53 protein-coding genes (1 of these 53 running past the window's edge) are annotated in these 56,533 nt (G+C 70.7%); 36 read left to right on the forward strand and 17 right to left on the reverse strand.

The window, feature by feature from the left end:
* From IF11_RS0108345 to IF11_RS0108390, 10 genes are all read left to right on the forward strand, one after another.
* Nucleotides 1–233: the 3' end of a serine hydrolase gene (locus IF11_RS0108345; RefSeq protein WP_051745699.1), read on the forward strand. Its footprint begins 766 nt before the window's first position; the window shows 233 of its 999 coding nt (coding positions 767–999); its start codon lies off the left edge, out of view; its stop codon occupies nt 231–233.
* 184 nt (nt 234–417) lie between these two features.
* Nucleotides 418–627, forward strand: a complete 210-nt coding sequence (locus IF11_RS40780) for a hypothetical protein (RefSeq protein ID WP_133243263.1) — start codon at nt 418–420, stop codon at nt 625–627.
* A gap of 113 nt (nt 628–740) precedes the next feature.
* Nucleotides 741–2,027 (forward strand): alanine racemase, encoded by a 1,287-nt coding sequence (locus IF11_RS0108355; RefSeq protein WP_030350826.1) that lies wholly within the window; start codon nt 741–743, stop codon nt 2,025–2,027.
* 46 nt (nt 2,028–2,073) lie between these two features.
* Complete coding sequence (locus IF11_RS0108360) at nt 2,074–3,489, forward strand: diaminobutyrate--2-oxoglutarate transaminase (protein WP_078490556.1); 1,416 nt, start codon at nt 2,074–2,076, stop codon at nt 3,487–3,489.
* Nucleotides 3,486–5,291: a pyridoxal phosphate-dependent decarboxylase family protein gene (locus IF11_RS0108365; protein ID WP_240627756.1), complete on the forward strand. Its 1,806-nt coding sequence runs from the start codon at nt 3,486–3,488 to the stop codon at nt 5,289–5,291. Before IF11_RS0108360 ends, IF11_RS0108365 begins: the two co-directional genes overlap by 4 nt.
* Nucleotides 5,288–7,192, forward strand: a complete 1,905-nt coding sequence (locus IF11_RS0108370) for an IucA/IucC family protein (RefSeq protein ID WP_051745701.1) — start codon at nt 5,288–5,290, stop codon at nt 7,190–7,192. The genes IF11_RS0108365 and IF11_RS0108370 overlap by 4 nt, the downstream gene beginning before the upstream one ends.
* Nucleotides 7,189–8,628 (forward strand): lysine N(6)-hydroxylase/L-ornithine N(5)-oxygenase family protein, encoded by a 1,440-nt coding sequence (locus IF11_RS0108375; RefSeq protein WP_078490557.1) that lies wholly within the window; start codon nt 7,189–7,191, stop codon nt 8,626–8,628. The genes IF11_RS0108370 and IF11_RS0108375 overlap by 4 nt, the downstream gene beginning before the upstream one ends.
* Nucleotides 8,625–9,977, forward strand: coding sequence for an MFS transporter (locus tag IF11_RS36485; protein WP_037727335.1), 1,353 nt, complete (start codon nt 8,625–8,627; stop codon nt 9,975–9,977). The genes IF11_RS0108375 and IF11_RS36485 overlap by 4 nt, the downstream gene beginning before the upstream one ends.
* Nucleotides 9,974–11,857, forward strand: a complete 1,884-nt coding sequence (locus IF11_RS0108385) for an IucA/IucC family protein (RefSeq protein ID WP_037727337.1) — start codon at nt 9,974–9,976, stop codon at nt 11,855–11,857. The genes IF11_RS36485 and IF11_RS0108385 overlap by 4 nt, the downstream gene beginning before the upstream one ends.
* Nucleotides 11,854–13,215: a glutamine synthetase family protein gene (locus tag IF11_RS0108390; protein ID WP_030350833.1), complete on the forward strand. Its 1,362-nt coding sequence runs from the start codon at nt 11,854–11,856 to the stop codon at nt 13,213–13,215. Before IF11_RS0108385 ends, IF11_RS0108390 begins: the two co-directional genes overlap by 4 nt.
* Before the next feature lie 85 nt (nt 13,216–13,300).
* Here IF11_RS0108390 and IF11_RS0108395 read toward each other — a convergent pair whose 3' ends face one another.
* Nucleotides 13,301–14,284, reverse strand: coding sequence for an ABC transporter substrate-binding protein (locus tag IF11_RS0108395; protein WP_030350834.1), 984 nt, complete (start codon nt 14,282–14,284; stop codon nt 13,301–13,303).
* A 185-nt stretch (nt 14,285–14,469) separates the two neighbouring features.
* Between IF11_RS0108395 and IF11_RS0108400 the strand changes: the two genes are divergently transcribed.
* The 6 genes from IF11_RS0108400 to IF11_RS0108425 all read left to right on the forward strand — a co-directional run bounded on the left by IF11_RS0108400 (nt 14,470) and on the right by IF11_RS0108425 (nt 20,350).
* On the forward strand, nt 14,470–15,849 hold the full coding sequence (locus IF11_RS0108400; RefSeq protein WP_030350835.1) for a dihydrolipoyl dehydrogenase family protein: 1,380 nt from the start codon (nt 14,470–14,472) through the stop codon (nt 15,847–15,849).
* Nucleotides 15,846–16,670 carry an SDR family oxidoreductase gene (locus IF11_RS0108405; RefSeq protein WP_338119938.1) on the forward strand — a complete coding sequence of 275 codons (825 nt, stop codon included), beginning with the start codon at nt 15,846–15,848 and terminating at the stop codon, nt 16,668–16,670. Before IF11_RS0108400 ends, IF11_RS0108405 begins: the two co-directional genes overlap by 4 nt.
* Nucleotides 16,671–16,721: 51 nt before the next feature.
* Entirely contained in the window at nt 16,722–17,339 is a 618-nt protein-coding gene (locus IF11_RS0108410) for a GOLPH3/VPS74 family protein (protein WP_030350837.1), read from the forward strand.
* Between the two features lie 54 nt (nt 17,340–17,393).
* A complete protein-coding gene (locus tag IF11_RS0108415; protein ID WP_240627757.1) occupies nt 17,394–18,203 on the forward strand; it encodes a hypothetical protein in 810 nt (269 codons plus the stop codon).
* 996 nt (nt 18,204–19,199) lie between these two features.
* Nucleotides 19,200–19,787 (forward strand): hypothetical protein, encoded by a 588-nt coding sequence (locus IF11_RS0108420; RefSeq protein WP_030350839.1) that lies wholly within the window; start codon nt 19,200–19,202, stop codon nt 19,785–19,787.
* Nucleotides 19,784–20,350, forward strand: a complete 567-nt coding sequence (locus IF11_RS0108425) for a signal peptidase I (protein ID WP_030350840.1) — start codon at nt 19,784–19,786, stop codon at nt 20,348–20,350. Before IF11_RS0108420 ends, IF11_RS0108425 begins: the two co-directional genes overlap by 4 nt.
* Before the next feature lie 585 nt (nt 20,351–20,935).
* Here IF11_RS0108425 and IF11_RS0108430 read toward each other — a convergent pair.
* Both IF11_RS0108430 and IF11_RS0108435 read right to left on the reverse strand, forming a co-directional pair.
* Nucleotides 20,936–21,196, reverse strand: a complete 261-nt coding sequence (locus IF11_RS0108430) for a hypothetical protein (RefSeq protein WP_133243281.1) — start codon at nt 21,194–21,196, stop codon at nt 20,936–20,938.
* Nucleotides 21,184–21,687: an ATP-binding protein gene (locus IF11_RS0108435; protein ID WP_030350842.1), complete on the reverse strand. Its 504-nt coding sequence runs from the start codon at nt 21,685–21,687 to the stop codon at nt 21,184–21,186. The genes IF11_RS0108430 and IF11_RS0108435 overlap by 13 nt, the downstream gene beginning before the upstream one ends.
* A gap of 247 nt (nt 21,688–21,934) precedes the next feature.
* On the opposite strand from IF11_RS0108435, the gene IF11_RS0108440 reads away from it, so the two are divergent.
* The 4 genes from IF11_RS0108440 (at nt 21,935) to IF11_RS0108455 (ending at nt 24,773) form a co-directional block, all read left to right on the forward strand.
* Nucleotides 21,935–22,783 carry a helix-turn-helix domain-containing protein gene (locus IF11_RS0108440; protein ID WP_030350843.1) on the forward strand — a complete coding sequence of 283 codons (849 nt, stop codon included), beginning with the start codon at nt 21,935–21,937 and terminating at the stop codon, nt 22,781–22,783.
* Nucleotides 22,784–22,792: 9 nt separating this feature from the next.
* Entirely contained in the window at nt 22,793–22,993 is a 201-nt protein-coding gene (locus tag IF11_RS0108445) for a DUF397 domain-containing protein (RefSeq protein WP_030350844.1), read from the forward strand.
* 379 nt (nt 22,994–23,372) lie between these two features.
* Nucleotides 23,373–23,507, forward strand: coding sequence for a hypothetical protein (locus IF11_RS42690; RefSeq protein WP_276311310.1), 135 nt, complete (start codon nt 23,373–23,375; stop codon nt 23,505–23,507).
* Nucleotides 23,508–23,546: 39 nt separating this feature from the next.
* Nucleotides 23,547–24,773 (forward strand): protein-L-isoaspartate O-methyltransferase family protein, encoded by a 1,227-nt coding sequence (locus IF11_RS0108455; RefSeq protein WP_051745703.1) that lies wholly within the window; start codon nt 23,547–23,549, stop codon nt 24,771–24,773.
* 104 nt (nt 24,774–24,877) lie between these two features.
* Here IF11_RS0108455 and IF11_RS0108460 read toward each other — a convergent pair whose 3' ends face one another.
* Nucleotides 24,878–26,077, reverse strand: coding sequence for an ROK family transcriptional regulator (locus IF11_RS0108460; RefSeq protein WP_030350846.1), 1,200 nt, complete (start codon nt 26,075–26,077; stop codon nt 24,878–24,880).
* Between the two features lie 278 nt (nt 26,078–26,355).
* Here IF11_RS0108460 and IF11_RS0108465 point away from each other — a divergent pair, with 278 nt between their 5' ends.
* From IF11_RS0108465 to IF11_RS0108500, 8 genes are all read left to right on the forward strand, one after another.
* Entirely contained in the window at nt 26,356–27,264 is a 909-nt protein-coding gene (locus IF11_RS0108465; RefSeq protein ID WP_030350847.1) for a carbohydrate ABC transporter permease, read from the forward strand.
* Nucleotides 27,265–27,376: 112 nt separating this feature from the next.
* Nucleotides 27,377–28,324 (forward strand): carbohydrate ABC transporter permease, encoded by a 948-nt coding sequence (locus tag IF11_RS0108470; RefSeq protein ID WP_030350848.1) that lies wholly within the window; start codon nt 27,377–27,379, stop codon nt 28,322–28,324.
* A gap of 17 nt (nt 28,325–28,341) precedes the next feature.
* Entirely contained in the window at nt 28,342–29,805 is a 1,464-nt protein-coding gene (locus tag IF11_RS0108475; protein ID WP_078490558.1) for an ABC transporter substrate-binding protein, read from the forward strand.
* A 17-nt stretch (nt 29,806–29,822) separates the two neighbouring features.
* Entirely contained in the window at nt 29,823–31,019 is a 1,197-nt protein-coding gene (locus tag IF11_RS0108480; protein WP_030350850.1) for a Gfo/Idh/MocA family protein, read from the forward strand.
* A gap of 100 nt (nt 31,020–31,119) precedes the next feature.
* The gene (locus tag IF11_RS0108485; RefSeq protein ID WP_030350851.1) at nt 31,120–32,235 is read left to right on the forward strand and encodes a PucR family transcriptional regulator; all 1,116 of its coding nucleotides are present in this window, start codon (nt 31,120–31,122) and stop codon (nt 32,233–32,235) included.
* A gap of 224 nt (nt 32,236–32,459) precedes the next feature.
* Nucleotides 32,460–32,975, forward strand: coding sequence for a hypothetical protein (locus IF11_RS0108490; protein ID WP_030350852.1), 516 nt, complete (start codon nt 32,460–32,462; stop codon nt 32,973–32,975).
* Nucleotides 32,976–33,116: 141 nt separating this feature from the next.
* On the forward strand, nt 33,117–34,571 hold the full coding sequence (locus IF11_RS0108495) for a flotillin family protein (protein WP_030350853.1): 1,455 nt from the start codon (nt 33,117–33,119) through the stop codon (nt 34,569–34,571).
* A gap of 274 nt (nt 34,572–34,845) precedes the next feature.
* Entirely contained in the window at nt 34,846–35,337 is a 492-nt protein-coding gene (locus tag IF11_RS0108500) for a molybdopterin-dependent oxidoreductase (RefSeq protein WP_030350854.1), read from the forward strand.
* Between the two features lie 196 nt (nt 35,338–35,533).
* On the opposite strand, the gene IF11_RS0108505 is transcribed toward IF11_RS0108500, so the two are convergent.
* Both IF11_RS0108505 and IF11_RS0108510 read right to left on the reverse strand, forming a co-directional pair.
* A complete protein-coding gene (locus IF11_RS0108505; protein ID WP_030350855.1) occupies nt 35,534–36,322 on the reverse strand; it encodes an SAM-dependent methyltransferase in 789 nt (262 codons plus the stop codon).
* Nucleotides 36,323–36,328: 6 nt separating this feature from the next.
* On the reverse strand, nt 36,329–37,189 hold the full coding sequence (locus tag IF11_RS0108510; protein WP_030350856.1) for a helix-turn-helix domain-containing protein: 861 nt from the start codon (nt 37,187–37,189) through the stop codon (nt 36,329–36,331).
* A gap of 269 nt (nt 37,190–37,458) precedes the next feature.
* On the opposite strand from IF11_RS0108510, the gene IF11_RS0108515 reads away from it, so the two are divergent.
* Entirely contained in the window at nt 37,459–38,334 is an 876-nt protein-coding gene (locus IF11_RS0108515) for a glycosyltransferase family 2 protein (protein ID WP_030350857.1), read from the forward strand.
* Nucleotides 38,335–38,467: 133 nt separating this feature from the next.
* Here the strand turns inward: IF11_RS0108515 and IF11_RS0108520 are convergent, their stop codons facing one another.
* The 4 genes from IF11_RS0108520 to IF11_RS41945 form a co-directional block, all read right to left on the reverse strand.
* Complete coding sequence (locus IF11_RS0108520; protein ID WP_030350858.1) at nt 38,468–39,682, reverse strand: cytochrome P450; 1,215 nt, start codon at nt 39,680–39,682, stop codon at nt 38,468–38,470.
* Between the two features lie 12 nt (nt 39,683–39,694).
* Nucleotides 39,695–41,086 carry an NAD(P)/FAD-dependent oxidoreductase gene (locus tag IF11_RS0108525; protein ID WP_030350859.1) on the reverse strand — a complete coding sequence of 464 codons (1,392 nt, stop codon included), beginning with the start codon at nt 41,084–41,086 and terminating at the stop codon, nt 39,695–39,697.
* Nucleotides 41,083–41,283 carry a ferredoxin gene (locus tag IF11_RS0108530; protein ID WP_030350860.1) on the reverse strand — a complete coding sequence of 67 codons (201 nt, stop codon included), beginning with the start codon at nt 41,281–41,283 and terminating at the stop codon, nt 41,083–41,085. Before IF11_RS0108530 ends, IF11_RS0108525 begins: the two co-directional genes overlap by 4 nt.
* Nucleotides 41,284–41,395: 112 nt before the next feature.
* On the reverse strand, nt 41,396–41,899 hold the full coding sequence (locus IF11_RS41945; protein WP_240627505.1) for a hypothetical protein: 504 nt from the start codon (nt 41,897–41,899) through the stop codon (nt 41,396–41,398).
* A gap of 182 nt (nt 41,900–42,081) precedes the next feature.
* On the opposite strand from IF11_RS41945, the gene IF11_RS0108540 reads away from it, so the two are divergent.
* The 3 genes from IF11_RS0108540 (at nt 42,082) to IF11_RS0108550 (ending at nt 44,028) form a co-directional block, all read left to right on the forward strand.
* Nucleotides 42,082–42,960, forward strand: a complete 879-nt coding sequence (locus tag IF11_RS0108540; RefSeq protein ID WP_030350862.1) for a hypothetical protein — start codon at nt 42,082–42,084, stop codon at nt 42,958–42,960.
* A gap of 231 nt (nt 42,961–43,191) precedes the next feature.
* Nucleotides 43,192–43,539, forward strand: coding sequence for a DUF7144 family membrane protein (locus IF11_RS0108545; protein WP_240627504.1), 348 nt, complete (start codon nt 43,192–43,194; stop codon nt 43,537–43,539).
* Between the two features lie 219 nt (nt 43,540–43,758).
* Nucleotides 43,759–44,028, forward strand: coding sequence for a DUF2630 family protein (locus tag IF11_RS0108550; protein WP_030350864.1), 270 nt, complete (start codon nt 43,759–43,761; stop codon nt 44,026–44,028).
* Between the two features lie 252 nt (nt 44,029–44,280).
* Here IF11_RS0108550 and IF11_RS0108555 read toward each other — a convergent pair whose 3' ends face one another.
* Nucleotides 44,281–45,186, reverse strand: a complete 906-nt coding sequence (locus tag IF11_RS0108555; RefSeq protein ID WP_030350865.1) for a LysR family transcriptional regulator — start codon at nt 45,184–45,186, stop codon at nt 44,281–44,283.
* A gap of 147 nt (nt 45,187–45,333) precedes the next feature.
* On the opposite strand from IF11_RS0108555, the gene IF11_RS0108560 reads away from it, so the two are divergent.
* On the forward strand, nt 45,334–46,038 hold the full coding sequence (locus IF11_RS0108560) for a type 1 glutamine amidotransferase domain-containing protein (RefSeq protein ID WP_030350866.1): 705 nt from the start codon (nt 45,334–45,336) through the stop codon (nt 46,036–46,038).
* 7 nt (nt 46,039–46,045) lie between these two features.
* Nucleotides 46,046–46,303: a hypothetical protein gene (locus IF11_RS0108565; protein WP_165840607.1), complete on the forward strand. Its 258-nt coding sequence runs from the start codon at nt 46,046–46,048 to the stop codon at nt 46,301–46,303.
* Here the strand turns inward: IF11_RS0108565 and IF11_RS36490 are convergent.
* The 3 genes from IF11_RS36490 to IF11_RS0108580 all read right to left on the reverse strand — a co-directional run bounded on the left by IF11_RS36490 (nt 46,284) and on the right by IF11_RS0108580 (nt 49,454).
* Nucleotides 46,284–46,730 (reverse strand): ATP-binding protein, encoded by a 447-nt coding sequence (locus IF11_RS36490; RefSeq protein WP_051745706.1) that lies wholly within the window; start codon nt 46,728–46,730, stop codon nt 46,284–46,286. The genes IF11_RS0108565 and IF11_RS36490 overlap by 20 nt on opposite strands.
* 102 nt (nt 46,731–46,832) lie before the next feature.
* The gene (locus IF11_RS0108575) at nt 46,833–47,252 is read right to left on the reverse strand and encodes an RNA-binding S4 domain-containing protein (protein WP_030350869.1); all 420 of its coding nucleotides are present in this window, start codon (nt 47,250–47,252) and stop codon (nt 46,833–46,835) included.
* A gap of 126 nt (nt 47,253–47,378) precedes the next feature.
* Entirely contained in the window at nt 47,379–49,454 is a 2,076-nt protein-coding gene (locus IF11_RS0108580) for a PhoX family protein (protein WP_030350870.1), read from the reverse strand.
* A gap of 329 nt (nt 49,455–49,783) precedes the next feature.
* Here IF11_RS0108580 and IF11_RS0108585 point away from each other — a divergent pair, with 329 nt between their 5' ends.
* Nucleotides 49,784–51,220: a VWA domain-containing protein gene (locus IF11_RS0108585; protein WP_030350871.1), complete on the forward strand. Its 1,437-nt coding sequence runs from the start codon at nt 49,784–49,786 to the stop codon at nt 51,218–51,220.
* Between the two features lie 87 nt (nt 51,221–51,307).
* On the opposite strand, the gene IF11_RS0108590 is transcribed toward IF11_RS0108585, so the two are convergent.
* Both IF11_RS0108590 and IF11_RS0108595 read right to left on the reverse strand, forming a co-directional pair.
* Nucleotides 51,308–52,522, reverse strand: coding sequence for a sensor histidine kinase (locus IF11_RS0108590; RefSeq protein ID WP_078490567.1), 1,215 nt, complete (start codon nt 52,520–52,522; stop codon nt 51,308–51,310).
* Nucleotides 52,522–53,175, reverse strand: a complete 654-nt coding sequence (locus IF11_RS0108595) for a response regulator transcription factor (RefSeq protein WP_037727339.1) — start codon at nt 53,173–53,175, stop codon at nt 52,522–52,524. The genes IF11_RS0108590 and IF11_RS0108595 overlap by 1 nt, the downstream gene beginning before the upstream one ends.
* A gap of 250 nt (nt 53,176–53,425) precedes the next feature.
* On the opposite strand from IF11_RS0108595, the gene metG reads away from it, so the two are divergent.
* The gene (gene metG / locus IF11_RS0108600) at nt 53,426–55,150 is read left to right on the forward strand and encodes a methionine--tRNA ligase (RefSeq protein ID WP_030350874.1); all 1,725 of its coding nucleotides are present in this window, start codon (nt 53,426–53,428) and stop codon (nt 55,148–55,150) included.
* Nucleotides 55,151–55,241: 91 nt separating this feature from the next.
* On the opposite strand, the gene IF11_RS0108605 is transcribed toward metG, so the two are convergent.
* On the reverse strand, nt 55,242–56,054 hold the full coding sequence (locus tag IF11_RS0108605) for a L,D-transpeptidase family protein (protein ID WP_030350875.1): 813 nt from the start codon (nt 56,052–56,054) through the stop codon (nt 55,242–55,244).
* Nucleotides 56,055–56,533 lie beyond the last annotated feature (479 nt).

The raw sequence follows: 56,533 nt of genomic DNA on the forward strand, positions 1-56,533 counted from the left end.
ACTGGGGCGTGTCGGCCGCCGGGGCGGTGACGGGGCTGAAGAACGGGTGGCTGGCGCGGAGCGCGACGGGGCTGTGGGACATCAACAGCATCGGCCGGATCGTGGCGGACGGGCACGGCTATCTGGTGGCCGTGCTGTCGAGCGGCAGCGTCAGCAAGGAGGCCGGGATCTCGCTGGTGGAGAAGGCGGCGAAGACGGCGGTGGCGGTATCCGCCTCCGGCGACTCGGCGTAGGGCGGCAGGGCGGCAGGGCGGTAGGGCGGTAGGGCGGTACGGCTCCGGGAAGGGGGGGGTTCGCGGCTCGCCCGGGTGTCAAGGCCCCCTTGCATACGCACAGGAAACCGTTAGGTTAGGCTCACCTAAGTCTTTGGCCGGATCTGTCGTAGTGCTCGACAGTTCAGCCCGATCTGGGGGGACCATGCCGTCAACGAACGCCGTCACGCCGACATCCGGTGTGGCGGCCGGGACCATGCTCGCCATCTACGCCACGTACGGGTTCGAACCCGTCGGGCGGATGGAGCCGTACCCCGGCCGGCGCCCGCACGTGATGATCGTGCGCCCGCTCGGCGCCGCCGGCCGTCGCGCCGCCGGACGCGAGAGGTGTCCGGCCCCGCAGCGGGCCGCCTGACGGCGTATCCGGCATTCCGTAGCCGCCGCGATCCCGTGCACCGCAAGCTCATTGGCATGCGTCCCGACCGTTCCGTCCCCGTCCCTCACCCCCACCCCGAGGTAGAGCCAGCCGTGTCCGTCCAGTTCCCGCCCTCCGCCGCGCCGCGATCCGCCTACCCTGTCGACGTACTCCCCGCCATGGTCCGGCGTCGGCTGCTGGAGCTGGCCGACGCCGGCCGGCCGCTGTCGGCGTACGTGTACGACGGCGATGTCGCCGCCGGACGGGCCCGCGAGCTGCGCGCGGCCCTGCCGGAGTGGGCGGCGGTGTACTACGCGGTCAAGGCGAACTCGTTCCCCGGTGTCGTCGAGGCGCTCGCCCCGTACGTCGACGGCTTCGAGGTCGCGTCCGTCGCGGAGCTCGAACTCGCCCTCCGCGCAGGCCGACTCGCGGGCCGGCACGCGGACCAACCCCCAGGCCAGGACGGAGAAAACCCCGCACCCGCCGTCCCGGTCGTCGCCGCCGGGCCCGCCAAGTCCGTCCCCGTCCTCACCGCGCTGGTGCGCGCGGGCGTCGAGGCGATCAACGCCGAGAGCCTGCTCGAACTCCACCGCATCAGCCGGATAGCCGTCGCCGAGGGCGTCACCGCCCGGGTCGCGCTGCGTGTGAACCCGGCCGAGATCCCGATCACCGGCGCGCTGCTCATGGGCGGCGCCGCCTCCCAGTTCGGGGTCGCCGAGCCCGACGTGCCCGAAGTGCTGCGCGAGGCGCGGAAGCTGCCGGGGCTCGATCTCGTCGGCTTCCATATCCACGCCGCCTCCGGCAACCTCGACGCCGCCACCCATGCCGCGTATCTGCGCTGGTGCGTGGAGTGGAGCGTACGGACAGCGCGCGAGACCGGGATCGAGCTGCGCCATGTGGACATCGGCGGCGGCATCGGGGTGGCCTTCGAGGGCGAAGAGCCCTTCGACGTGGGCCGGTTCGGTGAACTGGCCGCCGGGATCGAGCCGCCCGCCGGGGTGAAGGTCATTCTCGAACCCGGCCGGTTCGTGGTCGCCGACTGCGGCTGGTACGCCGCCGAGGTGACCGACGTGAAGACGTCGTACGGCGAGTCGTTCGCCGTCCTGCGCGGTGGCATCAACCACTTCCAGCTGCCCACCTCCTGGGACATCGTCCACAACGTGGCCGTGCTGCCCGTCGAGAAGTGGGCCGAGGAGTGTCCGCGCCCCACGGCCGAGAACACCCGTGTCACCGTCGTCGGTGAACTGTGCACCCCTGAGGACACACTTCTGCGCGATGTCCTGATCGACCGGGTACGCGCGGGCGACTTGATCGTTTTCCCTTACGCGGGCTCCTACGGATGGGAGTTCGCCATGCACTCCTTCCTCGGCCACCCCGTCGCCGAGCGCCATCTGCTCTGAGCCCTCCGCCTCTCCGTCTTTCTTTCTCATACTCCGGAGCCGTGTCATGACCGTGCCCCCCATCACCCTGCCCGCGAGCGGGCGGCCCGACCCCGCCGCCGCCCCCACCCCGGGCGCCACCGCCGACGGCATCCTGCGGCGTCAGCGCGCCAGGGAGTCCTCGGCACGCACGTACGCCCGTTCGTTCCCGATCGTCCCGGCCCGCGCCAAGGGCATGACGATCGAGGGGACGGACGGCCGCCGCTATCTCGACTGCCTCTCCGGCGCCGGGACCCTCGCGCTCGGCCACAACCACCCTGTCGTGCTGGAGGCCATCCAGCGCACGGTGGAGAGCGGGGCGCCCCTGCACGTCCTCGATCTGGCGACCCCGGAGAAGGACGACTTCACCGACGCGCTCTTCGCCACCCTGCCGAAAGCCTTCGCGGACCGCGCCAGGATCCACTTCTGCGGACCGGCCGGTACGGACGCCGTCGAGGCGGCGCTGAAGCTGATGCAGACCGCGACCGGCCGACGCGGGGTGCTCGCGTTCACCGGCGCGTACCACGGCATGACGGCGGGCGCGCTGTCGGCGACCGGCAGCGTCGCGATCAGGGAGCGGGTCGCGGGCGGCGCGGCCGAGGTGACCCGGCTGCCGTATCCGTACCCGTACCGCTGCCCGTTCGGGGTCGGCGGCGAGCGCGGCGCCGAACTTGCCGCCACGTATACGGAACGGCTGCTGGACGATCCGTCGGGCGGTGTCGTACCGCCCGCCGCGATGATCCTCGAAGCGGTGCAGGGCGAGGGCGGCGCGGTGCCGGCGCCGGACGGCTGGCTGCGGGAGATGCGGCGGATCACCGGCGAGCGGCGGATCCCGCTGATCGTGGACGAGGTACAGACGGGCGTCGGGCGTACGGGCGCGTTCTGGGCGGTCGAGCACAGCGGGATCGTCCCGGACGCGATGGTCATGTCGAAGGCGATCGGCGGGAGTCTGCCGCTGGCCGTGATCGTGTACGACCAGGACTACGACGGCTGGCTGCCCGGCGCGCACACCGGCACGTTCCGGGGCAACACCCTGGCGATGGCCACGGGCGCGGCGACACTGCGGTACGTGGCCGCCGAGGGGCTGGCCGAGCGCGCGGCGGTCGTCGGCGCCCGGATGAGCGCGCGGCTGGAGGGGCTGCGCTCCGAACTGCCGGTGATCGGTGACGTCCGGGGCCGCGGCCTGATGATCGGGGTCGAGATCGTGGACCCCGAGGGGGAGTTGGACTCGTGCGGCGCCCATCCGGTCGCCCCGGAGGCGGCGGAGCGGGTGCGGTCGGCCTGCCTGGAGCGCGGGCTGATCGTGGAACTGGGCGGGCGCTTCGGCTCGACCGTCCGGCTTCTCCCGCCGCTCGTCATCACGGACGAGCAGGCGGAAGCGGTCCTGGAGCGGCTGGCGGACGCGATCGCCGAGGTGTCGGGGCAGCGGGGACGGCGCTCATGAGGACCGGAACCGGGACGGAAACCGGGACGGAGACGGGGACGATGGGCGCGGCGGCGGGTGTTGCGGTGGACGCGGACGTCGCGGGTGTCGCGCCGGAGACCGGGGTGGACGCGGGCCTCGCGAGTGCCGCGCCGGAGGCCGGGCCGGGCACGGACATCGCAAGTGCCGCGCCGGAGGCGCCGGTGGACGCGGACATCGCGAATGCCACGCCGGGCGCAGACGCGCGCCTCGGGGCTCAGGCGGCGCCGGAGCCGGCTTCCGTGACGGAGACGGACAGCGAACGTGTCACCGCGCTGTCCGGCGGGACCCGCGGCTCCGGCGCGCTGGCGCCGCTCGTGGACACGGTGATGGACGCCCTCGCCCGGGGCGCCCGGCGGCGCGGCGGGCCTATCGCGCCCGGTCGGCCCGGGGACGTCGCGGCCACCGTCGGCGAGGTGTTCGGCGGTCCGGGCGCCGTCACCGGCGCCGAGGCGCTCGACCGGCTCACCGAACTCCTCGCGCACGGCAGCGCCGACCCGGCGGACGCCTCCTGCGCCGCCCATCTGCACTGCCCGCCCCTCGCCATCGCCGTCGCCGCCGACCTGGCGGTCTCGGCCCTCAACCCGTCCCAGGACTCCTGGGACCAGGCGCCCGCCGCCACCGCTCTGGAAACCCTGCTGCTCCAGGAACTGGCAGCCCTGGTCGGGTACGAGCCCGAGCAGGCCGCCGGGGTGCTCACCTCCGGCGGTACGGAGTCCAACCTCATGGGCCTGATGCTGGCCAGGGACCGGGTCCTCGGCGCGGCGTCCGGCCGGCAGATCGAGCTGACGGGGGTGCCCGGCGCCGGAACGGAGGGCGCGCCCCGTCCCCGTATCCTCGCCTCCGCCGCCGCGCACTTCTCCGTACAGCGCGCCGCCGCCCTGCTCGGGCTCGGTGAGGACGCGGTGCTGCCCGTCCCGGTCGACCGTCAACTCCGCATGGATCCAGAGGCGTTGGCGGCCGTACTGGACGGCTGCGCCGAGCGCGGGGAGCTGCCGGTCGCGGTCGTCGCCACCGCCGGTACCACCGACACCGGCGCCATCGACCCGCTGCGCGCCTGCGCGGCGCTCGCCGCCGAGCACGGTGCCTGGCTGCATGTGGACGCCGCGTACGGGGGCGGCGCCCTGCTCTCCGACCGGCTCGCGCCGCTCCTGGACGGTCTCGGTCTCGCCGACTCCGTCTCGCTCGACTGGCACAAGCTGGGCTGGCAGCCTGCCGCGGCGGGTGTCTTCCTGGTGCGGCGGTCGGAGACGTACGCCTCGCTCGCGCGCCGGGCCGTCTATCTCAACCCGGCCGACGACGAGGAAGCCGGTTACCCGAGCCTGCTCGGGCTCTCGCTGCGTACGACACGCCGCGCCGACGCCTTCAAGATCGCGGTCACCCTGCGGACGCTGGGCCGGGAGGGGCTGGGGCGGCTCGTGGACGCCTGCCGCGATCTGGCCGTTTCGGGAGCGCGGGCGGTCGCGGAGCATCCACGGCTGGAGCTGCACTCCGAACCGGTGCTGACGGCCTTCCTGTTCCGCTATCTGCCGGAGCGTCCGGCGGATACGGCAGCCGGTCCGGCCGAATACGGGGCCCGCTGCGACGCGGTCAACGCCGCCCTGCGGCGCCGGCTTCTGCGCGAGGGCAGCGCCGTCGTCGGCCGCACCGAACTCCCCGGCGAGGGGCCGGGGCGCGTACGGCTCAAGCTCACGCTGCTGAACCCGCACACCACCGCCGCCGAGGTGGAGCGGCTGCTGCACGCCGTCGTGGCGGCGGGGCGCGCGGAGGAGGAGGCGCGGTGACCGTACGGACAGCGGCCGGATCCCACACCCCCGACGACCCACGCGCCCCTCATATCCCGTACGACCCGCTGGACCACCCCGACCCGCTCCGGGCCGGGGACTCGGCCGCCACCGAGACGCTCCTGCGCGCGTACGTACGGGAGACCGGCACCGACGTGCCCGCCACCGGGCAGGTGCTCCAGCTGCCCCTCCCCGCCAGTCGGCTGACCCTGCGCGTCCCGGTGCTGTACCGGTCGGCCACCGGCTGGCACCGCTTCGGCGAGGCCCGCGTCGTCACCGCCGCCCCTGTCGCCCCCTCCGAAGCGAGCGCCCCGTCCCGAGAAGGCGTCCCGTCCCGAGAAGGCATCCCGTCCGAAGAGGGCGGCACGCTTCCGGCCGACACCGCGCTCGTGGCCGCCGCGCTGATCCGCGAGTCCACTCTCGGCCGTGCCGCACCGCCCCATCTCGGCGGGGACGCCGTGGGCCGCGTCCTCAACTCCGCCGCCCGTACCGCCGTGCATATCGCGCGGCGGCGCGCGGAGGGGAACCCGGCGGGCGAGCAGGACCACGGTCTGACGCCCTTCCTCGGCGCCGAGCAGGCGCTGCTCCTCGGCCATCCCTTCCATCCGGCGCCCAAGAGCCGCGAGGAGGCGTCCGATCGCGAACTGGACGCCTACTCGCCCGAGTTGCGCGGGTATTTCCCGCTGCACTGGTTCGCCGCGCACCCGGAGATCGTCGTCGGGGAGAGCGCCGACGGCCGCTCCCCCGCCGAGCTGCTGCGGCCGCTCGCCTCGGGCGCCGGGCTCGAACTGCCGCCCGGGATGGTCCCCGTACCCGCGCACCCCTGGCAGGCGCGCGAGGTGCTCGGCCGCCCCGAGGTGGCGGCGCTGCTGGACGCGGGGCTGCTGCGGCCTCTCGGGCCCGGCGGGCCCGCCTGGTACCCGACGTCCTCCGTACGGACCGTGCACCGGCCGGGCGCCGACGTCATGCTGAAACTGTCCCTCGGTATGCGGATCACCAACTCCCGCCGCAACAACCTCCGTTCGGAGATGCGTCTCGGCGTACGCGCCGCCCGGCTGCTGGCGGCCGGACCGGCGCGGCGGCTGCGCGCCGAGCATCCCGGGTTCGGCATCCTGCGGGACTTCGCGTGGGTGTCGGCCGGTACGGGGGAGACGGAGACCGGTCTGGAGACGGCCGTCCGCGACAACCCGTTCAACGGCAAGGGGCCCGGCGGGCTGTGTGTGGCCGGTCTGGTCGCCGAGCGGACCGGCCCCGGCGACGGCTCCCCGCCCCGCCATCGCGCGCTGCTCTGCGAGGCCGTCGCCCGCGCCGCCCGCGCGCAGGGTGTCTCCACGGCCGAGGCGTCCGCGCGCTGGTTCGCCGCGTATCTCGACGTGCTCGCCGTACCGCTGATCCGGCTCCAGGCGTGGTACGGCATCGCGCTGGAGCCGCACCACCAGAACACCCTGGTCGCGCTGGACGCGCACGGGATGCCCCGGGCCGGCTGGTACCGCGACAGCCAGGGCTACTACGTCGCCGCCTCCCGCGCCGCGGAGGTGGAGCGGCTGCTGCCCGGAGCGGCCGACGGGCTGGATCTGGTCTTCGACGACGCGTTCGTGGACGAGCGGGTCGCGTACTACCTGGGGATCAACAACCTGCTCGGTCTGGTGGGCGCGTTCGGCGCGCTCGGCCTGGCCGGCGAAGAAGAGCTGCTGCGCGTCCTGCGCGCCCGGCTGGAGCTGCTGCGTACCACCGAGCCCGGTGCGAAGGGGCTGCTCGACCTGCTGCTCGACGCGCCCGTGCTGCGCTGCAAGGGCAACTATCTGACCTGCGTGGACGGGCTCGACGAACTCGTCGGCGACGTCCACACCCAGTCCGTCTACATCGACCTTCCCAATCCCCTCGCGGAGGCCCAGCGGTGACGACCGAACACACGCACACGCATGCGCGTGAGCACGAGCACGAGTACGGCTCCGGGCACGAGACCTACGATCTGGTCGGCGTCGGCATCGGGCCGTTCAATCTCTCGCTGGCCGCTCTCTCCGACGGCGCTCCGGGGCTCCGTACGCTCTTCCTCGACGCCAAGCCCGCCTTCTCCTGGCACCCGGGGCTGCTGATGGAAGGAACGGTTCTCCAGGTACCGTTCCTCGCCGACCTGGTGACCATGGCGGATCCGACCAGCCCCTGGTCGTACCTCAACTATCTGCGGGAACACGACCGGATGTTCCCGTTCTTCTTCTCCGAGCGCTTCCACATACCCCGCCGCGAATACGACCACTACTGCCGCTGGGTCGCCGAACACCTGCCGTCCTGCCGCTTCGACGCGCGCGTCACGGAGGTGGAGTGGGACGAACGCGACGAGGTGTTCGCCGTCACCCACCGCTCGGCCGGCGGCACGGTCTCGCACGTACGGACCCGGCAGCTCGTGCTGGGCGTCGGTACGGACCCGGTCGTCCCCGAGCCACTGCGCCCGCTGCTCACCCCCGCGCACGCGGGGCGCGTACTGCACAGCGCCGACTACCGCACCCACCGGGCACGGCTGGCCGGCCTCGACGATGTCACGGTCCTCGGAGCGGGCCAGTCCGGCGCCGAGGTCGCCCTCGATCTCCTGCGCCACCAGGACGGTTCCGGCGCGGGCGGCCCGTACGTCCGCTGGCTCGCCCGTACCCCCGCCTTCGCGCCGATGGAGTACTCCAAGATCGGTCTTGAGCACTTCACGCCCGACTACATCCGGTACTTCCGCGCCCTGCCCGAGGAGCGGCGCGAGCGGCTCGTGCGCGAGCAGTGGCAGCTGTACAAGGGCGTCAGCGAGGAGACGCTCGGCGAGATCCACGACGAGCTGTACGAGCGGACCATCGGCGGTACGGAGCCGCGCGCGGCTCTCCACCCGGGCGTGGCGCTCGTCGCGGCGGAGCCCGAGCGCGACGGTGACGGCTATCTGCTGACCTGCCGGCATACGCAGCAGGACGCGCTGTTCGAGGTGCGTACGTCGGCGATCGTGGCGGCCACCGGATACGCGGCGGCGCGTCCGGCCTTCCTGGACACCATGGCGAAGCTGGTGGACTGGGACGAGCAGGGCCGCTACCGGATCGACGGGGACTACCGGGTCGCGCTGGACGCGAGCGTGTCCGGCGCGCTGTACGTGCAGAACGCGGAACTGCACACGCATGGCGTGGGGGCTCCTGATCTCACGCTCGGCGCGTGGCGGGCGGCGACGATCCTCAACGCGGTGGCGGGGAGGAGGGTGCTGCGGGTACCGGAGCGCGCTGCCTGGACGACGTTCGGGGCGCCCGGGGCCGCTGGGGTGCCCGGGGCTGCTGAGGTGCCGGAGGCTGGGGCGGCGGTCGTGCGGCCGTGACGGTGGTGACGTCCGCGAAGTCTCCGGCGCGCGGCCGGCCGCCGCGGGCCAAGGCGGTACTGATCGCCGTGGTCGGACTGCATCTGGTGGCCGAGACGGCGCTGACGCCGTTCCTGCCCCAGCTGTTCGACCGGCTGTACGGCATCGACGACCCCGGCGCGACGGGCCTCTACCTCTGGGTCTGCCGCATCGTCGGCCTCGCCGCCCTCCCGCTGTGGGGCCTGGCCGCGCGCCGCTGGCCGCTGCACCGGCTGGTGCTGGCGGGGCTCTGCGGTTCGGCGGTGCTCGACCTGCTGCTCGGCATGGCGCCGAGCTACACCGCGTACACCGTCATCTCCACCGCCGTCGTGGCCACCAACAGCGCGCTCCTGCTGGCCTATCCGGCCTTCATCGCCGAGCACCGCGACGAACCGGGCGAGGGCGAACGGGCCCGGCTCGCCGGGGTCGTGTCGATCGTGGTCGTCTTCCATCTCTCGGTGGTGGTCTCGACGCTGGTGGGCACGGGCGTGCTGGCGCTGCCGCAGCCGCGGATCGGTATCTCGGCGTTCGCGGTGCTGGATGTGGCGCTGGCGGTGCTCGCGTACCGCGTGCTGGGGCGGCGGGAGTCACCGGATACGGACCTGGATCCCGCCGCTTCGGCCCAGAAGCAGGGAGGCACGGGTCCCACGGCCACCCGTCGTCCCCGGTTCCTGAGCCCTCGGTTCCTGAGCCCTCGGTTCCTGCTGCTCGCCCAAGTCGCCCTGATCGGGCTCGCCTTCGACTTCGCGGTGAATGTGGCGCGGCCCTTCTTCACCGAGTTCGCCGGGACGTTCGGCAGCGGCTCGGTGGGCGCGGCGGCGCTGTTCTTCCTGCCGAGCGTCGCCGCGCTGGCCGTGCTCCCGGCGGTCCGGCGCTGCCATGACGTCCTCGGTGACCGGCTGCTTCCGCTGGCCCTGCTGGCGGGCGCGGCGGGCTACGCGTGGCAGGCGTACGCCACCGGGCTGCCGGGCCTGGTCGGCGGTCGCGTCCTGTTCGGCGTGGGCCTGGGCCTCGGCCACGTCGCGGTAGAGCTAAGGGCGTTCCGCGCCACCGGCACCTCGGGCCCGGCCTTCACCGGGGTGGAGACGGCCCGTTCGGCGGGCCTGCTGGCCGCGCCGCTGGTGGCCACGGCGGCGGTCTCGCACGATCTGGCGCTCCCGCTGCTGATCGCGGCGGCGGTGCAGGTGGCGGGGACGGTGCTGGCGCTACGGGGCATGCGCGGCGCGCCCCTCACACGCCCTGCCCAGCCCCCCGGCCCCGCAGCCCCACGTACGCCCGCCGCCCCGGACCACCTACCCACCCGCACGTACTCCGAGGAGATTCCCCGATGAACCACCCCACCCGCGACGCCTGGACGCAGGCGGGCCGGCGTCTGCTGGTCAAGGCCGTCGAGGAGTTCGCGTACGAGGAACTGCTCGTCCCCGTACGCGACGACTCCACCAACGACACCACCGACGCCACGGACCCCGCCGACTCCGCCGACTCCACCGACTCCACCGACGGTTCCGCCGGCGCCTCGTCCCCGTCGGGCTCGTACCGTCTCGACTTCGGCGACGGCGTGCGCTGGACCTTCCGCGCCGCCCGTGGCACGTTCGCCACCTGGCGCGTCGAGCCCGGCAGCCTCCGCCGTCACCCCGACACCCCGGCGGGCGAAGAGGCCGGCCCCGAGCGGCTGTTGCTGGACGCCCGTACCACCCTCGGCTGGGACGGTGCCACCACCGCCGAGGTGCTGCGTGAGCTGACCGCCACCCGTCGCGCCGACGCGGAGGCGATCGGCCGCGCCCTCCCCGCCGCCGACCTCGCCGACCTCGGGCATCTCGATCTGGAGGCGTACCAGGACGGCCATCCCTGCATGCTCCTCAACAAGGGCCGGCTCGGGTTCTCCGCGTCGGACGCCGCCGCGTACGCGCCCGAGGCGGCCCGTGCCGTCCGGCTGAACTGGATCGCCGTGCACAGCGATCTCGCCACGTACGCGGGCGTGCCCGGACTCGGCGCCGACCAACTGCTCGCGGAGGAGCTGGACGGACCTACGCGGGAACGTTTCGCCACGAGCCTGTCCGAGGCATGCGCCACAAGCGGGCTCGCCGCCGGCGCGTTCGTCTGGCTGCCCGTCCACCCCTTCCACTGGGACGAGGCCGTCGCCACCCTCTTCGCGCCGTATCTCGCCGACGGACGGATCGTGCCGCTCGGCCAGAGCGCCGACCGCTACCGCCCGCTCCAGTCGATCCGTACCCTCGCCAATCTCGACCACCCGGAACGGCGCAATGTGAAGGTGCCGCTCCTGATCCGCAACACCCTGGTGTGGCGCGGGCTCTCCACCGAGCCGACCGAGGCCGCTCCGGATGTGAGCGCGTGGCTGAAGGCGGTGCGCGAGGGCGATCCGTATCTCCGGGACGAGCTGCGCTTCCACCCGCTGGGCGAGGTCGCGGCCGTGGCGGTCGGGCATCCGCTGTACGAGTCGGTGCAGGACGCCCCGTACCGCTATCACGAGCTGCTCGGGGCGGTCTGGCGCGAGCCCGTCGCCGCGCTGCTCCGGGAGGGCGAGCGCGCCCGCACGATGGCGTCCTTGCTCAAGACCGGCTCCGACGGGCGCTCGCTCACCGCCGAACTGGTGGCGCGCTCCGGGTTGTCGGGCGTCCGCTGGCTGGAACGGTTCTTCGCCGCCCTGCTGCCGGGGCTGCTGCACTACCTCTACCGGTACGGGGTCGCCTTCTGCCCGCACGGTGAGAACACCGTCGTCCTCTTCGACGGCGACGACATCCCGGCCGGCATCGCCGTCAAGGACTTCGCGGAGGACGTGAATCTCCTCCCGGGCGCCCACCCCGAGTACAAGGGGCTGACGGAGCGCGCGGACCGCGTGCTGCTGCGCTGGCCGGCCCATGAGCTGGCGCACTCGCTCCTCAGCGCGGTCTTCGCCGGGCACTTCCGGTTCTTCGCACCGCTGGCCGCCGAGCACCTGGGCGTGCCGGAGGAGGAGTTCTGGGCGCTGGTACGGGCGGAGATCGAGCGCTACCACGCGCGCTTCCCCGAACTGGCCGACCGGTTCGAGTCGTTCGGGCTCTTCGCCCCGTCCTTCGACCGGGTCGCCCTCAACCGGGAGCAGCTGCTCGGCGGCGGCTTCCATGACCGGGCAGAGCGCGACGAGGGCTTCGACGTCGTGCACGGGACGGTAACCAACCCCCTCTTCATCGGTGCGGAGGAGAAGGAATGACGGCGTACGAGCGGCTACGGGCCGATGTGGCCGCGGGCACGGTCGAGGAGGTGATCGTCGCCGTACCCGACCTTCAGGGCCGGCTCCAGGGCAGCCGCCTCTCGGCGCCGTACTTCCTCGAAGAGGCCGCCCGCCACGGCTTCGGCGCGTGCGTCTATCTGCTCGCGTCCGACGTGGAGATGGGCACCGGCCCCGGCTACGCGATCGACGCCTGGCAGAGCGGCTTCGGTGACTTCGTGCTGCGCCCCGACCCGGCCACGCTGCGTACCCGGCTCCCGTGGGACGACGGTACGGCCCTGATCCTCGCCGACGCCGTCTGGCCGGGCCCCGGCGGAGCCCCGGTCGAGGTCGCGCCCCGCCAGGTGCTGCGCGCGCAGCTGGACCGGCTGGCCGAGCGCGGGCTCACCGCGTTCGCCGGTACGGAGCTGGAGTTCCTGCTCTTCCTCGGCTCGTACCGCACCGCCTGGGAGTCCCGCTACACGGGCCTGGCCGCCGGCACCTCGTACAACGTCGACTACTCCCTCCAGGGCCTGTCCGAGATCGAGCCGGTGGTGCGCCGGATCAGACGCGAGATGGGACGGGCCGGGCTGGCGATGGAGACGGCGCGTGGGGAGTGCCACGCGGGTCAGTACGAGATCGTCTTCCGGTACGCCGAGGCGATGACGACCTGCGACAACCACGTCTTCTTCAAGAACGGCGCCAAGCAGATCGCGGCCCAGGAGGGCGTGGCGCTGACGTTCATGCCGAAGTTCGACGAGGGCGAGGGCAACTCCTGCCACATCCATCTCTCGCTGCGGGCCACGGACGGTACGCCGGTCCTGGCGGACGCGGGCGCCGATGACGGGATGTCGGAGCTGATGCGGCACTTCGTGGCGGGCCAGCTCGCCTGTCTGCCGGACTTCGCGCTGCTGATGGCGCCGAACATCAACTCGTACAAGCGCCTCCAGCCGGGCGCCTTCGCCCCGACGGGCATCACTTGGGGCCGCGACAACCGCACCTGTCCGGTACGGGTGGTGGGGGCCGGCTCCTCGCTGCGGATCGAGCACCGCGTCCCGGGCGGCGACGCGAACCCGTATCTGGCGGTGGCGGCGGCGGTCGCGGCCGGCCTGTACGGCATCGAGAACCGACTCCCCCTCCCGCCCCCGCACACGGCCAACGCCCTGGCCGACGCCTCCGTACCGCGCCTCCCGGCGACGCTGACCGAGGCGCTGCACCGCTGGGAGCGCAGCGAGATCGCGGCGAAGGTGTTCGGCGAGCGGGTCGTGACGCATTACGCGCAGGCGGCGCGGACGGAACTGGGAGCGTTCGAGACGACGGTGACGGACTGGGAGCGGATGAGGGGATTCGAGCGGCTCTGACCGGTGCGATCGGTGCGCCCGCACAGAGAGGCCCCGCACGCGACCTCGGACGAGTCGCTGTGCGGGGCCTTCCGCGTGTCAGGGCTCAGCGCGCGGCGGCGTAGCTCTTTTCCATCGCGTCCAGTACCTGGCCCGCGCCGGTGTAGCCGATGCCGAGCATCCACAGGTTGTCGTCGACCTTGAAGGCCATGCCCTTCTTCACCGCGTCCAGGTTCTTCCACAGCGGGCCGCCGACGGTGTCGGTCTCCTTGGCCTTCTTCGCGTCGCCGTAGGTGGAGTAGAAGATGACGTCGGCGTTGGCCTTGTCGATCTGCTCGGGGCTGACGTCGACCGAGAAGCCGGTGGTGTCCTGGTTGGCGGGGCGGCCGACCTGGAGGTCCTTGAAGAGGGAACCGACGAAGGTGTCGTTCAGGTAGAGCCGGGTGTCCGCGCCCTCCACGAAGCGTACGAAGCCGACCTTGGTCTGCTTCGCCTTCGCGGCCCCGCCCAGCGCGTCGGTCAGCCGCTTGACGTGCGCGTCGAAGTCGGAGACGACCTTCTTCGCCTCGTTCTTCCTGCCGAGGGCGTCCGCGTGCAGGTCGAAGTTCTTGCGCCAGGTCGGCCCGGTGGTGTCGGAGAAGACGGTCGGGGCGATCGCCGAGAGGGACTTGTAGTTCTTCTCGTCGCGGACCTTGCTGCTCAGGATCAGGTCCGGCTTGAGCGCGGCGATGGCTTCGAGGTTCGGCTCGGCGATCAGGCCGACGGGCTGGATGGCCTTGAGCTTGTCCTCGGGGAGGTACGTGGAGAAGGGCGCCTTGTCGACGACGGTGGTGGCGCCGACCGGTGTGACGCCGAGGGTGACGGCCGAGTCGAGCGCGTCCGTGTCCAGCACGACGACCCGCTTCGGCGCGTCGCCGACCTTCACCTCGCCCATGACCGTCTTGACGGTGTGCGTACCGGCACCGCCGTCGGCGGCCTTGCCGCCCTTGTCCGCGGCCTTGTCGTCGCTGCCGCACCCGGCGAGCGTGACGGCGAGCGCGGTGGCGGCGGCGGCCACGGTGATATGGCGGCGGGTGAAGGTTCTGGACACGGTGGGAAGGCCTCCCTGACGACAGGCCGGACTCTTCCGGACCTAAGTAAGGCAAACCTAACCTTTGCTCCGTCCCGGCAACAAGTCACGGTCGGATCAAGGTGCGACGTGTCACGAAAAGAGCGACGGTTGGAAGGGGTGAAAGCGACCGTTGGAGCGGCACGCGAGTTCGAACGGAGGACGCGATGAGCGGCAGCGGCACGGGCACTGGCTCGACCCATGACTACGACGTGATCGTCCTCGGCGGCGGAGCCCCGGGCGAGCACGCCGCCGGTGCGCTCGCCGAGGGGGGCCTGCGCGTCGCTGTCGTGGAGCGCGACCTGGCCGGCGGGGAGTGCACGTACTGGGCGTGCATTCCGTCGAAATCGCTGCTGCGCCCCGGCGAGGCGGTGCAGGGCGCGCGTGACGCGGCGGGGACCGCCGAGGTGGACGTCAAGGCGGCTCTGGCCTGGCGTGACTACATGGTCTCCGACTACTCCGACGCCGGAGCCGCGCGATGGCTGGCGGACAACGGCATCGATCTGATCCGCGGCCGCGGCCGACTGGCGGGCACCGGGGTGGTGGAGGTCGACGGGGTGCGGTTCACCGCCGAGCATGTCGTACTGGCGAATGGCGCCGATCCCGTCGTACCGCCGCTTCCCGGCCTGCGGGAACTCGACGGCGTCTGGGGCACGCGCGAGGCGACCGGTATGAAGGCGGTGCCCGCGCGGCTGATCGTGCTCGGCGGCGGGCCGGCCGGGGTCGAGCTGGCGCAGGTCGTACATCGCTTCGGCGGCGAGGTCGTCCTCGTCGAAGCCGCCGAGCACCTGCTCGCACGCGAACCCGCGCCGCTGGGCGAGGCGCTCGGCAAGGCCCTGCGCCGCGAGGGAATCGAGCTCGTCCTCGGCATGCACGCGACCGAGGCGCGCCGTGACGGCGAGGACTACGTCCTGGGGCTGGAGGACGGACGCGAGCTGCGTGGCGACCGTCTGCTCGTCGCGACCGGCCGCCGCCCGCGCGTCGAGGGGATCGGGCTGGAGACCGTCGGCGTCACGGCGGACGGCCGGGGAATCCCGGTCGACGCGCGTCTGCGGGCGGGCGAGCGGTTGTGGGCACTCGGCGATGTCACGGGTATCTGGCCACTGACTCACGTCGGCGAGTACCAGGGCGAGATCGTCGCCGCGAACATCCTCGGCGAGCCCCGCGAGGCCCATTACGAGGCGGTCCCGCGCGTCACGTACACCGATCCGCAGGCGGCGTCGGTGGGCGAGGCCGAGGCCCGGTTCAGCGCCACCGCACCGCTGCCGGAGGTCGCGAAGACGGCTACGTACACGCACGCCTACGCCGAGTCGAACGGCTTTCTGACGCTTCTGAGCGACGGTGACGTGCTGACCGGCGCCTACGCGCTCGGTCCCGAGGCCGGCGAGTGGATGCAGCAGGCCACCCTGGCGATCCGGGCCCGCGTCCCGCTCGGTGTGCTGCGCGACACGATCCAGCCGTTCCCCAGCTTCTCGGAGATACACGCCGCCGCGCTGAAGGCGCTCAGCCGCGAGATCAAGGGGGCGAGGGAGCCGGCCGAGACGTGATCGCGGCGAACACGCCGGATGAGCAATTCGAAGGAAAGGTTCGGGAGTTCGGAGGAAGAATCATGAGCACCGCGGCATCTGTCTCGCTCAGCCACCGCGACCCGACCCTGCTCGGGCAGACCGTCGTCGTCATCGGCGGGAGCGCCGGCATCGGGCTCGCGACAGCCAGACACGCACGCGCCGAGGGTGCCGACGTGATTCTGACCGGCCGGGACCCCGACCGGCTACGGAGCGCGGCGACGGATGTCGGCGCACTCAGCACCGCCGCCTTCGACGCGAACGACCCGGCGCAGCTTAAGCGGTTCTTCCAGGAGCTCCCGGAACAGATCGACCACGTCATGATCACGGCCGGACACCCGTCCTACGGGCGGCTCCTCGACATGGACGCGGATGAGGCACGCCGGGCGATGAGCGAGCACATGCTGCTGCCGCTCGAAGTCGCGCGCCACGCCGTCGGCAGGGTGCGACCCGGTGGCACGCTGCTGCACATGGGCGGCACCGGCGGCCGGCGGATCAGCCCCGGCTACGGGATCGCGTCGGCGGTGACCGCCGCGTTGCCCGTGCTCACGGCCGGCCTCGCGCTGGAGCTCGCGCCCATCCGCGTCAACCTCATCGCGGCCGGCTTCGTCGACACACCGTTGTCGGCGGGGCTCCTCGGCGAGGGACTCGACGCCCGTCGCGAGGAGTTGCGCGCCACCCTCCCGATCGGCCGCGTGGTCGGACCGGCCGACGTCGCGGCGCTCGCCGTCCACATCATGACCAATACGGCACTTACGGGTGCGACGTACGACATCGATGGTGGGCAGCAGTTCGTTGGCTGAGACTGGCAGAAGCCGCCGCCTGTCTGTCGACGCCAGTGAAGTGGAGCCGCCGTGACCACACCCCGGGACTTGATGATCACCGCTATGGACGTGGCACCCAGTCCACCTGTGGCGGGTGAGCTGTCGCTCGCGCTGGCCGGAGCCGAGTTGATCGACCTCCTGACCGCCGAGGCCATCAGGCTGGAGGACGACCGGATCGTGCCCGCCCACCGGCCGGCCCTGGCTGATCGCCTGCTGGACCAGGCCGCGACGTCGCTCACCCGGGAACCCCCGTACGAGACGGTCGCCGACTGGCTGTGGCGCAGAGGCCGCGGCCTGGCCCCGGCCTATCTGACGGCCCTTGAGGCGGATGGACAACTCACGCGACAGCGTCGCCGCCGGCTGCCGTTCCGGACCGGCCGGACGGTGCCGGCCGATACGCCCGACCGCCGCCGGGCGGCGGACCGCTGGGCATCGCACGAGCCCGTCCTCACCGCGCTCGCGACGGCCGTCGGAATCCCCATCCGCGACAAGGGAGACAGGGAAACGGAAGAGGCTCCGGGCACTACCGACGACGCGACCGAGACCGTCATCGTCGCGGTCAACGAGGCGTTGATCGAACTGGAGGCCGTACGGCAGCGGCGATCCATCGAGCAGGCGGCCTTCGACAACATCTGGCGAGGCAACTGACGAATCGACGGGCAGGCGTGTTTCCTGAGCGCGCCTGCCCCGTAGCCTTGTGGGGTGGACTCCGGAATACCACCGCTCGGCGGCTCAAAGACTTCCGTGCCTCGTCGGGCGCGGTGGCGGCGGGTGTGGGGGATCGGTTCGCTGCTCGGCGCCCTGGTTCTGTTGCTCGCGGTGGCCGGTTTCGCGGCGTCGGTACCCGAGGCTGTCGGTACGGTCCGGGCTTTCCGCTCGGCCCACACGTGCACGGACGGGGGTTCACGGACCGACTGTTTCCACGCGAAGAGCGCCACCGTCCGGAGCACGGAGCGGACGGGCGGCAAGAACCCGAAATACGAGGTGCGACTCGACGGTCCGGCGGGGGTCCCCGACGACGTGGACCTGGGGGCGGACGAGCCGCTCTTCAAGCGGCTGAAGCCGGGTGACGAGGTCACCGTCACCATGTGGCGCGACTACGCCACCGCTCTCAGCCGCGACGGCGTCACCCAGCAGTCCGGGGACAGCCCGGAGAGCGAGCCCGAGTGGCAGGCGGGACTGGCCGCGGTCTCCTTGACCCTCGCCTGCTACCTCCTCTACCTGGGAGTCGTACTGCTCGCCCGCGCCCGCAAGGTGGCCGAGCACGGACCGCCCTACGGCTTCTGGTTCTTCGGCATGTGCACGTTGTGGGCGGCCGTCGCCGTGGTTCCGGCGGGCATCGCGGGAGCCTTCGCCTCGATCGGCCCGGGCCATGAGGACCGTGGATGGCTCGTCCTGGTGGCGGTCTGGGCGGCGCTGCTGCCCGGCGTGTACTTCGGGGTGCGATGGCACGGGCGCAGGCGACGGCGCACCGCGCGGGCGAAGCGCCTGTACGGCCCTCGGCCAACCTGACCCGCGCAGTCGCCGGCCAGTTGCCGTGCGACCGGACGGGGCCTGGCCGTCACGCCTCGTCGGCCCACACCGGAGTGCCGTCGTTCTGCACATGCAGTGTCGGAGAGTGCTCGCGATACCCCCACTGTGCTGCGCCATCGGGCACCACCCAGACCCTGGCCTGGAATGCCTGAGCCGGCGTCAGCGAAACAGTGCACGTGTCCAGGGAACAAGTGCCAGCGCTGCGACGGCAAGGGAAAGTGCACCACCTGTGACGGATCCGGCTACCGAGGTGTGTGGAAGTGCGACAGCTGCCGAGGCAGCGGCGACTGCAAGGCATGCGACGGCCGCGGCTGACCGCGTGAATGCCGCGGGGTGACCTGACCCCGCTCTTCGGTGAGGGCTTCTGCCACTCGGCATGAGCCCTCACCACCTCAGACACCGGGTTGTCAGTGTGCCTGGTTCAGCCGCCCACGCCACTGAACACATCACGCGTGGAACGCCGCAGGCGAGCGGGGTGTGGTCAGCGACGTCGGCCATTTCGAGCGGTGCTGGTTGGCCAACGTGGACTGCGTTACGTCGTTCGGCCGACAGCGGTCGCTGGTGGTCATCAGTCGCGATGTCATGACAGTGCGACCCGCGCTCAGAGCGGATGTGCGGCGGGTTTCGCACTTCAGAGAGGCGAAGCCGTGCAAGTCAGAGATCGTGTGCAGGAGAAGGTCGCCGGCGCCCGCCAGGCGGCCGTTCCTCTTTGAACCGGTCGCGGGTGCGGCAGCCGAGGGTTCGTCCGCCTGCTGGTCGAGGACGCTGATCCGGGAGTCGATCAAACGATCACGGACGCGGCGGCCAGACCCACAGCCTGACCCTGTTCCGCCTCTGAGCAAGGCAGAGTCCTGGCTTCAGGGAAATCGAGCCCGCATCAGACCCGGATCGCGACACGGAGCGGCGCCGCCGCAGGTGAGACAGAAGGAGGAGACAATATGCCGCAAAAGCGATGGAACTGATCGGAGTGGGTGGATGGCGCGTCCCTGGCTGAACGTGCTGGCACAGGTAGTGCCTGTTCCTCTCGGATTACTGCTCAGCGGTGCTCTGGTCTGGGGTGCCACCAACGCCGACTGGAGTGGGACCAGCAGCAACAGCGGCAACACGTGGACCGCCGGCTCGGCGGGGCTGGCCAACGACAGCAAGGTGCCCATGTTCGACATCGAGAAGATGCGACCCGGCGACACAGGCTCCAACTGCATCGAGATCAAGTCGAACGCCGACGTCCCCACCGCGCTCAAGTTGTTCAGCAGCTCACAGAACTGGCCCAGCAACTACCAATCCTTCATCGACCTCAAAATCGATGTAGGCAGCGGCGGCACCTTCGGGGACTGCGACGGCTTCACTCGGCACAGGACCGCGTTCGACGGCACCCTGGACAAGTTCGTCGCCCTGCACACCGACTTCCGCACCGGCGTGGGTCCCTGGCCCCTGTCCGGCAAGCCACCCAACTCGCTGAGCTTCCGCTTCTCGTGGAAATTCAGCCCGAGCGCACCCAACAGCTCGCAGGGCGTGAACACCAACGAGGTGATCTTCACCTGGGAAGCACGGGAACACACGTGACTCTCCCACGTGACCTGGCCGCCGGCGCGCTCCTCCAGCCCACCGCCAAGGGCGCCCCGCACCCGATCCGCGTGGTCACCGTCGTCATCTCACGTACCGTGCTCGGCTCGATGGTTGGGCTGCTGGTGTGGGCGCACTTGCCCGTGGTGGCGCTGGGCTGGACGGCGGGCGTGGTGCAGTCCGGCTCCATGCGTCCCGCCCTCATGCCGGGCGACGTCGTTCTCTACCAGCCACCACAGCGCGACCGCACACCGGCGGTGGGCCAAATCGTGCTGACCCAGGACCCCACCCGATCCAGCCATCTGCTCACCCATCGGGTCTACCAGGTACTTCCCAACAACGACCTGATCACCAAAGGTGACGCCAACTCCACCCCGGACTCCACACCGGTACGGCCCACGGCACTCCAAGGCGTAGCACGATTGCGCGTGCCCTGGATCGGGCTGCCGGCCCAGCTCTGGCGCGCCAAGCAACTCGTGCCCGAGGCGATCGTGCTGCTCGGACTTGCCATTCTGCTCGCGCTTGCCGCTCTGCCACTGCACAGCCGCAGCCAACACAAGTAGCCCCGGTGGCTTCCTGAACCACGCGTGACACGCCTGGACGACGGCCCCGGGTCATCGTCACCGGCCGCCGGGCGGCCCCGCCGGTGGGGTGCGTGTGACGGGCGAGACGGCAAGTGGGCCGGCGAGAGGCCGTGGTGTGTCCTGGGGCCCGGTCAACTGAACCCAGGACGCATGACCGGCCGGAAGAGCCCCGGAACGCTTGGGCAAACTGGAATATACGGGTCAGATTGCAGGCGCAGTCGGCAACGGACCGGCACCAGCGGGGCATGAATCCCAACTACCCGCCCACTCATGCCCGCTAAGCCGGTGCCAGGCCGCCCCACTCCACTGCCGCGCCCCACCCACCGGCCAGGAGGCCGGGAACGGACCCCAGGAACAAGGGAGCCTCCCCGGGGACCCCTCCCCCCGGGCCGCCCCTCCACAAAGCTGCACTTGCGGTGGAGGGACGGGAGTCAAGGGTGGAGCGAAGCGCAATCGGCGCAGCCGACGCGACGAAGGAGCGCCCTTGACGCCCGACCCGGAACCGCGAAACTGAAGCCCGAGGGGCGGCCCCCACCCGCCATGACGGGTTCGGGGTGACCCCGACTACCCCTCGGCTCTGACCTCACGCCGTCCACCAGGAGCGCGCCCCACCAAGTGCGCCTGCGGCGCGCGGATCGTGACCCGTACCGGGTCCGGGCAGCAGTAGCAGGTGTACGTGTAGCCCTCTTCCGCGTCGAGCGGGACAGGTGGCACGGCACTGTCCGCCGTCGGCATCACCGCGTACAGCACCCCCACCGCCAGCACGATCGCGCTCATCGCGATCGACACAACACCCCACAGAGCAGGGTCTGTTACTGGTTCCATCGACCGGCCACCTCGTTACTGGCCTCGGACAACGTGAACCAGACGGTCTTGTGACTGGGTGAGCATCCCCCGTAGATGGTCGACCCCCACGCGAGGGCCAGGCTCTCCACGAGGACGAGCCCACGCCCCGAATCCTGTTCGCCCCCCGCGCGGACCGCGCCCGGCGCGGTGCGTGCGGTGGGCGTGACGGGCGTGGGCAGCGCCCACGGTTTGTCGTCCGAGACGGAGACGGTGACCTGTTTGCGGTTGACCGTCACGCGGACGCGGATCAGGGGTGTACGGGTGTGCCGGTGCGCGTTGGTGACCACCTCGGTCACACAGAGGCGCGCGTCATCGACGAGGTTGCGGTGCCGGCTGAGCCCGAGAAGCGACGTGACGAAGTCACGCGCGATCCTGGGCGCGGTCGCCGTGCTGGGCAGAGCCAGCCGGTAGGTCTCGGCGCCCTGGGGTGGCGGGGGTACGGGGGTTGCGGTGGCGGTCACGGTGGTCATGTCGTCGTCTCCCAACGCGGACGTGGCGGCGGTGCTTGGGCGACAGCCCGTGTCCTTGGCCGCCCGCGACCCCTCAACGGGCATGCGAGTGACTGCACTTCGGGCCGAATGGCACGTTGCGTCGCACCACGGACCGTAGGGCGCAACATAGGTACGGCGCAACAGTGGGACGCATGTCGCACTCATATGGGTGGACCCATGGCACTGTGGGGCGGCACACTCGTTGTGACCAGAGAGGGAGAGGTTCATGCCGCCAAGGGCTTACCCGACCGCCCGCCAGAAGCGACTGGGTGCTGAGTTGAGAAAGCTGCGAGAGCGAGCCGGTATGTCCGGAAGCGCGGTTGCGGCGTTCCTGGGTGGCGAACGGGCCCAGGTCAGCCACCTGGAATCGGGCCGGTACGGAGTGAGCGCGGAGCGAGTCCGCCGAATCGCCACCCACTGCTCGGCAACGGACAAGCACCTCGTCGACGCGCTCGCAAGTATGGCGGAGGAGCGCGGAAAAGGATGGTGGGAGGATTACCGAGGAATTCTCCCACCAGGCTTCCTGGACCAGTCAGAGCTGGAACACCATGCGACCTATATGCGTGCCGTTCAAATGCTCTACGTGCCAGGGATTTTCCAGACGGCCGAATACGCTCGCGAGCTGATCGCGAGCGGCGTGACCAGCTTTCAGGCCTCCGAGGTCAACGCGCGCGTAGAGCATCGCATGAGGCGTCGCGAGATCTTCGACCGCCCGAACCCGCCGAAGTTCGAGGCGCTCATCCACGAGGCAGCACTTCGCATGAGGTACTGCTCCGCCGAAGTCATGCGGGCGCAGATGGATTTCCTGCATGAGGTCTCGCTCTGGCCGAGTGTGACGATCCGCATCATCCCCTTCGATGCGCGGATCACCTGCTCGGTCCACTCGATGCTCTACGCGGGCGCCGTGATACCGCAACTGGACACCGTCCAGATCGACAGCGCGTTCGACGCCGACTATCTGGACGCCGAGGCTCAACTCGTCAAGTACCGGGCGCTTATCGAGGCAGTCGAGGCGATCTCACTCAGTGCCGCCGAGTCGAGCAAATTCATCCAACGCATCGCACAAGAAATGTGAGTGAGCGGCATGACCAACCACATTGAATGGCAGAAGTCCTCCTTCTCGGGCGGTGACAACAATCCGAACTGCGTCGAACTGGCCAGCGTCGACGGGCAGATCAAGATGCGGGAGAGCGACGCCCCGGACACCGTCGTCACAACGAGCCCCGAGAAGCTGCGCGCCTTCCTCCTCGGCGTCAAGGCAGGAGAGTTCGATCACCTGATCTGACGAACGTCCGCACCCATACGCCCCTCACCTCTTCGCAGGTGGGGGGCGTACGGCATACAAGGGCGCAACTCTGGGACGGACCACTGTTGCGCCTCACCTAGATGTGACGCTACGGTCGCTGTGCGTCGCCGATCCAGGGTCGTCCCTCGGCAGGACATCGCCCTGACCGGCGCAACTCTCCCCGTCCCGCGCCCCATTGGGGAGAGTCCCGAAGGGTTGTCCCCCGCCCGCCGCTCGTCATGCCGGCGTGCGGGCAGGGGACAACTCTGCCCCCGCATCGCGCGCTGAGGAGAAGGGCACCACGACCATGGCCCCACCCCCGCCCCCACCAAAACCACCCAGCCGTACGACGGGCAGTGAGGCGCGGCAGCGTTTGTCCATGCTGATCGACATGTTCGGGGTGGGCGGGACACTGCTCGTTCCCATGGCCGACCCGCGCCCGGACGCGTCCCCGGCCGTTCCCGACGAAGCCGAGCTGTTCCGAAGGATCTTCGGGGACCCGCCACCGCACTGATGCCCACGCCCTGCACCATCCCCGACCGAAAGGATCGCCATGCCCCCGCCCCAACCCGACGCCCTCGCCGACGCCTTGATCCGCGTACCCCGGCACGAGTTCATTCCGGCCCTGGCCTGGGCCGTGCCCCAAGGCGCCGGAACCCCTCCCGCCGCTGCCTCCGGGTACTGGATCGATCAGCACCGTGACCCCGACCGCTGGTGGCGGGCCGTGTACTCCGACACCGTGATCGTCACTCAGCTCGACGGCGGCCGGACCGAGCTCACTCCGGCCAACGCCGCCGCCCCCTCGACCGCGCCGAGCTGTGCCGCCTCCAGTCCTCTCCTCGTGACCGCCGGGTTACGTCATCTCGCGGTGCGGCCCGGGGACCGGGTGCTCGATGTCGGGGGTGGTACGGGTTGGACCTCCGGGCTGTGCGCGTACCTCGCCGGGGACGACGCCCTGGTCACCACGGTCGAGATCGACCCCGATCTGGCGCGGACCGCCACCGAAAACCTCGCCCGCTGCGGCCTGCACCCCGCCATCGTCACCGGTGACGCGGCCACCGAACTCCCCAGCTCGGACGGCGAGTCCGACGGACTGTTCGACCGCGTGCATGTCACCTGTGGCGTCACGGACATCCCGTACGTATGGGTGGAGCACACCCGTCCTGGCGGGCACATCGTGCTCCCGTACAACCCGCCCATCGGCCGACTCCTGCGTCTCACCGTCCACGAGGACGGCTCGGCCACCGGCCGGTTCGGGGAGGAGTGCTCGTACATGCCTCTGCGTTCAGAGCGGCTGCCGCAGGCGCAGGCGCAGCCCGCAGACGCGGACACAACCGGCACCGACACCCACCCCCGCGTCCGCACCCTGGACTCGGCCCCCGGCTCCGACTCCGGCACCGAATCCCTGCTCCACCCCGCCCCCGCCCCCGGCCTTCAGGTCCTGCTCGCCTCCCTCGTCGGGGATGAGCCCTGGGTGAACGGTTCCGGGAGCGTGCTGCTGACCGACGGGGTCTCCCGCGCCACCGTCGAGGACGGCGGCCGGCTGACGCAGACCGGGCCGCGTGATCTGTGGGACGAGGCCGAGTCCGTCCACCGCGCCTGGACACGACACGGCCGCCCGGGGCTGGACCGTATCGGCTTCACCGTCACACCCCAGCGGCAGTACGTGTGGATCGACGATCCCTCCGTACCCGCCGCCCACACTCTCGACAATCCAGCCGACAAATCAGCGGACAAATCAGCGGACACGGCAACGACGGTGGGAGCTTCCCTTGGCTGACTGCGGCACCTGTCACGGCAAGGGATGGGTCTACGAGCACCAGGACGGTGCGCGCAAGAAGGTGAGCTGCCCCGTCTGCAAGTGAGACCTCACCACCCAGCGCCTCACACCTCCGGTCTGCCCAGCACCAGAATCTGGATCGCCAGCACCGCCGCCCCGCGCGCCCAGTCGTTGAAGTCGGAGATCTTGGTCTCCAGCGGGACCGGCGCCGCGAACGGATCGCGGTTCGCGCGGATGGCCTCCTCGATGGCCGGGCCCGCCACGTCCACCAGACCGACTCCCTCCCCGGCCAGCAGGATCTTCTGCGGCATCGCGAAGTTGGCGATCTGTGCCACCACCGTCCCGAGGGCGCGCGCCGCCTCGTCCAGGACGCGGGCCGGCATCGGGTCGCCGGCCGCGGCCAGGGCGAGGATCTCGTCGTAGGTGTGGTCGCGGCCGGTGGCGGCCCTGACCTGGTAGCGGATGCTGGGGATGGCGAGGAAGGAAACCACGCTGCCACGGTCACCGTCCGGGGTGAGCGGGCCGTTCTGGCTGACGATCCAGCGCGGGCCGATGCCGTGGTCGCTCTCGGGCGTACGTACCAACTGGCCGCCGATGACCAGGCCGTAGCCGATTCCGGCGCCGATGGTGAGGACCGCGAAGCGGTCGAGACCGCGTCCCGCGCCGAACCACGCCTCGGCCTCGATCAGCGCCGCGACATCGTTCTCGACCACGACGGGGAGGCCCGTGCGCTGTGCGAGGAGGTCGGCGAAGGGGACGGACCGCCAGCCCAGGAAGGGGGACGAGACCGTGCCCGCGCGACCACCGCCCGCCGGTGTGCCGCCCGCACCGCTGTCCCCCGCCCGGCTGTCGAGATGACCGCCGACCCCGACCCCGATCCCGGACAGCCGCGGAAACGCGGCGGTGAACTCCTCGGTCATCGTGTGCAGCAGGTCGGCGACCTGGTCCGGGTCGTGCGTGTGGAGGGGGACGGTCCGGTCGGCCACGATGTCGCTCTTGAGCGTCGTGACGACGCCGTAGACCGCGTCAGCCGTGATCTTGAACCCCGCGAAGTAGCGGGAATCGGCCACGATGTCCAGCGGCTGCGAGGGCCTGCCCTGCCGCGCGGCGGCCGTCGTCACAGGCGCCGGACCCTCGATCAGCAGGCCCGACTCGATCAGCGGTTTTGTCAGCCGGGTGAGGCTGCCGGCCGACAGATCGAGCCTTCTGGCGATCTCCGTGCGCGAGATGGGGCCGTGCGTCAGCACCTCGATCGCCACCGCGCGTTCGGCGGGGGTCAGTGGTGCCCAACTGGCGGCCGACATGCGCGTATCCCCTGCGTCCCTTGCGTCCCCTGCGTCCCCTGCGTTCACGACTGCGTTCATGGCCATGGCGGTGCTCCCGGTTCCGGCTCATCGTATCCAGGATCAGCCGCTCCCCTCCGCTCATTTTATTTCACATCAGAAGAAAGAGCGCTCCCCTTCAGCGCCACGAGCCACCCAATCACCCCGGGGGCCAGTTCACGCACACCCCTTGACGCGACGATTCTTTCAGGTCAAAAGTAACTGCACCCGAGGACGAGTCATGGACAAGGGAGTCTCTGATGGCTGTCGCCTCAAGCAGCACGCCAAGAACAAAGCCACGCGGGGACGGTCTCCTCGCGGCGATCTTCATCGCGCCGGCCATGGCCGGTTTCCTGGTCTTCCTGCTCTGGCCCACCCTGCGCGGCATCTATCTCAGCTTCACGCGGTACAACCTGCTCACGCCCGCCGAGTGGGTGGGCCTGGACAACTACCGGCGGATGGTCAACGACCCCATCTTCTGGGGGTCGTTGCGCGTCACCATCGAATACGTCGTCATCAACATCGGCGTACAGACGGTCGCGGCCCTGTGCATCGCCGTCCTCATGCAGCGGCTGACCACCTCGTCGCTCCTGCGCGGCATCGTGCTCACGCCGTATCTCGTCTCGAACGTCGTCGCCGGTGTCGTCTTCCTGTGGATCCTGGACACCCAGCTCGGTATCGGCAACGAGATCCTGGGGGCGCTGGGCTTCGACCACGTCGCCTTCCTCGCCAGCAACGAGTGGGTGATCCCGAGCGTCGCGCTGATCAACGTATGGCGGCATGTCGGCTATACGGCGCTGCTGCTCTTCGCCGGGCTCCAGGCGATACCCGGCGATGTGTACGAGGCCGCGCGGGTGGACGGCGCTGGTGAGCTGCGGATGTTCTGGCGGATCTCGCTGCCGCTGCTGCGGCCGGTGCTCGCGGTCGTACTGATCATGACGGTCATCGGGTCGTTCCAGGTCTTCGACACCGTGGCGGTGGCCACCCCCGGTCCCGGCGGTCCGGCCAATGCCAGCAATGTGCTCCAGCTGTACATCTACGGCTCGGCATTCGGGCGGTTCCAGTTCGGTTACGCGTCCGCGATGTCCGTCGCGCTGCTCGCCGTACTGAGCGTGATCACCATCGTCCAGTACCGGCTGACCAGGGCCGGCGAGACGGACCTCGGCTGATGGCCCGGCCTGCCAACCTGCCTACCTGCCTGCCTGTCTACCTACCTGCCTACCTACCTGCCTGCCTGCCTGCCTACCTACCGGTCGAACGAGAAAGGAAAGGAGATACGCCATGGCTGTACTGACCACCGCGCGCGCCGAGAGCCCCGACACCCCGGTGACGGCGCCCGGCAAGCGCGTCCGGCGCCGTCCGTCGTTCGGCCGGGTGGTGGCCTGGGCGGTGATGGTCGCGATCGTCCTCATCACCCTGCTGCCGTTCTACTGGATCGTACGTACCGCGCTGTCCTCCAATACGGCGCTCACCAGCGACCCGTCCTCGCCCCTCCCCGTCGGCTTCAGCTGGGGTGGCTTCGCGCGCGTCTTCGGTCTCCAGAGCACGGAGGAGGCCCTCGCCCAGGGCGGTGCGGGCGGCTCCCTTAACTTCTGGCGCTATCTGCTCAACTCCACCTTCGTCGCGACCCTGGTGACGGTCTGCCAGGTGCTCTTCTCGGCCATGGCCGCCTACGCCTTCGCGCGGCTTCGCTGGCGCGGGCGGGACCGGGTGTTCGGGCTGTTCCTCGCCGGGCTGATGGTGCCGACGATCTTCACCCTGCTGCCGAACTTCGTCCTGATCAAGGAACTCGGTCTGGTGGACTCCCTGCTGGGGATCGCTCTGCCGACCATGTTCATGACGCCGTTCGCGGTCTTCTTCCTCCGGCAGTTCTTCATGAACCTGCCCCTGGAGATGGAGGAGGCCGCCCTGCTGGACGGCGCGGGCAAGGTGCGGATCTTCTTCCGGCTCTCCCTGCCCATGGCGTCCGCGCCGCTGATCACCCTGGGTGTCCTTACGTACATCACGGCGTGGAACGACTACTTCTGGCCGCTGATGGTGTCGTACAGCGACAGCTCGCGGGTGCTGACCGTCGCGCTCTCCATCTTCCGGTCGCAGACCCCGCAGTCCGGTACGGACTGGGCCGGGCTGATGGCCGCCACCCTGGTCGCCGCGCTGCCGATGCTCGTGCTGTTCGGCGTCTTCGCCCGGCGGATCGTCAACTCCATCGGCTTCAGCGGGCTCAAGTAAGGAGGCGGGTAGCCGTTATGCGTAAACGCGGGTCCCATGCCGGGTCTCATGTCCGGTCCCATGCCGGGTCTCATGTCCGGTCCCATGCCGGGCCTCATGTCCGGTCCCATGCCGGGCCTCATGTCCGGTCCCATGTCGTCGCCGCCCTGGCCGGTACGGTCGCGCTCTCCCTCCTCACCGCCGGGTGCGGCGGGCAGGGCTCGTCGTCCGCCTCGTCATCGTCCCGTACCGTCACATACTGGCTCTGGGACGCCAACCAGCTGCCCGGATACCAGGCGTGCGCCAAGGCATTCGAGGAGCGGAACCCGGGCGTCAAGGTCGAGATCACCCAGCTCGGCTGGGAGAACTACTGGACCAAGCTCACCGCGAGCATGATCGCGGGCACCGAGCCGGATGTCTTCACCGACCACATCACCAAGTTCGCGCAGTTCGTCGATCTCGACGTGCTCGCGCCGCTCGACGAGCTGCCCGCGACCGCCGGGATCAAGGACTCCGACTACCAGGCGGGCCTGGCCGCGTCCTGGAAGGGGCAGGACGGTCATCGCTATGGCGCCCCGAAGGACTGGGACACCATCGCCATGTTCTACAACAAGAAGATGACCGACTCGGCGGGGATCTCCGCCGATACCCTCAACAGCCTCGCCTGGAACCCGCAGGACGGCGGGACGTTCGAGAAGGCCATCGCCCGTCTCACCGTCGATTCCAAGGGACGCCGGGGTGACGAGCCCGGGTTCGACAAGAACGACGTCAAGATCTACGGGCTGGCCACCAATGACGCGGGCGAGGCCGACGGGCAGACCCAGTGGAGCGCCTTCACCGGCTCGGCCGGCTGGAAGTACACCGACCAGAAGGCATGGGGGCGGCACTACAACTACGACCAGAAGTCCTTCCAGTCCACGATCGACTGGTACTTCGGCCTCGCCGAGAAGGGGTATCTGGCCCCCTTCAAGAACTTCTCGCAGTCCAACGGCCCAGAGGTCCAGGTCGGTTCGGGCTCGGCGGCGATCGCGCTGCACGGCTCGTGGATGGCCAAGACGTTCTACGGGATGAAGGGCCTCGACGCCGGGACCGCGCTGACCCCCGTCGGCCCCTCCGGCAAGCGCGCCACCATGATGAACGGCCTCGCCGACTCCCTCACCAAGCGCGCGGCGGACAAGCCCGCCGCCCAGAAGTGGGTGGCCTATCTGGCCTCCGACGCCTGTCAGACGACCGTCGGGAAACAGGGCGTCGTCTTCCCCGCCACCGAGGCCGGAACGGCGGCGGCCATCGCCGCCTACGAGAAGGACGGCATCGACGTCACGGCCTTCACCAAGCCCGTCGCCGACGGGACGACGTTCCCGTTTCCGATCACCGACTACGCGGCGGATGTGGCGGCTCTCATGAAGCCCGCCATGCAGGACGTGTACGCGAACGGCAGACCCGTGGGCAGCCTCACCACGACCAACCGGCAGATCAACCTCATTCTCTCGCAAGGCGATTGACATAAGAAAGGTGTTTCATGTCCTTCTCCCTTGGCATCGTCGGCGCCGGGCAGTTCGCCGGGCAGTTCGCGAAGCTCTGGCGGCTCCACCCGGGCGTCGGCGACATCTTCGCGACCGACCTGCTCCCTGAGCGGGCCGACCGGCTCGCCGCCGATTACGACCTCGCGGGGACCCTCCCCTCCTTCGAGGCCGTGCTCGACTCGGACGTCGACGCGGTCGCCATCTTCACCCAGCGCTGGACGCACGGCCCGCTCGTCGTCAAGGCCCTGCGCGCGGGCAAGCACGTCTACTCGGCGGTGCCGATGGCGGTGACCCGCGACGAGATCGCGGCCATCATCGACGCCGTACGGGAGACCGGGCTGACGTACATGATGGGCGAGACCAGCCAGTACAACCCCGCCACCGTCTACGCCCGCGACCGGATCGCCGAAGGCGCCTTCGGCCGGCTCTTCTACGCCGAGGGCGACTACGTCCACGACATGGACCTCGGCTTCTACGAGGCGTACCAGTACAGCGGCGGCGAGGAGTGGAAGTCCACCGCCAGCTATCCGCCGCTGCTGTACCCGACGCACTCGGTCGGCGGGGTGCTCGGTGCCTGGCGGACGCACGCGGTGAGCGTGTCCGCGATCGGGGTCACGGACGACCGGGGGGACGGGGTCTTCGACAAGGACATCAGCCAGTTCGGCAATGACTTCTCCAATGCCACGGCGCTGTTCGAGGTCGCGGGCGGCGGATCGTTCCGTACCAACGAGTTCCGGCGGGTGGGCTATCCCTCGCACATCCGGGAATCGCGGTTCCGGTTCTTCGGTACGGAGGCAAGCCTCGAACAGCTCGCCACCGTCAGCTTCTGGCAGGACAAGGAGGGTGTACAGGACGTAACGGACCACCTTCAGCCGAAGCCGACCCTGTCGCCCGACGACCCGTCCCTCCGGCATGTGGCCCCGGCGCTGCGGGACGCGTTCACCTCCGGCTCGGCGCCGGTGCATGACCGCTCGCGCCTCCCGGCGGAGTTCGCCCATGTCTCCAACGGGCACGAGGGAAGCCACCACTTCCTCGCGGACGACTTCGTCACGGCGGTCAATACGGGCACGCTTCCGCCGGTCAACGCGTGGGTCGCGGCGCGCTACACCCTGCCGGGCATCGTCGCGCACGACTCGGCGCTGAAGGGCGGGGAGCGGCTGGAGATCCCGGACTTCGGGGACGCGCCGGAGTAGCCCGTACGTCCGCGGACTCCGGCGCACGCCGGCCCGTGCACCATGGTGGGGGCGCGCGACATCCGTGCGCCGAAGGACGGCAGGGGCAGGCGTGACAGGCGTGACAGGGAACGGGATACCCGACGAGTATCTGGACGGGTACGCCCGCATCCTGGCGGCGGTCGCCTCGACGGGCCGCCGGCTCACCCGTGACGAGCTGCTGGCCCGCCGGGAGCTGGGGGAACGGGCCGCGGAGGCCGGCTTCGGGCTGCGCGCCCTGGTCGGCGCGCATCTCGCCGCGGCCCGTATCCACTGGCCCGTCACCACCTCCCCCAGCAACGCCAGCACCGGCACCGGTACCAGCACCGGCACCAGCACCAGCACCAGCACCACCGACAGCGTGCTCGCCGCCATCGAGCAGGCCGTGGACGCGTTCGCCGAGGGGTACGAACGGGCCCAGCGCCTCGCCGTACGGCAGGAGGTCGCCGCCCGCCGGGAGTTCATCGACGACCTGCTGTACGGGCGCAGCGATCTGGGGCGGCTGGCCGAGCGGGCCGAGCGGTTCGGGCTGCGGCTCTCGTACGAGCATGCCGTGGCGGTGGCCGAGGGCTTCGTCGCGTACGACGAGGAGGACGCCGTTCCGCGCTCGGTGGAGCAGGCGCTGATCGGCCGGTTCGGCGATCGCAGCGTGCTGCTCACGACGAAGGCGGGCCGGCTCGTCTGTATCGCGCCGGGCGACCAGGGCGAGGTCCTCGCCTACTTCGCCAAGCAGGCGTTCGCGGCCACGGACGGCGGCCGGGTCGCCATCGGCCGGCCGCGCCCCGGGGTGGGCGGGGTCGTGCAGTCGTACGAGGAAGCGCTGAACGTACTCGACCTCGCCGAGCGGCTCGACCTGGACGGTCCCGTCCTGCACGCGGCCGAGCTGCTCGTCTATCCGGTCCTCACCCGGGACCGGCAGGCCATGACGGAACTCGTCCTCAGCGCGCTCGGCCCGCTGGAGGCGGCGCGCGGTGGCGCCGAGCCGCTGATCGAGACCCTCAGCGTCTACTTCGACGCCGGCTGTGTGGCGGCGGAGGCGGCACGGCGGCTCTCGCTGAGCGTGCGGGCCCTGACGTACCGGCTGGAGAGGATCCATAAACTCACCGGCGCCGATCCCGCCGATCCGGTGCATCGCTACACCTTGCAAACCGCTGTGATCGGGGCCAGGCTCATGGACTGGCCGGCGAAGTCCTTCTGAGCCGGAAGGCTGTTCGACGGACCGGAAGCCTTCCGAACCGGAAGCCTTCCGAACCGGGAGACCTTCGGCTGGACACCTTCGGCCGGGAGACCTTCGACTGTCGGCATTAAGAACGCGTTAAGACTGCCGGAAAACGGCAATGTCCGGTTCCGGACAAAGATGGGACCATGGGGGCCTGCCGAGGAAATCAGCGGCAGAGGGGGAGGGGGGAACCGATGGATCCGATGACCTTGTTTCTCGGTCTCGGCATCGCGGGGATCGTGCTGCTCGTCCTGTCGCTCATCTTCGACGGCATTCTCGAAGGGCTCTTCGACGGGGTCGGGGTGCTGAACGGGCTGTTCGACGGGCTGCTCTCGCTGCCGGTGATCGCCGGGTTCATCTCGATGCTGGGCTTCGGCGGCGCGATCGTGCTGGGCACCACCCAGCTCGGCACGGGTCCGGCCGCTGTCACGGGGGTGGCGGCCGGGTTCGGTGCCGGGTGGCTGACCTGGAAGTTCAGCAAGGCGCTGATGCGTGATCAGACCGCCGTCACCCCGCGGGGCGACGATCTCGTGGGCTCGGCGGGCACGGTGGTCACCGCGATTCCGGCCGGCGGCTACGGCGAGGTCCTGCTGCGGCTCGGCGGCCAGCCGGTGAAGTACTCCGCGAAGAGCGCGCAGCCCGTGGCGAACGGCGCCGAGATCTGGGTGGAGGAGACGCTCTCGTCGACCTCGGTCCTGGTGCGTCCCGTCCAGCGCTGACCCGCGCATCGCCAACTCACGCATCGCCAACTCAGGCATCGCCAACTCGCGCATCGCCGACCCGCCCGTCCTTGTCTATCGCCTTAATCGCCCCAATCGCCTTAATTTGCCGTCCCTTCGGGAGGCAAGGGAGAGAGCACCATGAGTCCACTTCTCATCGCCGTGGTGGGGGTCGTCGCACTCGTCGTCCTGCTGGCCCTCGCTGTCATCACGCGCTACAAGGTCGCCGGGCCCAGCCAGGCGTTCATCGTCACCGGCCGACGCGGCAAGCAGTCGACCGATCCGACCACCGGCCGGGTGTCCATGGACACCAGCGGCCAGAAGGTCGTGGTCGGCGGCGGCGTCTTCGTCGTCCCGTTCGTACAGCAGAAGTTCACGCTGGACCTGTCCAGCCGGCACATCCCGGTGGCCGTGCGCGGCGCGGTCACCCTGCGCGGGGTGAAGGCGAACCTCGAAGGCGTCGCCATCGTCAAGGTCGGCGGCACCGAGGACTCCATCCGGGCCGCGGCCCAGCGCTTCCTCCAGCAGCAGGGCGGCATCGTCGGCTTCACCCAGGAAGTGCTCTCGGGCGCGCTGCGCTCCATCGTCGGCCGGATGTCGGTCGAGGACATCATCCGCGACCGCGCGGCCTTCGCCGGACAGGTCGCGGAGGAGGCCGAGGCCAGCCTCTCCGGGCAGGGCCTCGTGCTGGACGCCTTCCAGATCCAGGACATCACCACCGAGGGCTCGTATCTGGAGGACCTCGGCCGGCCCGAGGCCGCGCGTGCCAAGCAGGAGGCCGACATCGCCGAGGCGGTGGCGCGCCGCGCCGCCGAGCAGGCACGGCTCAAGGCCGAGGAAGAGATCGCGATCGCCCAGCGGACCTTCTATCTGAAGCAGGCCGAGATCAAGGCCGAGACGGACGAGGCGGCGGCGCGCGCCGCGGCGGCGGGGCCGCTGGCGCAGGCGGCGCGTGAGCAGGACGTGCTCATGGAGCAGGAGAAGGTCGCCCAGCGGCAGGCCGCGCTGACCGACCGCGAGCTGGACACCAAGGTACGTAAGCCCGCGGACGCCGCGCGGTACCAGGCCGAGCAGGAGGCCGAGGCCCGGCGGATCGCGCTGGTCAAGCAGGCCGAGGCGGACGCCGAGCGGTCCCGGCTCACCGGTGAGGGCGAGAAGGCGCACCGCGCCGCGCTCGCCGCCGCCGTACGGATCGAGGGCGAGGCGGAGGCCGCCGCGATCGGCGCCAAGGGTGCCGCGGAGGCGGACGCGATGCACAAGAAGGCCGACGCGTTCGCGCGGTACGGGGACGCGGCCGTCCTCCAGATGCTGGTCGAGGTGCTGCCGTCGGTCGTCGCGAAGGCGTCCGAGCCGCTGAGCGCGGTGGACAAGATGACGGTGATCTCGACGGACGGCGCGGGGCAGTTGGCACGTACCGTCGCCGACAATGTCGCGCAGGGCGTCGAACTGCTCAGCTCCACCACCGGAGTCGACCTGGCCGAGCTGCTGAAGGGCATCGCCGGGGGCAAGACCGGGGGCGCGGGCGCGTCGGCGGCCGTGGAGGCGAAGACGGCGGACGGCGCCAAGGTCAACGGTCAGATCGAGGTCACGGACTGAGCGGGCTGTCTGAACGAGCTGTCTGAACGAGCTGTCTCAGCCACAGCGAGGGCCCGGTCGGCGGGGAAGCCGACCGGGCCCTCGGCGTTCCCCGCCCTGCCAACTTTGCTCGGCACGTCCGCACTTGCCAGTCCAAGTGCGGGTACTGCCTCATAAAGGCAAGGCAAAGAAGCGCTGTTGGCTCGTATCCGCGATTCCCCGGCGAGTCGGCGGGGCATCACCAGTGTGCAGCCGCCACGCGGACCTCTCAGCGGACCTCCCGAGGGGGAATCTGATGAGCCGACCCAGCCCGGCGCCAGGCACGCCCACCCCGCCGAGCACGACCGCCCCGGCGCGTACCGCTTTCACCCTCCGCGGAGAGGTCGCGTGCCCGGCCTCGCTGACCGTCGCCGATCTGCGTGAGCGCTGGGAGCAGCACCGCGCCGAGGTGGTCTTCGACTGCGCCACCAGCGGGCCGCGGCACCACACCTTCGAGGGCCCGCTGCTCCGGGAGGTGGTCGACGACGCGAAGCCGGTCTTCGACGCCCGCCGGCGCAAGGACAGGTCCCGCTTCCTGCTCGCCGTCACCGGCGGGGACGGGCACCATACGGTGCTCTCCTGGGCGGAGATCGACGCCGACTTCGGCAACGTACCGATCCTGCTCGCCACGGCCATGGACGGGCGCAGCCTGGAGTCGGCGGGCAGTCAGCTGGTGGTGCCCACGGACCGCTGCGGGGCGCGCTACATCAGCGCGATCACCAGCGTATGGGTGGGCGCGCTGGCCTGAGCCGGGAGTCGGAGCGCCCGGACGGACGACGTCCCCCGGACGGACGACGCCCCCCGGACCTCAGCGAACCCTGGATCTCAGCGGGCCCCGGGCCTCAGCGGACCCTGGATCTCAGCGGGCCCCGGGCCTCAGCGGCCCCCGGACCTCAGCGGACCCTGGACCACAGCGGCCCTCGGACCTCAGCGGCCCCCGGACCTCAGCGGACCCTGGCCGCGCCCACGTAGAAGGAGCTCTGCTCGTCCTCGGGCGCCGGTGTCCCCTTGAACCACTTCGGGGCCGTCACCAGCCCCGGGTCCACCAGGTCCAGCCCGTCGAAGAACCGCAGGACCTCGGCGCGCGTGCGCAGCCTGAGCGGGATGCCGCCCTTGCCGTACGTGTTGGTGACCTTGCCCACCAGGTTCTGCGGCTGGAAGTCCGCGGTGCCCTGCGAGAAGACGAAGACACTGCCGGACGGCAGCGCGTCCACCAGCGTGCGGGTGATGCCGTACGGATCGTCCTCGTCCGGGATGAAGTGCATCAGGGCGATCAGCGACAGGGCGACGGGCCTGCTGAAGTCCAGGAAGCCACGGGCGTGTTCGAGGATCTCGTGCGGCCGGCGGACATCCGCCTCGATGTAGTCGGTGGCACCCTCGGGCGTGCTGATCAGCAGGGCCTCGGCGTGACGCAGCACGATCGGGTCGTTGTCCGTGTAGACGACGCGCGAGGCCGGCGCGATCTTCTGGACGATCTGGTGGAGGTTCGGCTCGGTCGGGATGCCCGTACCGATGTCGAGGTACTGGTCGATACCGCTCTGCGCCACCCAGGCCGCGGCGCGGTGCATGAACGCGCGGTTCAGCCGGGAGTCGCGCCGGGAGTCCTCGGGCAGCTGCTGCCCTATCTCCCGGTCGACCGGGTAGTTGTCCTTACCGCCCAGCAGGTAGTCGTACACCCGCGCCGGGTGGGGCTTGCTGGTGTCGACCTGGGGCTTGGGTGTGCCTGCCGTCATCTCGGTTCACAGTTCCTTACGGAAATCGGCGAGGATTTGTTTGGTGCGGCGCGCGGATTCCGCGTGAGCCACCATGCGGTCCATCGCCTCCATGTGCTCCGCGACCTCACCGGTGTTGTCGATATAGAGGGCACCGGTCAGATATTCGACGATGACCATATCGGGCAATTCGGGTATAGCGAAGCGGAACAGCACGAAGGGGCTGTAGGTGCCGGGGTGATGCCCGGCGGCGAACTCGGCTATCTGAAGCGTCACATTCGGCAGCTCGGCCGCCGCCAGCAGCCGGTCTATCTGGGCGCGCATCACGGCGGACGAGCCGACGGGGCGGTGCAGGACCGTCTCGTCCATGACGACCCAGAAGACCGGGGCGTCCGGCCTGGTCAGCAGCGACTGGCGCTCCAGGCGCAGCGCCACATGGCGTTCTATGCGCGCCGGGTCGTTCCGGCCGACCTCGCCGTAGGTCAGGATCGCGCGTGCGTAATCCTCGGTCTGGAGAAGGCCCGGCACGAAATGCGGCTCGTAGCACCGTATGGTCTTGGCCGCTTCCTCCAGGCTGACATGGCCGCCGAACCAATCCGGCAGAACGTCGTGGAAGCGCTGCCACCAGCCGGGCTTGTTGGCCTCGTCGACCAGCTGGAGAAACGCGGTGGCCTCGTCGCCGGTCACGCCGTACGCGGGCAGCAGCAGCTGTACGTACGGGACCTTGAGCGCGACCTCGGCCATCTCCATGCGCCGTATCGTCGCGGGGGCGACATGCAGCAGTTTGGCGGCCCGGTCGCGGCTGAGGCCGGCTCTCTCGCGCAGCCCCTGGAGCTGTTTGCTCAGGACGAGTTGCCCGATCGTCGGGGCAGACCGAGGCTCGCTCACACCCCACCCCCTGCCACCAGCATGCGGGCAGTTTGCCACAGCGACCCGAACACGCACACGGGGGCGTCGGCGTGGACGGAGGTCGCGGTTCCGGCCGGGCGGCAAGATGAACCCGCAGCGTCGGCGTGGATATCTTCAGGTGTCCTGAGGATGGCGTCCGCCGGTTAGCATCGAAGCGCGGCACCTTCTCGTTTCCCGCCGTTCGCCTGCCCTGCCCCTTCCGCCCCGCCCCTTGCCTTCCCGTCACCGAGAGCTGGAGTGATCTGGACGTGTCCCGACCGCGTGTAGGTGTGGCCGTGCTCACGATGGGGACCAGGCCCGTCGAGCTGCGGGCCCTGCTGGACTCCGTCGCCAAGCAGCGGGAGGCCCCGACGCGGATCGTGGTCGTCGGCAACGGCGCTTCGCTGCCCGAACTGCCCGAGGGCGTCATCGGGATCGAGCTGACGGAGAACCTCGGGGTCTCCGGCGGGCGCAATGTCGCCATGGAGAAGCTCCGCGACTGCGGTGACGTGGACGTTCTGGTCGACCTGGACGACGACGGCCTGCTGATCGAGGCCGATGTGATCACCCGCGTCGCCGATCTGTACGAGGCGCACCCCCGGCTCGGCATCGTCAGCTTCCGTATCGCGGACGAGACCGGCCTCACCCAGCGGCGGCACGTACCCCGGCTGCGGGTCGACGACCCGATGCGCCCGGGCGAGGTGACCACGTTCCTCGGCGGCGGACACGCGCTGTCCATGGCGATGCTGGACGAGACGGGCGGCTGGCCCGACGCGTTCTTCTTCACCCACGAGGAGACCGACCTCGCGTGGCGTGCGCTGGACGCGGGCTGGACGATCCGGTACGAGCCGGAGCTGGTCCTCCAGCACCCGCGCACCTCACCGGCGCGGCACGCCGAGTTCTACCGGATGACCGCCCGCAACCGGGTATGGCTGGCGCGCCGGCATCTGCCCGCGCTGCTCGTACCGCTCTACCTCGGTACGTGGATCCTGCTCACCGTGGCGCGTACGCGGTCGGTGAGCGGGCTGCGGGCGTGGTTCGGCGGCTTCTTCGAGGGCGTACGGACGGCGTGCGGGACGCGGCGGCCGATGCGCTGGCGGACCGTACGGCGCATGACGGCGCTGGGCCGGCCGCCGGTCATCTGAGCCCGCTACGGAGTTCGCTGGGGAGTTCGCTGCGGAGCTCTTTGGGCTTTTTGGGTGCGGGTACAGGTACAGGTACAGGCCGAGGTAGTCCCGGTTACCCGGATAGCCGAAAGACGGGTGGGGGCCGCCCCGACTACCCCACCCGCTCGATCGGCAAGTGCCGGGGTCCCCGCAGAATCGGGCTGCGGCGGTACGGGGGTGGGTCTTCGGACAGTTGGAAGTCCTCCAGGCGCGGGACCAGGGCGTTCAGGGCGATCTGGGCCTCTACTCGGGCCAGTGGCGCGCCGAAGCAGTTGTGGACTCCGCTGCCGAAGCCGAAGTGCTGGTTGTCCTCGCGGGTCGGGTCGAAGTGGTCGGGGTCGTCGAACCGCAGCGGGTCCCGGTTTCCGGCGGCGAGTACGAGGATCAGTGGGGCGCCCTTGGGGACGGTGACGTCCGAGATCTCGACGTCCGCGAGCGGGGTGCGCTGCGGGAGCAGGTGGACGGGGGGCTCGTAGCGCAGCAGCTCCTCGACCGCCCTGGGCATCAGTTCGGGCTTGTCCCGCAGCAGCCGGTAGGCGTCGGGGAAGCGCAGGAAGGTGAGCGCGCCGTTGGTGATGAGGTTGACCGTCGTCTCGTGCCCGGCGATGAGCAGGAGGGTCCCGGTCGCCATCAGTTCGGCCCTGGTCAGCCGTCCGTCGGGGCCACTGTCGTGGACGAGCGCGGAGAGCATGTCGTCCGAGGGGTTCTCACGGCGCTTGTCGGAGAGATCTCCCATGTACTCCCCCATCGCCGCCCGGGCGTCCTGGCCCGCCCTCTGGCGGCTTTCCTCATCCTTCCCCGGCGTCACGTCGACGCCGGCGATGACCGCGTTCGTCCAGGCGCGGAGCTGGGGCATGTCCTCGTGGGGCACGCCGAGCAGCCGGCAGATCACGGTGACGGGGAGCGGGTACGCGAAGTCCTCGACGACGTCGATGCGGTCCTTGTCCCGGAACTCGTCGATCAGTCCGTCGGAGATCCGGGTGATGTCCGCGCGCAGCGCGTCGATCCGCCCCGGGGAGTGGGGCGGGCCGAAGGGGCGCATCGCGATGCGGCGCAGCCGGTCGTGCTCGGGGTCGTCGAGGCCGATGAAGGCCTGCTGACTGTTCCGCCTGAACATCGGGACCGTGGACGGGTCGGCGCGGTTGCGGGAGTCCGAGCTGATCCGCGGGTCATGGAGCAGTGCGGCGATCTCGTGGTACGTGCCGACCAGGTAGCTGCCGTCGGCCTGCCGCGTCACCCCGTTCTCGCGGAGTTCGGCGTAGAGCGGATAGGGGTTGGCGCGGTTCGCGTAGTCGGTGATGCGCTGATAGAGGGTTTCCGGGGACATGCGTGGGGCTCCTCAACGACGGTGGGCGGCGGTCGGGGTCGGCTCGTGCCGCACCAGGGTCAGGCGCCGGTCCGGGAGATGGCCGGTGAGGGCCACGGTCGGTCCGTGCGAGAGCAGTTGGGGGTCCGGCACATCGGAAGGGACGGACGCGGCCGAGTCGGGCCGGTCGGCGGCGCCGGACTCGGGGGGAAACGGTGCCGCCGTCTCGATGAGGTACTGGTAGTGCTCAAGCCACTTGGCCCGGTTCACCGTCACCGCCGCGGTGATCCGTCCCCGGTAGCCGTAGACGGCGACGAGCCGGCGCTCCCGCAACGAGCCCTGGGCGATGACCACATGGTCGGAGAAGGTCGGTACGCCGATGGACTTGATGTTGAGGCCGAACTGACTGGACCAGAACGCGGGCACCGCCAGATGCGGGCGCCTGTGCGGGCCCGTGCTGACCATGTTGTGGGCCGCCACCTCCGCCTGCGCGACCGCGTTGCCCCAGTGTTCGAGGGCCAGCATCTGGTACTCGAAGAGCGGATGCGGGAAGCGGGCCACGTCACCGGCGACGAAGACGTCGTCGGTGACGATCCCGTACATGTTGAAGGCGCGGCACCCCGCGTCGCAGGCGACGCCCCGGGGGCCGGCGGCCAGCCCCGATCCGGCGAGCCATTCGGTGTTGCGTACGGCGCCGAGCGCGACGACGGCGACATCGGCCTCGATCCGGCTGCCGTCGGAGAACTCGGCGCCGGTGAGCCGGCCGTCGCGGCCTTTCAGGGAGGTGACCGTCACACCGCAGCGCAGATCGACGCCGTGCGCGCGCTGGAGCTTGGCGGCGAACGCGCCGAGCGCGCCGCCGAGCGCCCCGACGAGCGGTGAGGGGCCGCGTTCGGCGACGGTCACCTCCAGGCCGCGTTCCCGGCAGGCGGAGGCGATCTCCGAGCCGGTGAACCCGGCGCCGATCACCAGGACCCGGCGCGGCCCGGCGTCGAGCCGTTCCGCGAGTTGCGCCGCGTCGTCGCTCGTACGCAGTGTCAGTACGCCGTCCAGCCGTGCTTCCACGGGGTCCGGCCAGGGGCGCGCCCGGGTGCCGGTGGCGATCAGCAGCCGGTCGAACGGCAGGAGTTCACCGTCGGCGAGGATCACCTTCTTCTCGATCGGGTCGATCGCGCCGGCCCGTACGCCGAGCTTCCACCGCGCGTCCACGTCACGGCGGCGCGGCAGCCCGATCTCCGTCGCGCGCGTCCGCCCGAGCAGCACCTGCTTGGACAGCGGCGGCCTGTCGTACGGGAGGTGCGGCTCCTCCCCGACCAGCGTCAGCGGTCCGGTGAAGCCTTCGTCGCGCAGCGTCTCGGCGGCGCGCAGGCCGGCCAGCGAGGCGCCGACGATGACAATCCGGCCCTTCCACGGTTTACCGGTCACGGGCCCGCCCGCTCACCGACGAGGATGGCCTGAACCGGACACGCCGCCGCGGCCCGGCGTACGTGCTCATGCTGATCGTCCGGCACGGTCGGCGTGAACATCAGGGCCTCCTCGCCATGCAGCTCGAACACCTGAGGGGCGAGGAACGCGCACTGCGCGTATGCCTGGCAGCGATTGAGGTCGACAACGATCTGCATCCGGTCCACTCCTCCGCGCGCCAGCCGCCGTCTCCGTCCTATGGCCTGCGGGGGAGCGGCGCGAGCGGGGGTGCGCCGACGGGGTGACCACACGGGCCCACGCGAGGTCCCCTCATGGTTCTCGGGTGTAGAGCGCGTAGAAGACCACGACGACCGTGGCCGCGCCGATCGCCAGTCCGATGCCCGAGGACAGCAGGACGCTGTGGTTGGTGAGGCTGTAGAGGAAGCCCATACCTCCGCCGACCAGTACACCCCAGGCCGCGGCGCGTACTTCGCGCATCAGCCGGTGCTGTACGTGGACGAGGCCGAAGACCAGGAGGGCCACGAGCGCGCCCGAGATCAGGGCCAGGGCGAGCTGTCCGTAAGTGGCGGGGCCGCCGCCCCGGGCGATGTACGAGGCGTAGACGCCGTAGGCGATGCCCAGCAGGAGGCAGTTCACCGCGAGGCGTGGCGAGACACGGCGCCGTTCCGCGTCCTGCGGGCCGGCGTACTGCGGGCCCGCGCCCCGAGGCCGCGCGCCGTCGTGCCGCGGGAGATGCCGTGGGAGATGCCGTGGGAGATGGATATGGGGCTTCAGCGTGCGGTGTCGCGTGGGCATCGGTGTCTGGGTCGCCATGGCAGGGGGCTCCTTCCCTCGCACCCCCCAGTACCCCCCGCTTCCTTCCGCCCCCGCCTCTCCAGGGCACACCCGCCCCGCCGTACGCGTCAACCTCAGCCTGGTGGAGCACCGGCGCCCTCTCTCACCGGGTCGGCGGCGCACCGCTCGCGCCCGTCGCCCCGTACCCGTTCCCTTGAGGAGTGCGGACCTACCTCTCCACGGCGCTGATCGTCCTGCTGACGGTCCTCGCCCCGCTGAGCGCGGTCGCGGCCTGGGTCGATCTGGAGATCGGCGACACCGACCGCTTCGTCTCCACCATGGCGCCGCTCGCCTCCGATCCGGACGTACAGAACGCCGTCGCCGACCGGATCACCGACGAGGTGCTGACCGAGGTCGATGTGGGGCCGCTCCTCCAGAACGGGGTCCGCGGGCTGCTGCACGACGCCGTGCTGTCGTTCGAGACCACCAACGCCTTCAAGAACGCGTGGAAGACGGCGACCCGCGCCGCCCACGCCACCGCCGAACACGCGCTGACCAGCGGCGGCGGCAATGCCGTGACGATCGATCTGGCGCCGATCACCGCGCGGGTGAAGAAGCAGCTGACCGACGACAGCGTGCCGTACGCCAACCGGATCCCCGTGCGGCATACGCAGATCATCGTCCTGGAGGCCAACGGACTCGGGATCTGGCGCGATGTCACCCAGGGGCTGCGCGCGGCGGGGATCTGGCCCGCCGTCGGGACGCTGGCCCTCACCTGCGCGGCCGCGCTGCTCGCCGTCCGCCGGCGCCGCGCGCTCATCGGCGCCGGTATCGCGTACGCGGCCGGTGCGGCGCTGCTGTTCCTCGTCGTCGCCGTGGCGCGCGGGTCGATCCTCCAGGACCTGCCGGACAACGGGGACAGATCGGCCGCCGCCGCCATCTTCGACGCGTTGACCGCCTCGCTGCGTACAGCGGGCTGGTGCGTGCTGGGTGGCGGGGTGGCCCTGGCTCTCGGCGCCTGGCTGAGCGGCCGGTTGCCCCGGGCGCGGCACACGCCGCATATCGCGCCCAGCGCACTGCGCAGCTCCTCCCACGTCTGACTTTACTAAATCTTTATGCCAATCCCACTCGACCGAATGTCCCTTTTGAGGCATTTGGAGCACCATGGGGTTATGAGCCAGAACACAGCACAGAGGCCCCCCACCACGGGTATGGGCACGGGCACAGGCACAGGAACGGGCATGAGCACCGGCACCGGAGCAGGCACCGGCGCACATGCGGAAAGGAAGGCAGCCTGGGCTGTTGGCGGTAGCTTCTTCGCCGGTGTTCTTATGCTGGTCGCGGGAGCTGTCGACATACTTCAGGGCATAGCGGCCGTACGCGGCAACGCGGTCTTCAACGCCGTCACCGGCTACGCGTACACGTTCAATCTCGGCTCCTGGGGCTGGATCCACATAGCCCTCGGGATCCTGATCGCCCTCACCGGACTGGCGATTCTGATGCGAGTCCCGGCGGCTCGCTACGTCGGTATCGGAGTGGCGGCGCTCTACCTCGTCGCGCAGTTCATGTATCTGCCGTACGCGCCCATCTGGGCGGTCGTCAGCATGGCCCTCGCGGTGTTCGTGATCTGGGCACTGGCCACGGACCGCGGAGCGTCCTGGGCCGGCAACAGATACTGACGGTCCGGCCCCCTCCACCCGACCACGCGTCAACAAGCGCTCGACCACGCAACGTCCGCGCATACGGGCACAGCGGCGGCATTTCGCTCCTGTGCCCGTATGCGCGTGCGTACGCTCCAGGGAAGGCGCGTCGGACGAAGGGCGCCCTTCTGGCGCGCGGAGCTGGGCCGGCGTACGGGCCGAGGTGCGCGAGGGCCCGGGGAGCGCGAGGATCGGACCATGAACGCAGCCAGCAGCGCCGCCGGCGAGAACGACGCGATCCTCGACAACATCAACACCCTCGTCGCGGAGGAGCGCGCCCTGCGCGAGCGCTCGACCGAGCATCTCGGCCTCGGCGCCGACGAACAGGCGCGGCTGCGCTCCGTCGAGGTCCAGCTCGACCAGTGCTGGGATCTGCTGCGGCAGCGGCGCGCCAAATCGGAGTTCGGCGAGAACCCCGACGAGGCGGCGGTACGGCCCCCGGACGAGGTCGAGGGCTACCAGGGCTGAAACCGCGCCACCTCATGCGCCCGTCCGCACGCCTGGCACCGGCCTCCCGACTAGGGCCAATGCCTCGTAGTTGGGCGTTGGGGCTGGTCGTCAAGGGGTTCGGGGATATTCGGGACATGGGGACGGGACTTCGCGTAGACGGACGGGTGTCCAGGAGCGGGTGGCAGTCGAATATGGCGGCACAACACCAGCCGACGAGGTCGGCCCGGGGCGACGGCGAAGCAGTGCGAGGTGGTCATGGCGCGCACCGGGTCACAGCCCGCCCCACTCCTGTGCCTGTCGCAGCAGGTGTTCGTGCACGACGGTGAGCGCTGGATTGGCTGGTGCGCCGCGGCGGGTGGCGAGGTAGAGGGTGTTGAGCGGCGGGAAGTCGGGCTGGTGCAGCTGCTCCACCGTGCCCTGCGTCAGCGCGGGTTCGGCCAGGTAGCGCGGCAGTACGGAGATCCCCGCGCCTGCCGCGACGGCAGCCAGCACGGCCCGTAGATCGGGCACCACCAGGGCCACTGGATTGGCGGGCCGGCGGCCGAACTCGCTGCGCCAGTAGCGCCGTACAATCGGCAACTCCTCCGCGTACGCGACCAGCGGCAGATGCTCCAGCGCCTGGGCCGGGTCGTCGCGCAGCCGGTCCGGGTCCACGGTGTGGGCCAGGGCAGGCGGTCCCACCAGTAGAAACTCCTCGTCCACCAGGGGCGCGGCCAGGACCTGCTCCCGCCCGGGCCGCACGGCGGAAACCACGAGGTCCAGCCGTCCGGAGGCCAGATCCGCCAGCAGCTCCTCCGCCAGGCCGAGCGCCACGTCGACGCGCAGCCCACGGCTGGTGAGGGGAGCCAGCGCGGGCAGTACGCGCAGCGTCATCACCTCCGCCGCCCCGCCGATCCGCACCGTGCCGCGCAGTGCTGGAGCCGCGTCTGCGGCGGCCAGCGCGGTGCGCAACTCGTCCAGGTGCAGCCCCACCTTCGCTGCCAGCGCGGCGGCGCGCGGGGTGGGGGTGGCGCCCTTGCGTGACCGTACGAACAGTGGCTCGCCCAGCTGCTCCTCCAGGCGCGCCAGCTGGCTGGTGACCGCCGGCTGGGTGATGCCGAGGCGCCCGGCGGCGGCGGAGAGCGAGCCCGCGCGGTAGATCTCCAGGAATGTCGCCAGCAGGTCCAGGCTGGGCATGCGGGAGTGTCCTTTCGCTTCTGTCGGTGCGCAAGCATCGTTCCATAGAAATATTTATGGAGCTCGGGAAGCGACAGGAAGGCGACTGATGGATCCTGGCGTTGTACCCCGCGTACACACACCGCCTCCCAAGAGAGCAGTTCCGCGATGTCGAAGATCCTCATGGTCATTTCCGGTGCCGACAGCCTGAAGCTGGCCGACGGCAGCACCCACCCCACCGGCTACTGGGCCGAGGAGGTGGCGGCGTCCCACCAGTTGCTGCGCGCGGCGGGGGTCCAGGTCGACCTGGCCACCCCGGGCGGCGTCCGGCCCACCGTGGACCCGATCAGCCTGGACGGGCGGGGCGGGGTCGACGAGGCCGCGGGCCGCGAGTTCAGCGCCTACCTCGACTCCCTCACCGACGAACTGGCCGAACCGCTCCCGCTGGCCGACGTCAAGGCGGCCGACTACGACGCCGTCTACATCCCCGGCGGGCACGCCCCGATGGCCGACCTCGCCACGGACGCGGACCTGGGCCGGCTACTGAACGAGGCCGACGCCCAGGGCAAGACCGTCGCCGCTCTGTGCCACGGTGTCGCGGCCCTGCTCAGCGCCACGGCCGCCGACGGCGGCTTCACCTTCGCCGGCCGCACGCTCACCTCGTTCACCGACGAGGAGGAGCGGCAGGGCGGAACCGGCGAGAACACGCCGTGGTTCGTGGAGTCCCGGCTGCGCGAGCGCGGCGCGGTCGTCGAGACGGGCGCGGCGTGGAGCAGCAAGGTCGTCGTGGACGGCAACCTGATCACGGGCCAGAACCCGCAGTCCAGCGTGGACACCGCGGCGCGTGTGGTGCAGGCCCTCGGCGCGCGCTGAGCGCGTCGTGGACGCGACGACGGCGGCCCGGGTCCACGTCGACTACGGCGCCGGGCCGCCCACCCCGGCCGAGATCGCCGGTATCGAGCGGCAGTTGCGGGAGCCGGCGGCCGGGGTGGGGGCGAGCGAGGTCCTGGTGGAGGTACGGACGGAGCCGGCGGGCGACGAGAGGGGCGTCCTGGCTCCGCTGCGCCAGGAGGTACGGGCGGCGCGGGCGATCACCTCTCCACAGCGCGGGACTGGCCTCACTGACCGGACGCTCTGAGCGTCCTCTCGGGCACTTTGAGCGTCACCCAGACGCGTTTCCCGGGCCCCACTCTGGGCGCCACACCCCAGTCGTCGGCGAGCGCGGCCACCAGCGCGAGCCCCCGCCCGCACTCGTCCTCCAGATCGGGGGTGCGGGGGCGGGGCAGATAGTCCCCCGCGTCCTCGACCTCCAGTCTGAGCACCCCTTCGGCCCGCTCCAGGGTGACGGCGATCTCCCGGCCGGGTGGGCTGCCATGGCGCAGCGCGTTGGTGACGAGCTCCGACAGCAGGAGGGCGGCGGTCTCGCCGGGATCCCCGGGCAGACCGACTTTCGTATGCAGAACTTCGCGGGCCCGGCCGACGCTACGGGGGTGACTGGGGAGGCGGAACGTGTGGCGCTGTGTGTGCTGATGCGGCTGGTCGCGCTGTTCACCGTCGTGGTTCATGGGAAGGACCTTCCCTGTGGTGCTCGTTTTACTTTCCGTGCACCAAAGGTGACTGTGTGCAGCTAAACTCACCCGTTCGCGGACATTCCCGAAACCCGGCGGTCAGCCCTGGAGCCGCCGGTCCTGGGGCCGGTCCTGGGCCCGGTCCTGAAGCCGGTCCAGCTCCCTGCGGTCGCGCTTCGTCGGGCGGCCCGTCCCGCGGTCCCGGAGGGCGATGGGGACGGTCAGTTCGCGCGGCGGGGGCGGCGGGCTGTTGTCCACGTAGCACTCCACGGCCACCGGCGCGCCCACCCGCTTCTTCACGACGCGCGAGACCACCACGACCCGGTCACGGGCCGCGTGGCGCAGCCGGATCTCGTCGCCCGGCTTGATCCCGTACGCGGGCTTGACCCGCTCGCCGTTGACGCGGACGTGTCCGGCGCGGCAGGCCGCGGCGGCCTGGGAGCGGGTCTTGGTGAGCCGTACGGACCAGATCCAGGAGTCGACCCGTGCGGTCCCCGCGTCCGAAGCCTCAGAAGTCATACATCGAGGGTAAGCGCGGACCGCCCGTCGGCTCTCCCTCTTTATCCGTGTCAACATCCGTGTCAACGCCGAGCGGGGCGACGCCGGTCCGAGACGGCGCCACCCCGCGATCATGTCCGGTCGGCGTCAGACGCCGATGTCGCTGCCGTCCTTGCGCCAGACCGAGACCACCGACGGACGGACGATCTTGCCCGGGCCGTCGGGCCACGCGCTCGCCGGCTTCTCGACGGACGCGCCGTCGACCTCACCCGGGTGCTGCACCGCGACCAGGACCCGGCGGTCCTGGACGATCGGGCCACAGGTCTCCGCGCCGTTCGGCATGGTCAGGAACTGCTTGAGCTCACCGCGCCGGTCGCCCTGCGTCGCGACACCGAACAGGCCGTCGTGCACGCCGAGCGCGTTGCCGTCCGTCGCGATCCACAGGTTGCCGTGCGGGTCGAAGGCGACATTGTCCGGGCAGGAGATCGGGCTGACCTTGTCCTTGGGGAAGCCCGCGAAGTAGGTGGCCGGGTCGTTCGGGTCACCCGCGACCAGGAAGAGCCGCCAGGCGAACCCGTCGCCCGCCGGGTCGTCCCAGTTCTCCGCCAGCTCCAGGATGTGACCGTGCTTGTTGGCGTTACGGGGGTTGGCCTCGTCGGCGCCCGCCTTGCCCGCCTTGCCGCGGTCGGTGTTGTTCGTCAGCGCGACATAGACCCGGCCGGTGCGCGGCGACGGCTCGACGTCCTCGGGACGGTCCATCTTGGTGGCGCCGACCTTGTCGCCCGCGAGGCGCGTGAAGACGTACACCTCGTCGGCGGTCATGCCGGGCACATGCGAGACATCGCCGGTCGCCAGCGGGATCCAGACGCCGGAGCCGTCGAACTCGCCGTCGTTCGGGAGCTTGCCCGTGCCGTCGATCTCGCCCGCCGGGCTGTCACCGGTCAGCTTGGCGACGTACAGCGTGCCCTCGTCGAGCAGCGTCAGGTTGTGCTCGTGGGCGGCGCGGCTGTCGCCCTTCTTCATCTGCTTCGACGAGACGAACTTGTAGAGGTAGTCGAAGCGCTCGTCGTCGCCCATGTAGACGACGGGGCGGCCGTCGGCGGTCAGCCGGGGCTGCGCGGCCTCGTGCTTGAAGCGGCCGAGGGCGGTGCGCTTACGGGGCGTGAAGTCCGGGTCGTACGGGTCGAGCTCGACGACCCAGCCGAAGCGGTGCGCCTCGTTGGGCTCCTGCTTGAGGTCGAAGCGCTTGTCGAACAGCTCCCACTTGCGCTCGCTGGCCGTGGTGCTGATGCCGTAGCGCTTGTCCGTGTCGCTCGAACCGTTGGCGAAGTACTGGTTGAAGTTCTCCTCGCCGTGCAGCGTCGTGCCCCAGGGGGTGGTGCCGCCGGCGCAGTTGTTGAGCGTGCCGAAGACCTTGCTGCCCGTACGGTCCGCCGAGGTACGGAGCAGATCGCTGCCCGCGGCCGGGCCGGTGAGCTTGAACTCGCTGGTGACGGTGAGACGGCGGTTGAGCTGGTGGCGGGTGACGGCCGTGAGCTTGCCGCTCTTGCGGTCCTCCTCGACCACGACGACGGAGAGACCGTGGGCGGCCCACGCGATCTCCACCTGCTCGCGGGTCGGCTTGGCCGAGTCGTAGCCCCGGAACATCAGGATCTCGTCGGTGTACTCGTGGTTGGCCACGAGGACCTGACGGCCGCGCTCGCCCTTCAGCGGCAGCAGGCTCAGGAAGTCGGTGTTGTAACCGAACTGGCCGGCCTGCGCCTTGGCGGTCTGCTTGTCCGGGTTGAAGTCCGGCGCACCGCGCAGGATCGGGTCGCCCCAGCGGATGACCACGTTCTGGGCGTAGCCGGAGGGGATGGTCACCTGGTCCGCGGTGTTGGGGGCGACCGGGGTGAAGCGCAGGCCGCGGGCGCCGTCGGTCTTGCCACCGGCGCCACCGGCGTTGCCGTTGCCGTCTCCGGCGGCCAGGGCGGCGGAGGCCGAGGACCCGCCGGGGCCGAACGCGAGCGCGCTGCCCGCCGCGGTGACGACCGTCACGACGGCGGCGGCGCGCATCATGGAACGTCTCGACATGGCACCGGCGATGACGTCGCCGACGTACTCGTTGTCGCTCTTGTTCGGCACCTCGTGGAAACAGGCGTCGCCGCAGCGGTAACGGCAGGTCAGAGCGGAACGTCCACCCGGGTGAGGGTTGGAGCTGAGCAGCGGCAGCAGTTTGCGCACTTTCGCCTCCGGAATGCGATGGTTCGGCGCGCACCGCGCCGACAGGGTGTCGGGATGTCTCGGCTGGTGACGCTAGGTGCGGATGCCACCAGGGTGGCGGCCTCCAGGTGAACGACAAATGAATCCACGCCGACCGGGCGGTCGGGGGAGAGTAATGGCGGTGGCGGCCGGGAGGGTACCGTCCTGCCCGTAGGGCCTGTCCTCCACGCGGACCGCCCCTGCCGGAGATCGTTCGCGGCGGCCGCTAACCTTACGTATCCGCCCTGGCCAGGGATGCGCGTTTCCCCGGTGGCGGACACCGCACCCAACTCATCTGAAAGGCCTCGCCCATGGGCATTCGGAGCTTGCTGCGCAAGGTGTTCGGACGCGACCGTGCGGAGGAGCACCACGAGTCGGCGCCGGTCTCGGCCTCGGTACCGTCTCAGGCGGGCCGTTCGGACCGTACGGATTCGGCGGAGCCGACGCCCAAGGACTCGGGTACGGACACGACGGCCGTCCCGGACGCGGCCACGGCTACGGCTACGTCCTCGGCTACGGCCACGTCCTCGGACCCGGCGCCTGCCGCCGCTCCCGCCCCTGTTGAGCCCAGGGCCAAGGACTCGGGCTCCGACTCGGACTCGGACTCGGACCCGGTGGAGCCCAAGCACGTCGGAGGGGCGGCGGCGGATCTGGTGGCCGCGGCGTTCGACAACCCCCGGCCGGCCGATCCGGACCGCGGCGTGCCGTCGCAGCTGCCGCGGACGAGCGCGATCGAGGAGCCGCCGGCGGCCATGGTCACGCCCGCCTCGGCCGCCGCCCCTGCCCCCGTACCCACGCCCACGGTCCCCGCTCAGGCCACGGCGGAGCCCGAACTCGACGTGACTCCCGTGCGGGAGACGGTTGTTCCGGCGGAGCCGGAACCGGAACCCGAACCCGAGACCACGGCGGAACCGAAGGCCGAGGTCGTCGAGGTCACGACCGAAGTCGTCGAGGTCAAGGCCGAGGCCAAGCCCGTGCTCGAAGCCGAGCCGGAGCCCGAGCCGGAGCCCGAGCCCGAGCCCGTCGCGGAGCCCGCCGCCGGTACCACCACCACCGGTGCCGCCGCCCGCCCCGCCTTCACCCTCGCCCGCGTCAAGTCCCGTGCCCCCGGCCTCGCCGACCACTACAAGGCCGCCGGCGCCGCGCTCAAGAAGCGCGGCCTCGCCGGGGAGCGGGCCACCGTCTATCTGGTGCTCGACCGGTCCGGTTCCATGCGGCCGTACTTCAAGGACGGCAGCGCCCAGCACCTCGGCGAGCAGGCCCTCGCGCTCGCCGCGCACCTGGACGAGAGCGCGGCCGTCTCCGTCGTGTTCTTCTCCACCGACATCGACGGGACCGGCGAGATCGGTCTCACCGACTACGAGGGGAAGATCGACGAACTGCACGGCTCCCTCGGGCGCATGGGGCGTACGAACTACCACCGCGCCGTCGAAGAGGTCGTCACGCTGCACGAGAAGTCCGGCTCGGCCGGGCCCGCGCTGGTGATCTTCCAGACGGACGGTGCGCCCAGCGCCGTACGCCTCGCCGAGCAGGCTCTCGCCGAGGCCGCGAAGCTGCCGCTCTTCTGGCAGTTCGTGGCGTTCGGCGAGGAGGACGCCAAGGGCTTCGACTTCGCGCGGAAGCTCGGCGCGGACGAGGCCACCGCGAACGTCGGCTTCTTCCACGCGGGTCCGGTGCCCAGCGAGGTCCCGGACGCCGTGTTCTACCGCGAACTGCTCGCCGCCTGGCAGCCGTCGGCCGCCAACTGACCTGCACCGACCTGCCGTTACTGCCGTCGGCCCGCGTCCCGTACGCGGCGCCGGCGGCAGTTTCCGTCCCGGTCCCCGCAGTCCCGGTCAGTCATAGTCGGCGTCGCGCCGCGCCTTCGGCAGCCTCACCGTCACCGCCAGCCCCCCGCCCGCGCCGCCCGGCTCCGCCGTGACCGTCCCCCCGTGCGCCACCGCGATCGAGCGGACGATGGAGAGTCCGAGCCCCGCGCCGCGCCCCATGCGGTCGCGGCCCTCTCCCCGCCGGAACGGTTCGAACAGCGCGGGGATGTCCGCCTCGGCGACGACAGGGCCGGTGTTGCGCACCACCAGCTCCCCGCCCCGTACGTCGACGTCCACCGTCCCGCCGGGCACGTTGTACGCCACCGCGTTGGCCAGCAGGTTTCCCACCAACTGCCCGAGCAGCAGCCGGTTTCCGCGCACCACGTCGGCGTCGACGACACACAGCGAGACCTGCCGCCCGTAGCGGACCGTCTCCTCGGACACCGCCTCGCCCAGATCGACCGGCTCCAGGTCCTCGACCTCGCGCTCGCTGCGCGCCAGCACCAGCAGCCCTTCGATGAGCTGCTCGCTGCGCCGGTTGTTGTCGAGCAGGGTCTCCTTCGTACGGGCCAGCTCGTCCGGCGTGCAGAGGTCGTCCAACCCGACCTGGATCGCGGCGCGCTGGGTCGCCAGCGGGGTACGCAGCTCGTGCGAGGCGTTCGCGATGAACCGGCGCTGACTGTCGAAAGCTTTCTGCAGGCGCGCCAGGAGCGCGTCCAGGGTGTCGCCCAGCTCCTTCAGCTCATCGTCCGGGCCGCTCGCGCCGATCCGTTCGTGAAGATTGTGTTCGGACAATCGGCGGGCCTTCGCCGTCATCGCGTGCACCGGACGCAGCACGCGTCCCGCCGTCCACCAGCCGACCCCGACCGCGCACGCCGCCATGACCAGCAGCGCGGCGACGGACCAGAACAACATCTCGTCGGAGGCGGCGTCCGTGACGTTGTCGGTGAGCTGATGCACGGCGACCGGCTGGACCTGCTGCTGCCCGATCAGCCCGCTCACCGACGAGGCGGGCAGCGCGGGGGACACCTGGGCCGGCGCCACCCGGGCGGCGATCTCCTGGGCCTCGTTCTGCGTACCGGCGCTGGAGAGCAGATTGACGACGGTGAGCAGACAGCCACCGAGGACGACGAAGACACCGCCGTAGATGAGGGCTATGCGCGTACGGATGGTGGAGCCGGGCCCCAGCGCCTTACTCGCTGGTCCCGTCTTCCCCCGCCCGCCGCTCTTCGCGGCGCATATCACAGCGCGTACCCCACCCCCTGGACCGTACGGATCAGCGGCGGATCCCCGAGCTTGGACCGCAGCTTGCTGAGACAGACCCGGACCGCGCCGGTGAACGGATCCGCGTGCGCGTCCCACGCCCTCTCCAGCAGTTCCTCGGCCGAGACCGGCGCCCCGTCCGCCTCCAGCAGGATCTGGAGCACCGAGAACTCCTTGGGCGAGAGGTCGAGCGCCACCCCGTCCCGCGACGCCGTCCGCCGTACGGAATCGAGCCGTACGCCGTGCCGCTCCAGCTGCGGCGGTACGGGCCTGGCGCTGCGCCGCCGCAGCGCGCGCACCCGCGAGACCAGCTCGGGGAAGTCGAAGGGCTTGCCCAGATAGTCGTCGGCGCCCAGATCGAGGCCCTCGACGCGGTCCTCCATGGAGGCGGACGCGGTGAGCATCAGAATGCGCGTACGGGACGCCTCGGCGACCAGCTTGCGCGCGACGTCGTCGCCGTGGACACGTGGCAGATCGCGGTCGAGAACGACGACGTCGTAGTCGTGCAGTCCCAGATAGGCGAGGGCGGCGTCACCGCTGTACACGGTGTCGACGGCGAATCCCGCCCGCCGCAGCCCGGTGGCCACCAGCTCGGCCAGGACCTCCTCGTCCTCGGCGACCAGTACCCGCATGCTGCCGCCCCCTGCCCCTGTCCCCTGCCCCGCTGTCCCCTGCCCCGCCTCGTACATGATGCCCTTTCTCTCCCGGGATGTGCCTGTCTACCGCAAGGGGTGTTTCGAAAAGCTCTCCCCACCCGGCCCTGCCAGGGGCAGTGCCCGGCCTCCCTAAACACGGGCGACTCGCACCGAAGCGGTCGGATACGATATTGACATTCCGTAGACCAATTGGTCACCCCGTGTAGCGACTTGGGAGCAGCCTGCAATGGCTCGACACCTCATCACCAGCGCCCTTCCGTATATCAACGGGATCAAGCACCTGGGCAACATGGTGGGGTCCATGCTCCCGGCGGACGTGTACTCCCGGTACCTCCGCCAGCGCGGCCACGACGTCCTGTACATCTGCGCCACCGACGAGCACGGCACCCCCGCCGAGCTGGCGGCCAAGGAAGCGGGCGTGCCGGTCGCGGAATTCTGCGCGCAGGCGCACGACGCGCAGAAGGCGATCTACGACGGGTTCCAGCTGGCCTTCGACCACTTCGGCCGCAGCTCCTCACCGCAGAACCGCGAGATCACGCAGGAGATCGCCCGCGAGCTGAAGGCGAACGGTTTCATCGAGGAGCGGGCCATCCGCCAGGTGTACTCGAACACCGACGGCCGGTTCCTCCCCGACCGCTACATCGTCGGCACCTGCCCGCACTGCGGTTACGACAAGGCCCGCGGCGACCAGTGCGAGAACTGCACGCGCGTGCTGGACCCGACCGATCTGATCAACCCGCGCTCCGCGATCAGCGGCAGCAGCGACCTCGAAGTGCGTGAGACCAAGCACCTGTTCCTCCTCCAGTCGAAGCTGGCGGGCGAGGTGGAGTCCTGGCTCGACGAGCGCGCCGACAACTGGCCGGTGCTGGCGTCCTCCATCGCCCGCAAGTGGCTCACGGAGGGGCTGCACGACCGCGCGATCACCCGTGACCTGGACTGGGGTGTGCCGGTCCCGGCCGACACCTGGCCGGAGCTGGCGGCGGAGAACAAGGTCTTCTACGTATGGTTCGACGCGCCGATCGAGTACATCGGCTCGACGAAGGAGTGGTCCGACCAGGACCCGGATCACCGTGACTGGCGCTCGTGGTGGTGGAAGTCCGAAGGCGACGTCCACTACACGCAGTTCATGGGCAAGGACAACGTGCCCTTCCACAGCATCATGTTCCCGGCCACCCAGCTGGGCACGCGCTCGCCGTGGAAGCGGGTGGACGTGATCAAGGCGTTCAACTGGCTCAACTACTACGGCAGCAAGTTCTCCACCTCCCAGCGGCGCGGCGTCTTCACCCATGACGCCCTGGAGATCCTGCCCGCCGACTACTGGCGCTACTTCATGATGGCCAACGCGCCGGAGTCGGACGACACCTCCTTCACCTGGGAGCACTTCACGGCGACGGTCAACAAGGACCTCGCCGACACCCTCGGCAACTTCGTCAACCGCGTCCTGTCCTTCTCGCGCAAGCGCTTCGGCGACGCCGTACCGGCGGGCCGGGCCGCCGGCGAGGCGGAGGCGAAGCTCGGCGAGGAGATCGCGCGGCTGCTCGCGGAGTACGAGGGCCACATGGAGACGATCCAGTTCCGCAAGGCCGCCGCCGCGCTGCGCGCCCTGTGGTCCGCGGGCAACTCGTACCTGGAGGAGAAGGCCCCCTGGCTGGAGATCAAGACGGACGAGGAGGGTGCGGCGCTGACCCTGCGGACGGCGATGAACCTGATCCATCTGTACGCGGTGATCTCCGAGCCCTTCATCCCGGCCTCCGCCAAGGCGATGCGCGACGCGTTCGCGCTGACCGACGACACGGCGCGGTGGGTGACGGCCGAGGAGGCGAAGGCGCTGGCGTCCGTTCCGGCCGGTACGGCGTTCACCGTCCCGCCGGTGCTCTTCGCGAAGATCACCGACGAGGACCTGGCCGCGTACCGGGAGCGCTTCGGCGGCGGGGACCCGGCGGCGGCGTGACGCGCGGCTGCCGCTGACGGCAGGAAGAGGGCCCGGGACGTCAGGTCCCGGGCCCTTGCGCGTACGGAACGGGGCGAGCGCCCTCGTACCGTCAGTCGGTGAGCGAGTCCGCGTCGCCCATCACCACGACCGGCCGCTTCGCCGGGTCCAGCATCCGCAGCAGCTCCTTCATCCGCCGGCGCGGCAGCGAGACACACCCCTGGGTGGGCCCGCCGTGGTCCACATGGAGCCAGATGCCGCCGCCCTTGTTCTCGCCGAGCGGCCGGGTCCAGTCGAGGGGTGTGGTGCCGGGCAGCCGGTTGTAGTTGATCGCGACCACATAGTCGAAGGACCCCGCGAGCGCCTCGCCCTCGAAGCCGTCGCCCGACGCCTCGAAGGCGGAGCCGCGGTCGTACGGGAGTTTCGTGCCCGGGGCGGGCAGTTTGCCGCCCGCGTCGGTGAGGTCGAACACCCCGATGGGCGAACGCAGATCGCCCTGGAAGTGGTCGTCGGTCCAGCCGCGTACGGCGTTGTGGGCGGGCCAGACGTCCGAGACGGCGTGCCAGCCGGTGACCGGATCGCGTTCGTAGACGACCACGGATGCCGTACTGGAGTCCCGGGCCGTGCCGGTCACCACGACGGCCTGGGACGCCTGGGGGGAGATCTCGGCACGGGTCGCCGGACCGAGATCGGGGATCTCCTCCGGCTCGACGATCTGCGGCTCCGGGGCGGGCTGTCCCGCGGCGCCGGTGGCACCGGCGGCGACCTTGTCCTTCGCGGCCGTCCCGCCCGGCGCCGAGCCCACGTTGTCCGCGTGGTCCGTGGTGCCGGTGAGGCCCGAGCAGCCGGTGAGCAGCAGGCCGGTCGCCAGCAGCGCGGCGATCAGCGGTCCTCTGCGAACAGGGCGGACAGGGCGCACAGACATGTACGGGCCTCTTTCATCTCGCGTTCGGGGGATGCTCGGCGGTCGTCGGGGCGGTCTCAACTGCTCTGCCGAAGTCTGCGCCGGTGATCATCGCGTGGGCGTCCTCGACGGTCCCCGGCGAGTCGCCCGCGACGCACACAGTGACGACGACGGCCGAAAAGGGGGCGGGGGCGCCGCCGATCAGCCCGGTGAACTCCCGGGTGCCGGCGATCTTCCGGCAGGCCGGGGAGGGGCCGGCCGACGGGCCCCGGTCAGCAGCCAGGCCATCCGCAGAAGCCGCGGCCCCCGGGCGGCGACGAATGCCTCGAAGTCGCCGTCGCCCGGATCCATTGTCCTGCCCTCGCCATTCTGTTCGGTCTCCCACGCCAGTGGAACGCGGTGGGGCGGCGATCAGGTTGCCTCGGGCGAACTTCCCGGCGGCGCGGATCACGTTGTCCAAATCCGGAGCGCTGTGTACCGTCGTAGGATCATTACTTAAA

This window comes from Streptomyces scopuliridis RB72 (genome assembly GCF_000718095.1).
Taxonomy (GTDB): domain Bacteria; phylum Actinomycetota; class Actinomycetes; order Streptomycetales; family Streptomycetaceae; genus Streptomyces; species Streptomyces scopuliridis.

What these genes read in the sequence shown, in the direction of transcription:
- IF11_RS40780 (WP_133243263.1), top strand. Translation starts at nt 418, where the DNA reads ATGCCGTCAACGAACGCCGTCACGCCGACATCCGGTGTGGCGGCCGGG.
- IF11_RS0108360 (WP_078490556.1), top strand. Translation starts at nt 2,074, where the DNA reads ATGACCGTGCCCCCCATCACCCTGCCCGCGAGCGGGCGGCCCGACCCC.
- IF11_RS0108365 (WP_240627756.1), top strand. Translation starts at nt 3,486, where the DNA reads ATGAGGACCGGAACCGGGACGGAAACCGGGACGGAGACGGGGACGATG.
- IF11_RS0108385 (WP_037727337.1), top strand. Translation starts at nt 9,974, where the DNA reads ATGAACCACCCCACCCGCGACGCCTGGACGCAGGCGGGCCGGCGTCTG.
- IF11_RS0108390 (WP_030350833.1), top strand. Translation starts at nt 11,854, where the DNA reads ATGACGGCGTACGAGCGGCTACGGGCCGATGTGGCCGCGGGCACGGTC.
- IF11_RS0108400 (WP_030350835.1), top strand. Translation starts at nt 14,470, where the DNA reads ATGAGCGGCAGCGGCACGGGCACTGGCTCGACCCATGACTACGACGTG.
- IF11_RS0108420 (WP_030350839.1), top strand. Translation starts at nt 19,200, where the DNA reads ATGGCGCGTCCCTGGCTGAACGTGCTGGCACAGGTAGTGCCTGTTCCT.
- IF11_RS0108430 (WP_133243281.1), bottom strand. Translation starts at nt 21,196, where the DNA reads ATGGAACCAGTAACAGACCCTGCTCTGTGGGGTGTTGTGTCGATCGCG.
- IF11_RS0108435 (WP_030350842.1), bottom strand. Translation starts at nt 21,687, where the DNA reads ATGACCACCGTGACCGCCACCGCAACCCCCGTACCCCCGCCACCCCAG.
- IF11_RS0108440 (WP_030350843.1), top strand. Translation starts at nt 21,935, where the DNA reads ATGCCGCCAAGGGCTTACCCGACCGCCCGCCAGAAGCGACTGGGTGCT.
- IF11_RS0108445 (WP_030350844.1), top strand. Translation starts at nt 22,793, where the DNA reads ATGACCAACCACATTGAATGGCAGAAGTCCTCCTTCTCGGGCGGTGAC.
- IF11_RS42690 (WP_276311310.1), top strand. Translation starts at nt 23,373, where the DNA reads ATGCTGATCGACATGTTCGGGGTGGGCGGGACACTGCTCGTTCCCATG.
- IF11_RS0108455 (WP_051745703.1), top strand. Translation starts at nt 23,547, where the DNA reads ATGCCCCCGCCCCAACCCGACGCCCTCGCCGACGCCTTGATCCGCGTA.
- IF11_RS0108460 (WP_030350846.1), bottom strand. Translation starts at nt 26,077, where the DNA reads ATGTCGGCCGCCAGTTGGGCACCACTGACCCCCGCCGAACGCGCGGTG.
- IF11_RS0108465 (WP_030350847.1), top strand. Translation starts at nt 26,356, where the DNA reads ATGGCTGTCGCCTCAAGCAGCACGCCAAGAACAAAGCCACGCGGGGAC.
- IF11_RS0108470 (WP_030350848.1), top strand. Translation starts at nt 27,377, where the DNA reads ATGGCTGTACTGACCACCGCGCGCGCCGAGAGCCCCGACACCCCGGTG.
- IF11_RS0108475 (WP_078490558.1), top strand. Translation starts at nt 28,342, where the DNA reads ATGCGTAAACGCGGGTCCCATGCCGGGTCTCATGTCCGGTCCCATGCC.
- IF11_RS0108480 (WP_030350850.1), top strand. Translation starts at nt 29,823, where the DNA reads ATGTCCTTCTCCCTTGGCATCGTCGGCGCCGGGCAGTTCGCCGGGCAG.
- IF11_RS0108490 (WP_030350852.1), top strand. Translation starts at nt 32,460, where the DNA reads ATGACCTTGTTTCTCGGTCTCGGCATCGCGGGGATCGTGCTGCTCGTC.
- IF11_RS0108495 (WP_030350853.1), top strand. Translation starts at nt 33,117, where the DNA reads ATGAGTCCACTTCTCATCGCCGTGGTGGGGGTCGTCGCACTCGTCGTC.
- IF11_RS0108500 (WP_030350854.1), top strand. Translation starts at nt 34,846, where the DNA reads ATGAGCCGACCCAGCCCGGCGCCAGGCACGCCCACCCCGCCGAGCACG.
- IF11_RS0108505 (WP_030350855.1), bottom strand. Translation starts at nt 36,322, where the DNA reads ATGACGGCAGGCACACCCAAGCCCCAGGTCGACACCAGCAAGCCCCAC.
- IF11_RS0108520 (WP_030350858.1), bottom strand. Translation starts at nt 39,682, where the DNA reads ATGTCCCCGGAAACCCTCTATCAGCGCATCACCGACTACGCGAACCGC.
- IF11_RS0108530 (WP_030350860.1), bottom strand. Translation starts at nt 41,283, where the DNA reads ATGCAGATCGTTGTCGACCTCAATCGCTGCCAGGCATACGCGCAGTGC.
- IF11_RS41945 (WP_240627505.1), bottom strand. Translation starts at nt 41,899, where the DNA reads ATGGCGACCCAGACACCGATGCCCACGCGACACCGCACGCTGAAGCCC.
- IF11_RS0108545 (WP_240627504.1), top strand. Translation starts at nt 43,192, where the DNA reads ATGCTGGTCGCGGGAGCTGTCGACATACTTCAGGGCATAGCGGCCGTA.
- IF11_RS0108550 (WP_030350864.1), top strand. Translation starts at nt 43,759, where the DNA reads ATGAACGCAGCCAGCAGCGCCGCCGGCGAGAACGACGCGATCCTCGAC.
- IF11_RS0108555 (WP_030350865.1), bottom strand. Translation starts at nt 45,186, where the DNA reads ATGCCCAGCCTGGACCTGCTGGCGACATTCCTGGAGATCTACCGCGCG.
- IF11_RS0108560 (WP_030350866.1), top strand. Translation starts at nt 45,334, where the DNA reads ATGTCGAAGATCCTCATGGTCATTTCCGGTGCCGACAGCCTGAAGCTG.
- IF11_RS36490 (WP_051745706.1), bottom strand. Translation starts at nt 46,730, where the DNA reads ATGAACCACGACGGTGAACAGCGCGACCAGCCGCATCAGCACACACAG.
- IF11_RS0108575 (WP_030350869.1), bottom strand. Translation starts at nt 47,252, where the DNA reads ATGACTTCTGAGGCTTCGGACGCGGGGACCGCACGGGTCGACTCCTGG.
- IF11_RS0108585 (WP_030350871.1), top strand. Translation starts at nt 49,784, where the DNA reads ATGGGCATTCGGAGCTTGCTGCGCAAGGTGTTCGGACGCGACCGTGCG.
- IF11_RS0108595 (WP_037727339.1), bottom strand. Translation starts at nt 53,175, where the DNA reads ATGCGGGTACTGGTCGCCGAGGACGAGGAGGTCCTGGCCGAGCTGGTG.
- metG (WP_030350874.1), top strand. Translation starts at nt 53,426, where the DNA reads ATGGCTCGACACCTCATCACCAGCGCCCTTCCGTATATCAACGGGATC.
- IF11_RS0108605 (WP_030350875.1), bottom strand. Translation starts at nt 56,054, where the DNA reads ATGTCTGTGCGCCCTGTCCGCCCTGTTCGCAGAGGACCGCTGATCGCC.